The organism is Pseudomonas sp. GL-RE-29, from assembly GCF_019947275.1.
Taxonomy (GTDB): domain Bacteria; phylum Pseudomonadota; class Gammaproteobacteria; order Pseudomonadales; family Pseudomonadaceae; genus Aquipseudomonas; species Aquipseudomonas fluorescens_A.
This window is the reverse complement of record NZ_JAGYGD010000004.1, coordinates 115,343-172,832: the sequence shown is the minus strand read 5'-3', so window position 1 is coordinate 172,832 and position 57,490 is coordinate 115,343. Positions and strand designations below refer to the sequence as shown.

The window sequence follows — 57,490 nt, the reverse complement described above, 5'->3', positions numbered from 1 at the left end:
TCGTTTCCAGTGACACGGCAATTGCGTCGAAGGTGTTGGCGCCGTGTTGCGTCAACCATTCAACGAAGCCTGCGATGTACTGGCCTAGAGGTATTTTCTGATCAATCAGCATGGTAGTGAACGTCCGCATGCAAGGAAATAAACAGCCCGGACGGCGCGAGCCGCCCGGCGTAAGCGATGCTCCCTAATTCAAGGTGCCAGCTTGGCTTTCACGGCCTCCAGGCCTGGTTTACCGTCAATGGTGGTTACGCCAGCGAGCCAGGTATCGAGCACCTGGGGGTTCTTTTTAAGCCAGGCCTTGGCGGCCGCGTCAGGCTTCATTTTATCGTCGAGGATGTTGCCCATCAGTTCACTTTCCATGTCGACAGTGAACTCCAGGTTCTTCAGCAACTGACCGACGTTGCTGCATTCCGAGGCGTACCCTTTGCGGGTGTTGGTCGCGACGGTGGCGGCGCCAAAATCGGGGCCGAAGAAGTCGTCGCCGCCGGTCAGGTACTGAATCTTGAAGCGCTTGTTCATCGGGTGCGGGGCCCAGCCGAGGAACACCACGGCGGTGTCGCGTTTCTGCGCGCGGTCGACCTGCGACAGCATGCCCGCCTCGCTGGACTCGACGACTTTGAAACCGGCGTCTTTGAGGCCGAAGGCGTTCTTGTCGATCATACTCTGGATCAGGCGGTTGCCGTCGTTGCCGGGTTCGATGCCATAAATCTTGCCGTCGAGTTCTTTCTTGAATTTGGCGATGTCGGCGAAATCATGCAGCCCTTTGTCGTACAGCGCCTGTGGGACGGCGAGGGTGTACTTGGCGCCTTTGAGGTTGGTGCGCACGGTTTCCACGGTGCCCGCATCGCGGTAGGCCTTGATGTCGTTTTCCATGGTCGGCATCCAGTTACCGAGGAACACGTCCATGTTCTTGCCGTCGGCCAGGGACTTGTAGGTCACGGGCACGGAAATCATGGTGGTCTTGGTCTTGTAGCCGAGGGCGTTGAGCACGACGCTGGTGGTCGCGGTTGTTGCGGTGATGTCGGTCCAGCCGACATCGGAGAAGTTTACGGTGCTGCATTGGGCCGGTTCGGCGGCTTGCGCCAGAACCGGCAGACTAAGCATGGCGGCCAACAACAACGAACGGGAACCTTTCATGGATGGACTCCTTGGTGTTTTTTTTGGCAGTGTTCCGACTGGACCACCGCACTTATAGGTTGCGGTTGGATGGCGTTTTGGAGACATCTCTACCACGGCGCCTTGCAATCGAGTCGATACGATCATGTACCAGTGAAAATCTGACGCCTACAGGGTGCGTCGTAACCAGTACAGGGATGGTCGTATCCAGTGTCAGTGACGTCGTTTACAGATTTTTTCAGCCCCATTTCCCCTTCTGATTCGCAAAAAAACGGCGAAAACATGGCGCAAAACGCACGCGGCGTTAGTGGGCATGAGTGCGTCGGTGTGAGACGTCGAACGACATGACAAAAGCCTGATGATGCGGCCATCTCGGCGGATTGCAGCTTGAGCGTAGCAGCTCCGCCACCGGGCGCTTTTGCGTCTGGATCAGGCTCATCCAGGAGTTCGGCAGTAATGGCTATCAGTGTTTTCGACCTGTTCAAAATCGGCATCGGCCCTTCCAGTTCGCACACCGTGGGGCCTATGCGGGCGGCAGCGCTGTTCGTGCAGGGTTTGCGTGAGCGGGGGTTGCTTGAGCAAGTGCGGCGCGTCGAAGTTCAGCTCTATGGTTCGTTGTCCGCCACCGGTATCGGCCACGGCAGCGACAACGCGGTGATCATGGGCCTGATGGGCGAGTGGCCGGATGCGATCGATCCGTCGCAAATCGGCATTCGCATCGCCACCCTGCGCGAAACCGACACCCTGTTGCTCGACGGTCGCGTGTCAGTGCCGTTCATCTGGGCTCGGGACATGCGCCTGATCGACGAAAACCTGCCGTTCCATCCCAACGCCATGACCCTGATTGTCGAAGGCGATGACGGTGAGTTGCATCGCGACACTTATTATTCGGTCGGCGGCGGTTTTGTCGTCGACGAAGCCCAGGCTTCAAGCGGCGTCGTTGACCTTGATCGCACCGTATTGCCGTACGATTTTTCCAGCGCCGCCGAGCTGCTGGAACTGTGCAAAACGCACAACCTGCGCGTGGCCGAATTGATGCTGGCCAACGAGAAGGTTTGGCGCAGTGAGGAAGAAATTCGCAGCGGCCTGATGACGCTCTGGCGCGCCATGCAGGATTGCGTCGAGCACGGCCTCAAGCACGAGGGCATATTGCCTGGCGGCCTGAATGTGCGTCGGCGCGCGGCCAAGCTGCATCGCAGTTTGCAGGAGCTGAATAAACCCAACGTGATCGGCTCCACGCTTAGCGCCATGGAATGGGTCAACCTGTTCGCCCTGGCAGTCAACGAAGAAAACGCGGCCGGCGGGCGCATGGTCACGGCACCGACCAATGGCGCGGCGGGGATCATTCCGGCGGTGTTGCACTACTTCATGAAGTTCAGCGAAGACGTGACCGACGCCAACGTCGTCGACTACTTCCTCGGCGCGGCAGCGGTCGGGATTCTGTGCAAGAAAAACGCTTCGATTTCCGGCGCCGAAGTCGGTTGCCAGGGTGAGGTCGGCTCGGCTTGCGCCATGGCAGCAGCGGGGCTGGCGGAAATCCTCGGCGCCACGCCGGAGCAACTGTGCAACGCGGCGGAAATTGGTTTGGAACATAACCTCGGTCTGACCTGCGACCCGGTGGGCGGGCTGGTGCAAGTGCCGTGCATCGAGCGCAACGCGATTGCCGCGGTGAAAGCGATCAACGCGGCGCAGATGGCATTGCGCGGTGACGGTCAGCACTTTATCTCGCTGGACCGGGTGATCCGCACCATGCGCGATACCGGTGCTGATATGCATGACAAATACAAAGAGACATCGCGGGGTGGATTGGCGGTTAGCGCGGTTGAGTGTTGAGACCCTGTGGCGAGGGAGCTTGCTCCCGCTCGGCTGCGCAGCAGTCGTAAAAATCTTGGGGTCGCTTCGCGCCCCAGCGGGAGCAAGCTCCCTCGCCACGGAAAGCACTTTTCCAACCGAGACCAGTCAAAACTGCGCGCTAAGTGAACACGCAATCCCAGGCGCGCCACCTTTTGGCGCGTCGCTCACAGATAAGTAACTGACTTCAAAATCAGGTCCTTCCCCGGCCTGACCATCCGTCACCTGTGCCTGCGGTGACACTCTTTACGGGCTGCTCGCAGCCCTGTTCCCACAAGTGCTACCGATTTGCTCACACGCAACGGGACAGCACGTTTGCCTTGCCTGATGGCACTTATAACCCCTACTCACTGCGTGTCTTATATAGACACATTCCGACGTCGTTTTTAGGAGTTATTGAACGCACATTCAAATTTAGGCATGGCAATTGCTCTGTCATTACAAAGCCCGTCTCCCACGCGAGAACGATGGCGATAACAAGAGCCTCCGCCTGAGGCCATCACCCGCTTTGTGTGAGGAGATACCGCGATGACGTCGTTCAACTCCGGGGCCCAACCCCAGAACCGTGCGCCTCAATCCATCGGCTTTTTGCTGCTGGACAATTTCACGCTGATTTCTCTGGCTTCCGCAGTCGAACCTCTGCGCATGGCCAACCAATTGTCCGGTCGCGAGTTGTATCGCTGGACCACCCTCACCGTCGATGGCGGTCAGGTCTGGGCCAGTGACGGTCTGCAAATCACCCCTGATGCCTCCATGCACAAAGCCCCCGCCCTGGACACAGTGATTGTCTGCGGCGGTATCGGTATTCAACGCACTGTTACCCGCGAACACGTGTCATGGCTGCAAAGCCAGGCGCGTCAGTCCCGTCGCCTCGGCGCAGTGTGCACCGGCAGTTGGGCCCTGGCCTGTGCCGGCCTGCTGGACGGTTTCGATTGCAGCGTGCACTGGGAATGTCTGGCGGCGATGCAGGAAGCTTTCCCGCGTGTGGCCATGAGTACCCGCCTGTTTACCCTCGACCGTAACCGCTTCACCAGCTCCGGTGGCACCGCGCCGTTGGACATGATGTTGCACCTGATCAGTCGCGATCACGGCCGTGAACTGTCGGCGGCGATTTCGGAGATGTTCGTCTACGAGCGCATTCGCAACGAACAGGATCACCAGCGTGTGCCGCTCAAGCACATGCTCGGCACCAACCAGCCGAAGTTGCAGGAAATCGTTGCGCTGATGGAAGCCAACCTCGAAGAGCCGATCGACCTCGACGAACTGGCGGTGTACGTCGCCGTGTCCCGTCGTCAGCTGGAAAGGTTGTTCCAGAAATACCTGCATTGCTCGCCGTCGCGTTACTACTTGAAGCTGCGCCTGATCCGCGCGCGGCAACTGCTCAAGCAAACGCCGATGTCGATCATCGAAGTGGCGTCGGTGTGCGGCTTCGTGTCCACGCCGCACTTCTCCAAGTGCTACCGCGAATACTTCGGCATTCCGCCGCGTGACGAGCGCGTTGGGTCCAACACCACGCAGCAAGTGGCGATGATGCCGCTGCCGCAAGCGCTGGTGCTGTCGCCGTTGTCCGGGCCGTTGTCGGCGCTGAGCCAAGCGCGTAATGAGTCGACGTTTGCCAGCGTAAGGCTCTAAAGCAGAGGCGCTTTTGTGGCGAGGGAGCTTGCTCCCGCTGGGCTGCGCAGCAGCCCCAAGTCCGGTATATGCGATCTTCCCGGTAGGTTGCATTTACCGGGTTTTCGACCGCTTCGCGCTCGAGCGGGAGCAAGCTCCCTCGCCACAGAGTGTTACACCTCGGCCCTCAGGCGCTACGGCTCTGCTGAAACTCCGCCAACGCCGGCAGCAACTGCTTGTCGATGGCCTGACGTACCGCCGGCAGGATGGTCGCGCTGCTGGTGTACATCTGCTTGACCATGGTCCGCAACTCGGTTGCCCGTTCGATGTTCAAACCCCGCACTGCACATTCACAAGCCTGCTCGGCCGTGGCGCCGCTCGGTACTTGAAATCCCAACGCTTTCAGTTGGCCCAACAGGTCTTCCTGGTCTATCAAATCGGCGTACATCATGACGCAATCCTTCTTCAGGGAACGGTGTCGTGGCTCGATTCTGGTAGTGGCACGGAGTGGCGGCAAGGGCGATTTGTCGCAATGGCCGCAATGACTATGAACAGGTCGTTTTCGGGCTATTTGCCTGCGAAGAGAGTCGGCACACTGGACCCAGCTCGCTTCACGAAGGTTTGGTCACCCTCGCGCAACGGCTCCTCAACAGTACCCTCCTCAGCTCCGATCCTGTCACGGCTTGATCGGGGTTTTTTTTGCCTGTGAATCCGGGATTTTGTGTTGCCTGTTCGGACGCCATCGCGGGCAAGCCCGCTCCCACAGGGATCGCAAAAACCTGTGGGAGCGGGCTTGCCCGCGATGAACGATGACGCGGTCTAGCGTTGCAAAACGAGGATCCGCGACAACAACTCATCCCGATCCACATAACACCCCTGGAAATGCCGCGCCCCGGTGGCGGGATCAAACGCATTGCGCGCGTGCAAAGTGCGGCGGTTGTCGAAGCACCACAACTCGCCCGGATTGAGCCTTTGCATCAACCGGAACCGGGGCTCGCGGGTCATCGCAATAAACCGTCGATACGCACGATAAAGCTTGGGCATCTGCTCCACCGACGCATCAAACGGACCCCGCAAAAAGTTCGCCATGCGAATTTCCGACACCTGCCCCAAAGGATCCAGCGCGATGATCGGCGCCAGGCAGCGGTAGTCGCTGTGACGGTCTTTATTGCGGAATTCCACGGGGATCTCGCAGAGACTCTTGAACGACTCGGGATCTTCCAGGCGTAACGCTTCGGCGATGGCAAAACCGTCGACAAAAATGCTCTCGCCACCCTCGGCATCATTGACCAGGCAATGAAGGAATTGCAGCCCCGGTTGCAGCTCGCGAGTCGGCAGATCGCTGTGCAGCGGCAAGTTGAACGCGGTGTAGGCATTGCTATCGGCATCAGCCTTGGATTGCACGTTGAACAGCACGCCGAAATTGCTCTCGCGGATGAAGGAAATGCGCTGGGCGATCAGCTTCAAGGAGCCGGGCTCGGTCGGTACGCCACGAACCTGGGTCAGGCCGACGTCACGCACCGCCAGCAGCCATTGCAACAAGGCTTCGTTGTCGCTCATCAGCGCTTGGTAATCGAACACTGGCAGCTGCAAATCACTGCGCCAGAGTTTGGCTTTCGCCTTGCCGGCGCGGCGCTCGGCACGGGACTCGTCGTCGTAAGCGTGGGCGCGCAACCAGCCAGGATCGAAGCGGCTGAGGTGATCGTCCTGCCACTGCACGCACAGGCAACCTTCGGCATCGATGCGGGTTTCGGCAGGTGTCAGGTTTTCCGGCACGTCGACGATTTCCAGCACCTGCTCACGGGTCACCGTGTAGACGCATTGCGGGCACGGGCAGTTGTCCCGCAGCCATTGATGATGAAACGGGCTGACACGGTCGTCGGCCCACTTCACCAGAACACGATCCGCTATGGCCTCAACGCCTGTCAGCGCGCTGATCAACGGATAAGTACGGAAGTCGGCAAAAGCGGCGGCGGTGTTCAATGGCGATCTCCTTGTTATTTTTGGGGTGGTAACGCGATTACTCGGCCGATGTATTCAGGGGTTGGCAGATCGGCTTGCTCAGCGACGATGGCTTGCAGCTTGCCCAACGTTACTTCGCTGAACGGCGTGGAGCGCGGTCCGTCGAGGTCGACGTGCAGCAGCATTTGCTCGTTGCCTGCCAGCTCCTTGTCATCGCCTATCAAATACAGGCTGTGATAGAGGTGCAGACGTTTGGCGTCGTGGGCGATGATCTGCGTGCGCACTTCGACATCAGCGTCGAGCTTCACTTCATGCAGATAGTTGAGGTGTAGTTCCAGGGTGAACAGTGAATTACCGCTGGCTTCGCGGTTGTTGCTGTCCATGCCGAGGCGATCCATCAACGCATCGGTGGCGTAGCTGAAAATCAGCAGGTAGAAGGCGTCGCGCAGGTGGCCGTTGTAGTCGACCCAGTCGGGGATGATTCTGGTCTGGTAGGTGGTGAGGGTGGGCATAAAGCACTCCACAGATAGTTGCTGGCATACACATTTGTGGCGAGGGAGCTTGCTCCCGCTGGACTGCGAAGCAGTCCCAAAACCTCGAAACGCGGCATAACAGACAGATCGCATTCACTGGTTTTACGACCGCTGCGCGGCCGAGCGGGAGCAAGCTCCCTCGCCACAGGTGACTGCGGTTATTCGGCAAACGCCATCCCATGCTTCTCTTTGGTGGTCTTCACTGCCTCCAGCACCGCGAGCAGGCAGTCATCACGATAGCGCTCCAATGCCGAAATGCTGTGCTTGCCGAGTTGATCACTGGTGCCATCCACCACGTCATCAATCAACTTATCGGTCAGTTCCGGCGCCGGCAGATAAGTCCACGGCAACTGCAGCGCCGGGCCGAACTGCGCCATGAAGTGGCGCATGCCGGCATCGCCGCCGGCCAGAGTGTAGGTCAGGAACGTCCCCATGAACGACCAGCGCAGACCCGCGCCAAAACGAATTGCATCGTCGATTTCGCCAGTGGTCGCCACGCCGTCGTTGACCAGGTGCAAGGCCTCGCGCCATAGCGCTTCGAGCAAACGGTCGGCGATGAACCCCGGCACTTCCTTGCGCACGTGCAGCGGGCGCATGCCGAGGAATTCATAGACTTTCATCGCTGCTTGAACCGCTTCCGGCGCAGTGTTTTTACCGCCGACCACCTCCACCAATGGCAACAGGTAAACCGGGTTGAACGGATGGCCGACAACGCAGCGTTCCGGGTGCGTGGCGCTCTCGTAGAATTCGCTCGGCAACAAGCCGGAGGTGCTCGAACCGATCAGGGCATCAGGCTTGGCCGCCGCGCTGATTTTGCTGTGCAGTTCCAGTTTCAGCTCCAGGCGTTCCGGAGCACTTTCCTGGATGAAGTCGGCGTCGCGCACGCATTCTTCGATGGTGTCGACGAAGCGCAGGCGATCTTGCGAGGCGCCGGGTGCCAGGCCTTGTTTCTCCAACGCGCCCCATGCATTGGCCACGCGTTTGCGCAGGGCGGCTTCGGCACCGGGCGCCGGGTCCCAGGCCACCACATCCAGGCCGTGGGCGAGGGCGCGAGACACCCAGCCGCTGCCGATGACGCCGCTGCCCAGCGCAGCGAAGGTTTTGATATCGGTAATGAAGGTCATTGTGGCGTCCTAAAAGATTCGCTGAATCCTGTAGGAGCTGCCGAAGGCTGCGATCTTTTGACTTTGGCTTTTTAAAAAACAAGATCAAAAGATCGCAGCCTTCGGCAGCTCCTACAGGTTTTGTTGTGTGGGGCTCAGCCGCGTTGGGTCAGGCCCATTTTTTTGCGGCCTTCAGCCGGGGTCAGTACGCGGGCGCCGAGGCGGCTGAGGATTTCGCTGGCGCGTTCGACCAGTTGGCCGTTGGTCGCCAGCACGCCCTTGTCCAGCCACAGGTTGTCTTCCAGTCCGACCCGAACGTTGCCGCCCAGCAGCACCGCTTGCGCCGCCATCGGCATTTGCATGCGACCGATGCCGAAGCCGGCCCACACGGCATCGGCCGGCAGGTTGTCGACCATGGCTTTCATGGTGGTGGTGTCCGCCGGTGCCCCCCATGGAATGCCCAGGCAGAGCTGGAACAGTGGGTTGTCGAGCAAGCCTTCCTTGATCATCTGCTTGGCGAACCACAGGTGACCGGTGTCGAAGATTTCCAGCTCGGCCTTAACGCCCAGCTCTTGAATGCGTTTGGCGCCAGCACGCAGCTGGGCCGGGGTGGAGACGTAAATGGTGTCGCCATCGCCGAAGTTCAGGGTGCCGCAATCGAGGGTGCAGATTTCCGGTAGCAATTCTTCGACATGGGCCAGGCGGGTCAGCGGGCCGACCAGATCGGTGTTCGGACCGAACTCCATCGGGCTCTCGCCCGCGCCGATTTCCAAGTCGCCGCCCATGCCGGCGGTGAGGTTGACGATGATGTCGACGTCGGCCTCGCGGATGCGCTCCATCACTTCGCGGTAGAGCGCCACGTCACGGCTGAACTTGCCGGTTTGCGGGTCGCGAACGTGGCAGTGCACCACGGTGGCGCCGGCCTTGGCGGCTTCCACGGCGGCAGCGGCGATCTGTTTCGGGGTGACCGGCACGTGTGGGCTCTTGGCGGTCGTGTCGCCAGCACCGGTGAGTGCGCAGGTGATGATGACGTCGTGGTTCATGTGGCGGTTTCCTTCAGGCGTAGTGGTCCCGTTCGCAGCCCTGTCGGGCTGCGAGTCGGTGGTTCAAATGAGGTTTACTTGCTGGTCAGTTTCAGATTTTCAGCCGCCGGTTTGCCGTCGAAGGTAGTGACGCCTTCGAGCCAGCGCTGCTTGTCTTGCGGATGGTCTTTCAGCCATTGCCTTGCCGATTCGAAGGCGTCCTTGTGATCCAGCAACGGCTGCATCATCCGGCTCTCATCTTCGGCGGTGAACGTCAGATTGCTCAGCAGGCGGCCGATGTTCGGGCATTGTTCGGCGTATTTAGGCGCGGTGACGGTCCACACCGTGGCCATGCCTTCGTCCGGGCCGAGGGCGTCTTCGCTGCCGGTGAGGTAGGTCATTTGCACGTTGACGTTCATCGGGTGCGGCGCCCAGCCGAAGAACACCACGGCTTCCTTGCGGCGCACGGCGCGATCCACCGCGGCGAGCATGCCGGCCTCGCTGGACTCGACCAACTGGAACTTGCCGAGGCCGAACTGGTTCTTGGTGATCATCGCCTTGATCTGGGTGTTGGCGCCCGAGCCCGGCTCGATGCCGTAGATCTTGCCGCCCAGTTCTTTTTCGAACTTGGCGATGTCAGCGAAGGTTTTCAGGCCTTTGTCGGCGAGGTAGGTCGGAACGGCGAGGGTGGCGCGGGCATCTTTCAGGCTGGGCGCTTCAAGCACTTGGACCTGGTTGGCGTCGACGAACGGGGTGATGGTCTGGGTCATCAGCGGGTTCCAGTAACCCAGGAACAGGTCCAGGCGCTGATCGCGAATCCCGGCGAAGATGATTTGCTGGGACGCACTGGTTTGTTTGGTGTTGTAGCCGAGGCCATCGAGCAATACCTGGGTCATCGCGCTCGTGGCGATGACGTCGGTCCAGTTCACCACGCCCATGCGCACATTCTGGCAAGAGGCGGGTTCGGCGGCCATGACGCTGGCGCTCAGCAAAGCGGTACCACTGAGTGCAAGAACACAGCTGCTGATCAGTCGTTTCATTCTCAGGTTCCTCGGCAGTTTCATTATTGTGAGTTCCGGCGTCTGATGCGCCGGTGATGACACGTTACGCAGCAAATCAGCCATGAAAGCGCACTGCGGCGACCAGCACTTGCACTGCAGCGACCTGTCCTCTTGAATGCCTGTGGCAAGTGGCGTATCAACATCCTCACGCTACCCGTCCTCACGTTACGTGCCATCGAGTACGCTCCATGTCCCAGGATTTCTATTTCTTGTTGATGCCGGGTTTCTCGGCCATTGGATTTATCTCGGCCATCGAGCCGCTGCGGGTCGCCAATCGTTTTCGTGGTGAGCTGTATCGCTGGCATGTGCTGAGCGCCGATGGTGGCGCGGTTTTGGCCAGTAACGGCATGTCGGTTAACGCCGATGCAGCGTTGGAGCCGTTGAAAAAAGGAGCGACATTATTGGTGGTCGCCGGCTTCGAGCCGTTGAAGTTCACCACTCCAGCGCTGGAACACTGGCTACGGCGGCTGGACAACGAAGGCGTGACCCTCGGCGCCATCGACACCGGCAGTTTCATCCTCGCCGAGGCGGGCCTGCTCGACGGCCATCGCCTGACCCTGCACTGGGAAGCCATCGACGCCTTCAAGGAGTCCTATCCGCAGCTCAGCGTCACCCAGGAGCTGTTCGAGATCGACCGTCGGCGTATTACCTCTGCGGGCGGTACCGCTTCCATTGATTTAATGCTGGATCTGATCGCCCAGGCCCACGGCCCGGAACTGGCGATCCAGGTCAGCGAGCAATTCGTGCTCGGGCGCATCCGCCCGCGCAAAGACCACCAGCGCATGGAAGTTGCCACGCGATATGGGATCAGCAACAAGAAACTGGTGCAGGTCATCGGTGAGATGGAGCAACACAGCGAACCGCCGTTGAGTACGCTGGAATTGGCGGAATCGATCAAGGTGACGCGGCGGCAGCTAGAGCGGCTGTTTCGTCTGCATCTCAACGACACACCGAGCAATTTCTATCTGCGATTAAGGCTGGAAAAAGCGCGGCAGTTGCTGCGACAGACCGACATGAGCGTGTTGGAAGTGAGTATTGCCTGCGGGTTTGAATCGCCATCGTATTTCACCCGCAGTTATCGGGCGAAGTTTGAGCGTTGTCCGCGAGAGGATCGGCGTACCGCGAAAGCATAAACACCCGGGGAACCTGTAGGAGCCGGCTTGCTGGCGATGGCAAACGAAAGATCACCATGATGCCACTGGCTTCATCGCCAGCAAGCCGGCTCCTACACAGGATGTGTTGCGGTTATTTCTTCATCAACGCCGAACACGCCGCCTTGTACGCCTCATGCTGATATTTGTTCAACGTCGTCGGCGGCTCAAAACCGTGCTTCTTGGCTTGCGCATTGATCGTCTGTGGCGACAAAAGCGTCACCTCACAATTCTCCAGCAACTGGAAAACCCCCTCGATCTTGAACGTCGTCGGCCCACCGGCAAACTCACCTTTCTTGCTGCGTTTTTTTATCGCGATCCGATCAATCGAATTCTCGCGCACGAACGAAGCAACCTGAGCCGCGAAGACTTTGACGTTGGCGGCTTCGTCGTCATCGTCGAGGGCAATTTTCTTGGTGGCGAGCGCTACATGGCTCAGCGCCGAGCCTTCGAGGTCGGCCACGGCAATGATCGCTTCGCTGCCTTTGATTTCGATGCCGCAGACTTTCATGTTGAATCCCTTTTCTGGCTGAAGGCGTGAAGCTTACAGCTCAAGTTGACTGGCGTTGATGCCAAAAGCCGCCGCGATTTTCTCGCGAGTCGCTCTGCGCGGCTTTGCGACCGTTTCCTGCTGGGCGAAGGCCGGTTGGGAGATGCCCATGCGTTTGGCCACTTCATCCTGTGTAAGGTTCAAGTGTTCGCGCCAGGCGCGTACTGGCAGCGCTCCATCGACAATGCGGCTGACAACTTCGTGAGGGATCATGCTGTTTTCCATCCTTTGTGGTTACTCCTGCCCAATCGACTCCAAAAACTCCGACCGCTCATCACTCATCCGTGCCACGCAATCATTCTGCGCAATCGTGAACGCCTTGCTGCCCGCTGTGGCCGGGAAGGCTTCGACGGCGCAATCGGCGTCGCGGGTTTTCAGCCATTGTTGCTGGGCGGCTTTGATTTTGGCGGTGATGTCGGTCAGTTGCGACGGGTTCTTGCCGTAGAGCGACTGCATGCGCTCGTTCAGGCTTTTGTAGTTTTCGCTCAGCAGGTCTTCGGCGGTGGTTTTGCTGAAGGCCGAGCATTCCAGGGTCTGGATGTCGTTTTCGACTTTGTCGCAGGGGTTGTCGTCGGCTTCTTCAGCCGCGTGTACGCCAGTCGCCATCAGTGCCAAAACCAGGAAGATCGATTTCATTACATCGCCCCAAATTTAGTAATGCGGCGAATTCTGGCCCAAGCGCGGGGCCTTGAACAGGGCGCTGATTGCGCCCGGCGACGACCCTTTGTCGCAGATTGACGCTTTCGGCAAACCCCCTGTCGTTTTTGCACCCGGTCGCCCCGGTGCTCAGGCATATGCTGGCCCCAAAGCGCCGGCAGACGATTCGGCGCATGAATCGCTAATAAGGGGACAGCCTGATGAGCCCAGCCGAATTGCACGCCGACAGTATCGTTATCGACGGGCTGATTATTGCCAAGTGGAACCGTGAGCTGTTCGAAGACATGCGCAAGGGCGGTCTGACCGCAGCCAACTGCACCGTGTCGGTGTGGGAGGGCTTCCAGGCCACCGTCAACAACATTGCCGCCAGCCAGAAACTGATCCGCGAGAACAGCGACCTGGTGATTCCGGTGCGCACCACCGCCGACATCCGCAAGGCCAAGGAGCAGGGCAAGACCGGCATCCTCTTCGGCTTCCAGAACGCCCACGCGTTTGAAGACCAGATCGGCTACGTCGAGGTGTTCAAGCAGCTGGGCGTCGGTATCGTGCAGATGTGCTACAACACCCAGAACCTGGTCGGCACCGGTTGCTACGAGCGCGACGGCGGTCTGTCGGGCTTCGGTCGTGAAATCGTCGCCGAGATGAACCGCGTTGGCGTGATGTGCGACCTGTCCCATGTCGGTTCCAAGACTTCCGAAGAAGTCATCCTCGAATCGAAGAAGCCGGTGTGCTACTCCCACTGCCTGCCGTCGGGCCTGAAAATCCACCCGCGCAACAAGTCCGATGAAGAACTGAAGTTCATCGCCGACCACGGCGGTTTCGTCGGCGTGACCATGTTCGCGCCGTTCCTCGCCAAGGGCATCGATTCGACCATCGACGACTACGCCGAAGCCATCGAATACACCATGAACATCGTCGGCGAAGACGCCATCGGCATCGGCACCGACTTCACCCAGGGCCACGGCCAGGACTTCTTCGAATACCTGACCCACGACAAGGGCTACGCCCGCCGCCTGACCAGCTTCGGCAAGATCATCAACCCGCTGGGCATCCGCACCGTCGGCGAGTTCCCGAACCTGACCGAAACCCTGCTCAAGCGCGGCCATTCCGAGCGTGTGGTGCGCAAGATCATGGGCGAGAACTGGGTCAATGTTTTGAAAGACGTTTGGGGCGAATAAGCCGCCGCACTTCTGAATCCTTTCCCCCGGCCGTCCGTGCCGGGGGCAACACCAAAATTTTTCTGGAGTTAAGTTTCCATGGCCAAGATCGCCCCGCAATTGCCTATCGAAGTCGACAGCGAAACCGGTGTCTGGACCTCCGACGCCCTGCCGATGCTGTACGTACCGCGCCATTTCTTCGTCAACAACCACATGGGCATCGAGGAAGTGCTGGGCGCCGAAGCCTACGCCCACATCCTCTACAAGGCTGGCTACAAGTCCGCCTGGCACTGGTGTGAAAAAGAAGCTGAATGCCACGGCCTGGAAGGCGTTGCGGTGTTCGAACACTACATGAAGCGTCTGTCGCAACGCGGCTGGGGCCTGTTCAAGATCCAGGACATCGACCTCGACAAAGGTACCGCCAGCGTCAAGCTCGAACACTCGGCGTTCGTGTACGTGTACGGCAAGGTCGGGCGCAAGGTTGATTACATGTTCACCGGCTGGTTTGCCGGCGCGATGGACCAGATCCTCGCCGCTCGCGGCAGCCAGATTCGCACCGTGGCCGAGCAAGTCTACGGTGGCTCCGAAGAGGGCCACGAAGACGGCTTGTTCATCGTCAAGCCGTTGTAAGTCGAGGAACCCGCCATGGCTTTCGAAGCAATGTTCCAGCCGATCCAGATCGGCAAACTGACCATCCGCAACCGCGTGCTCAGCACCGCGCACGCCGAGGTCTACGCGACCGACGGCGGCATGACCACCGACCGGTACGTCAAGTATTACGAAGAGAAGGCCAAGGGCGGGATCGGCCTGGCGATCTGCGGCGGCTCGTCCGTGGTAGCCATCGACAGCCCGCAGGAATGGTGGAGCTCGGTGAACCTGTCCACCGACCGGATCATTCCGCACTTCCAGAATCTGGCCGATGCCATGCACAAGCACGGCGCCAAGATCATGATCCAGATTACCCACATGGGCCGTCGCTCCCGTTGGGACGGCTTCAACTGGCCGACGCTGATGTCGCCGTCCGGTGTGCGCGAGCCGGTGCACCGTGCCACTTGCAAAACCATCGAGCCGGAAGAGATCTGGCGGGTGATCGGCAACTATGCGCAGGCAGCACGCCGCGCCAAGGCCGGTGGCCTGGACGGCGTCGAACTGTCGGCGGTGCACCAGCACATGATCGACCAGTTCTGGAGCCCGCGGGTCAACAAGCGTACCGACGAGTGGGGCGGCAGTTTCGAAGGCCGCATGAAGTTCGGTCTGGAAGTGTTGAAAGCCGTGCGCGCCGAGGTCGGTGACGATTTCTGCGTGGGCATGCGTATCTGTGGCGACGAGTTCCACCCGGACGGCCTGTCCCATGAGGACATGAAGCAGATCGCCAAGTATTACGACGACACCGGCATGCTGGATTTTCTCGGCGTCGTGGGTTCGGGTTGCGACACCCACAACACCCTGGCCAACGTGATTCCGAACATGAGTTATCCACCGGAGCCGTTTCTGCACTTGGCTGCCGGCATCAAGGAAGTGGTCAAGGTTCCGGTGCTGCACGCGCAGAACATCAAGGACCCGAACCAGGCCACGCGTATTCTGGAAGGCGGCTACGTCGACATGGTCGGCATGACCCGTGCGCACATCGCCGACCCGCACCTGATCGCCAAGATCAAGATGGGCCAGATCGACCAGATCAAGCAGTGCGTCGGCGCCAACTACTGCATCGACCGTCAGTATCAAGGTCTGGATGTGCTGTGCATCCAGAACGCCGCGACTTCCCGTGAATACATGGGGCTGCCGCACATCATCGAAAAAACCACCGGCGTGAAGCGCAAAGTGGTGGTCGTGGGTGCCGGTCCTGCGGGGATGGAAGCGGCTCGCGTGGCTGCCGAACGTGGCCACGACGTGACACTGTTCGAGAAGAAAGAATTCATCGGCGGGCAGATCACCACCGCTTCGAAAGCGCCGCAACGGGACCAGATCGCCGGTATCACCCGCTGGTATCAACTGGAACTGGCGCGCTTGAAAGTCGACCTGCGCCTGGGTACCGCGGCGGATGCGCCGACCATCATGGACCTGCGTCCGGACGTGGTGGTGCTGGCTGTCGGCGGTCATCCGTTCATCGAGCAGAACGAACACTGGGGCGCGGCTGAAGGCCTGGTGGTCAGCAGCTGGGACATCCTCGACGGCAAGGTTGCACCGGGCAAGAACGTGCTGGTCTACGACACCATCTGCGAATTTACCGGCATGTCCACCGCCGACTTCATCGCCGACAAGGGCAGCCAGGTCGAGATCGTCACCGACGACATCAAGCCGGGCGTCGCGATTGGCGGTACGTCGTTCCCGACTTACTACCGCAGCATGTACCCGAAAGAGGTGATCATGACCGGCGACATGATGCTGGAGAAGGTCTACCGCGAAGGCGACAAGCTGGTGGCGGTGCTGGAAAACGAATACACCGGCGCCAAAGAGGAGCGGGTGGTGGACCAGGTGGTCATCGAAAACGGTGTGCGCCCGGACGAGGAAATCTACTACGCGATGAAGGAAGGCTCGCGCAACAAAGGCCAGATCGACGTCGAAGCCTTGTTCGCGATCAAGCCGCAGCCATGCCTTGAGCAGAGCGGTGACGGCTACCTGCTGTTCCGCATCGGCGACTGCGTGGCCCAGCGCAACGTGCACGCGGCCATCTACGACGCGTTGCGGTTGTGCAAGGATTTCTAGCGGATAACCACCATCACCTGTGGCGAGGGAGCTTGCTCCCGCTGGGTTGCGAAGCGGCCCCAAAACCTGCAGTCGAGGTGCATCAGATATGCAACTGCGGCTGTTTTGGGAGCGCTCCGCGCTCCAGCGGGAGCAAGCTCCCTCGCCACAAGTAGGTGCGTTGCTCTTACCGGCACGCACACGACCCCGAGGTCTTTGGGAGCTCCACCATGTTGAACACCCTTCTTCCAATCCTGTTGTTCGCTGCCCTGGGCCTTGCGGTTCTCGGCGCGTTGCGGCGGGTAGCCATGTGGCGCCGGGGCCGGGCCTCCAAGGTCGACCTGATCGGCGGCCTGTTCGCCATGCCCAAGCGTTACATGGTCGACTTGCACCACGTGGTCGCGCGGGACAAGTACATCGCCAACACCCACGTCGCCACGGCGGGCGGTGCGGTGGCGTCGATTGTGCTGGCGATTCTGGTGCACGGTTTCGGCCTGCATAACCGCATCCTCGGTTACGCGCTGCTGCTGATGTCGGCGGTGATGTTCGTCGGTGCGATCTTTATGTACCTGCGTCGGCGCAACCCACCAAGCCGTTTGTCCAAAGGCCCGTGGATGCGCCTGCCGAAAAGTCTTTTGGCGTTCTCGGCATCGTTCTTCCTGTTGACCCTGCCGGTGGCCGGAATCCTGCCGGAAAACTTCGGTGGCTGGCTGGTCGCGGCGATTCTCGGCATTGGCGTGCTGTGGGGCGTGTCGGAATTGTTCTTCGGCATGACCTGGGGCGGGCCGATGAAGCACGCCTTCGCCGGTGCCCTGCACCTGGCCTGGCACCGTCGCGCCGAGCGCTTTGGCGGTGGCCGTTCCACCGGTTTGAAACCGCTGGACCTGAATGACCCGAGCGCACCGCTGGGCGTGGAAAAACCCAAGGATTTCACCTGGAACCAGCTGCTCGGTTTCGACGCCTGCGTGCAGTGCGGTAAATGCGAAGCGGCATGCCCGGCCTTCGCCGCCGGCCAGCCGTTGAATCCGAAAAAACTGATTCAGGACATGGTCGTCGGCCTCGCCGGTGGCACCGACGCCAAGTTCGCCGGCAGTCCGTATCCCGGCAAGCCAATCGGCGAACACGCGGGCAACCCGCATCAGCCGATCGTCAATGGTCTGGTGGATGCCGAGACGCTGTGGTCGTGCACCACGTGCCGCGCCTGCGTCGAGGAATGCCCGATGATGATCGAGCACGTCGATGCCATCGTCGACATGCGCCGCCATCTGACTCTGGAAAAAGGCGCCACACCGAACAAGGGCGCGGAAGTTCTGGAGAACTTGATCGCTACCGACAACCCGGGCGGTTTCGCACCGGGCGGACGGATGAACTGGGCGGCGGACCTGAACCTCAACCTGATGAGTGAGAAGAAATCCGTCGACGTGCTGTTCTGGGTCGGCGACGGCGCCTTCGACATGCGCAACCAGCGCACCCTGCGCGCCTTCGTCAAAGTGCTGAAAGCAGCAAAGGTCGACTTCGCGGTACTTGGTCTGGAAGAGCGTGACAGCGGTGACGTGGCCCGACGCCTGGGCGACGAAGCGACTTTCCAGTTGCTGGCCAAGCGCAACATCCAGACCCTGGCCAAATACAGCTTCAACCGCATCGTCACTTGCGATCCGCACAGCTTCCACGTGCTGAAAAACGAATATGGCGCATTCGATGGCAACTACCTGGTGCAGCACCACAGCACCTACATGGCGGAAATCATCGGTGCCGGCGCATTGAACCTCGGCCAACACAAAGGCAACAGCGTGACCTATCACGACCCGTGCTACCTCGGCCGCTACAACGGCGAGTACGAGGCACCGCGCGAAGTACTGCGCGCACTCGGGATCGAAGTGAAAGAGATGCAACGCTCCGGATTCCGTTCGCGCTGCTGCGGCGGTGGTGGCGGTGCGCCGATCACCGACATCCCGGGCAAGCAACGGATCCCCGACATGCGCATGGAAGACATCCGCGAGACCGGAGCCGAACTGGTGGCCGTGGGTTGTCCACAGTGCACGGCGATGCTCGAAGGCGTGGTCGAACCTCGGCCACTGATCAAGGACATCGCCGAACTGGTGGCCGACGCGTTGCTCGAAGACGAAGCGCCGAAGTCGACCACCCCGGCCAAACGTGAACCAGCGGAGGTGCACTGATGAGCGACATTATCCGCCGCGACCCCCGCGCCGAATGGATCGCCCGTAACCGCCTGCATCCGCTGCACGCGGCCATGCAACCGGCGCAGCACAGCTGGATGGGACCGAACGGCGTCATCCGCAAGAATCCCCATGGCATCGGTTTTATCGGTCCCAACGGCATTAAACGCATAGACCGCAGTGGCGCTCAGCAGGGCGGCACGAGCAAACGCTCGGCCGCCGTCGAAGTTCAGTTGCCATTGCATCAAGTGCCCGCACCGGCATTTTACATCAGCGTTGTACCGGACATGGTCGGTGGCCGCTTGAGCAGCCACGACCGTGACTTGCTCGGTCTGGCTCATCAATTGGCTGGCAACGACGGCGCGGTGTTGGTCGTGGTCTTCGGCGAACACAAAGAGAGCGCCTTCGCGACCGCTGGCGTCGACCGCTTGCTGGTGCTGGAAGGCGAGGAATTCAGTGGTTATGCACCGGAGCAACGGGTCCAGGGCTTGCGGGCTGTGGATAACCAGTTCAGTCCACGTCACTGGTTGCTCCCTGACAGCCGCACCGGTGGCGGCGAACTCGGTCGACGCTTTGCCGCGGCCCTGGGCGAACGTCCGGCTACGCGGGTCTGGCAGGTCAAAGACGAAGAGTGCATCGGCCGTGCTGGTGCCGGTTTGCAAGACCTGGCCCGCCCGGTCGCTCGGCTGATTCTGGCTGCCGTCGAATGTGCCGAACCCGTCAGCGAAACCCGACACGAAGCCTTGCCGGTGGAGTTATCCACAGCCGTAGCGCGCAGCTTGTCGCGCATTGAGGATCTGGGCGCGGTGGCGGTGGATCCGGCGGCGATTCCGATGGCCGAAGCCGAGTTCATTTTCTCTGGCGGGAACGGGGTCAAGGACTGGGGACTTTTCCACAGAACGGCTGAAGCGTTGGGCGCCACCGAAGGTGCGTCCCGCGTGGCGGTGGACGACGGCTTCATGGCTCGCGATCGTCAGGTCGGCGCCTCCGGCACCTGGGTCACCGCTCGCGTCTATGTGGCGGTGGGGATTTCCGGGGCGATCCAGCACCTGCAAGGCATCGGTGCCTGCGACAAGGTGGTGGCGATCAACCTCGACCCTGGCTGCGACATGATCAAACGGGCCGACCTGTCGGTGATCGGCGAAAGCGCCGAGATTCTTCAAGCCTTGATCGATGCGGTAGCGGCTTACCGCAACGACGCCAAGCGCGATGCGGCTTAAGGGAAGGAAAGGGTTATGAGCACGAAAATCATCAGCCTGGTGTCCATTGGTGCCCACCCGACTTCCGGCCGGCCACGTCGCGCGGAACAGGATGCGAGGGCGGTGGAGCTGGGTCTGCAACTGGCTGGGGATAACTTGCAGGTGCTGCATGCCGGCGACGTCGCCGAGCCTGCGTTGCGCGCTTATCTGGGCATGGGGCTTGAGCAGTTGCACGTGCTGGAACAACCGGAGGGCGCCGATGCGTTGCCGGCGTTGACCGCGTATTTGCGTGATGCCGGGGCACAAGTGGTGCTGACCGGCAGCCAGGCGGAAACCGGTGAAGGCTCGGGCATGTTGCCGTTCCTGTTGGCGGAAAGTCTGGGTTGGCCGCTGGTGGTGGGGCTGGCACAGGTTGAGTCCATCGACGGCGCTTCGGCGCTGGTGCTGCAAGCCTTGCCCCGTGGTCAGCGCCGTCGCTTGAAGGTTCGTTTGCCGTTCCTCGCGACTGTGGATAACGCAGCGCCCAAGCCTCGGCAGAGCGCCTACGGTCCGGCCCGACGGGGGGTGTTGCAGGCCGATGAAGTGGAGATCGTCAACGATGAACTGCTGGCGGTCGCGACCCTGCAACCAGCAAAACCACGGCCTAAACGCTTGAAGGTGATCAAGGCCAAGAGCGGCGCCGATCGAATGAAAGCGGCGACGGCCAAGGCTAGCGGCGGCGGTGGGCAAGTGCTCAAGGGCGTGACGGCGCAGGCGGGGGCCGAGGCCATCCTCAAGTTGCTGATCGAAGAAGGCGTGGTCCGCTGATGCTTCTGTAGGAGCTGCCGAAGGCTGCGATCTTTAGACTTTGATTTTTTAAAAGCAAGATCAAAAGATCGCAGCCTTCGGCAGCTCCTGCATGGAGGTTGGCTTGTTACCGCGAGCAATCCCACAAGGAAAAGCAATGGCAGTTGAATTTCGCTCGGCAGTGCGCGCGGATGCGCGAGAGATTGCGCGGTTGTTCCAGATTTCATCGGAGGGTGCTGCGGATTACATCTGGAGCCAGGGCCGAGCCCGGCCAGGAGCTATTGGACGTCGGTGCACTCCGTTACGCCCGTGACGGTGTGGATTTCTCCTGGCAGAACTGCCTGATCGCCGAGGCGGGCGGGAACATCATTGGCATGCTGCACAGTTACGTGATGCGTCACGACCCGTTTGCAGCGCCGGTGACCGATCCGGTGCTGGCGCCGTATGCCAAGATGGAAATCCCGGACACACTCTACATTTCCAGCCTGGCACTGCACGAGGGCTGGCGAAATCAGGGGCTGGGCAAGCAGTTTCTTGCCTACGCTTACGACCGCGCCAGCCAGCTCGGGCTCAATGGCCTGAGCCTGATCGACTATGCCGCCAACACCGGCGCCCGGCGTTTCTATGAGCGCCATGGCTTTCGTATTGTCGATACCTGCCAGATCACGCCGCATCCGATGATTCGGGTCACCGGTGAGGCTTATTTGATGTATCGGCCTTAGCGGGAGGCTCCGTAACGGGCGGACCCCTAGCAGAACTGATAGTGTTGGCGTTGCAGTTTGTTTGTTAGGGTATCGCAGAGTTAATACCCTCCTTCACCAGCAGGGCCAGGGCGTTTGCGGGCCAGAAACAGACAGGCATGGCGGGTTATTCAGGTCTTCTCAAGGACGCTGTCGATGCCCAACTCCCTCTCGATTCAATGTGTAAAGCACTCGCCCGCAGCAGTGCCGCTGTACTCCCGAATCCTGTTGCTGACCAGTGACGTGCAGCAAAGCGTTCTCGGCGAACTGGATCAGCGTGGTTCGAATCCCTTCGTTTATTCCCCCCATGGTTTGCAGAGTGGCGTTAGCCAGGCAGCGACGCATCTGGGATTCAATGGGCAGCTCAAGGAACGATCAACCGGGTGGTATCACCTGGGCAATGGCTATCGCGTCTATAACCCGTTGCTGATGCGGTTTCACAGCCCGGATCGGTTGAGTCCGTTTGGGAAGGGCGGGGTGAATGCCTATGCCTATTGTCAGGGTGACCCTGTCAACTACTCGGATCCAACGGGTCAATGGCCTCTTCTTCCATTGGTTCAGCGAGGCCTGACCGTCGCGCTGCACTCGGTGGTTCCGATTGGCATGATCCTGGGGCCCAAGGTTTCAGGAGTGGCTTTAGGCGCTACCCGTATCAGTCTCGCCGGTTCCGTTGGCAGTGCTGTCGGAGCAGCCATGCAGATAGCGGGATACTCCGCAGGAGCCTATGTCAACGCTACCGGGACAACAGCGTTGTTGGCTGGTGCGGCGACGCGCGGAGCTGTTGCGCTCAAGAACGCATTCCACAGTAACCATTTGTGGAAAACGGTAAAGGATAACGTCAAAAATATCCTGGGTTTGGGAGATTCTCCATCGGTCGTTCAACCGCCCAAGCAGTTTAATGTGGCCGTTGAGAAGTCTCTAGCACATGAAACCATGACTATCAGGAATTAAAGATTTCGTTGAGCTCATTTTTACTGTGCGCTGGTCGTCTGGATCAATGCGCGATACCCGGCTGAAGACGGGTCGATCCTGCTTGAACCGAGTTTGAACATTTTCAGCGTTGCCCGAGCTGTTTACCCACAATCCCTGTTAGCGCTTCTGTGGATAACATGTTCGCCCCTCGCTACGGCCCATGCAAACCGCGGCCCGTAAGCGTTAGATCAAAAAACAACCAGCGTAACTTGCGGTTTTCCAATGCTTTTTCCTGAGGGGAAAGGGTTCTGGGTGTTCATACTTGCCCCCAATCTCTGTTGGCGCTTCTGTGGATAAGATGTTCGCTTACCGCTGCAGGCCTTATGAATCGAGCCTTTCAGACTTCTGGTTAAAACTTGACCAAAGTGTCGTTTCGAGTGGGTAAAACCTCCGCAGGCGTAGAAAATTCGCGGCTTTCAACGGTTTTCCACAGAGACGCCGAAGTTGTACCCAAAGTCTGTTGGCGCTTCTGTGGATAAGGTGTTCGCGATCCTCTGCAGGCCACTAAATCCGTGAGTTGTAGCGGTTTGATCAATTAATGATCAGTCGCTGTTGAAAACGTTAATTCTGGATAAGTCACGGATTTTCTTCGGTTTCTGTGAAGAAAGTTTTCAGCCTTTCCACACTTGTCCCCATTTGCTGTGGGTGGAGGTGTTGATAACTTGTTTGCGGAAGGCTGAGAGGCGCGCAGGGCATAGCGCTGAACGGAATAGGTCATATTTCGTACAGTTCTAAATTAGTGGCGAGTCAGATGGGGATGTATTGCGAGGATTGACGCTATCGCGAGCAAGCTTGCTCCTACAAATAACCTGAGTGGTACACACATTCTGTGAACGACCCAAACCAAGGAGCAAGCTTGCTCGCGATGCTTTTGATTTTTAGCCGCTAACCGGAACCCCTTTGAGATAAGGCGCTGGCTCAGCCCCCAGATTGCTCAACAGACGCTCGCTGTACCAATCCACAAAGTTCACCACACCGAACTCATAGGTCTTGGAATAAGGCCCCGGCTGATACGCAGTGGAGTTGATCCCGCGCTGGTTCTCTTCGGCCAGGCGACGGTCCTGGTCGTTGGTGGCATCCCAGACCTGGCGCATGCGCTCCACGTCGTAGTCGACGCCTTCGACCGCGTCCTTGTGCACGATCCACTTGGTGGTGACCATGGTTTCCTGGGCGCTGATCGGCCACACGGTGAACACGATGATGTGGTCGCCCATGCAGTGGTTCCACGAGTGCGGCAGGTGCAGGATGCGCATCGAACCGAGGTCCGGGTTCTTGATGCGGCCCATGAGTTTGGCGCAGCCCTGTTTGCCGTCCAGGGTCATCGACACGGTGCCCTTGAGCAGCGGCATGCGCACGATGCGGTTACGCAGGCCGAAACTGGCGTGGGCGTAAGGGATCTTCTCGGCTTCCCAGGCAGCGGCGGAGGCGGCCACGTGGTCCTTGAACGCCTGGTCGGCGCGCGGGTCGGTGACGTCGTCCCATTCCAGCAGGGTTTTCAGCAGTTCCGGGTGCGACGCGTTGCAGTGATAGCACTCGCGGTTGTTTTCCAGCACCAGTTTCCAGTTGGCCTTTTCCATCAAGGTGGTGGTGATCGCCACCTTGGTGTTTTCCATGTCGTACGGTTCCATGTAATGGCTAAGCGTCGACAGGAAGTCATCGATGGCCGGCGGGTTCTCCGCCAGGCTGATGAAAATGTAGCCGCCGGCGGTCTTCACGTTCACCGGTTTGAGGCCGTACTGCTTCATGTCGAAGTCGGCGCCCATTTCGGTGCCGGCGAACAGCAGGCGACCGTCGAGTTCGTACGTCCACTGGTGGTAGTGGCAGACCAGTTTGGCGACCTTGCCTTTTTCGCTGGTGCACAGGCGCGAGCCACGGTGGCGGCAGACGTTATGGAACGCGTGCACTACACCTTCGGCGCCACGGATCACGATGATCGGGTTCTTGCCGACCTGAAGCGTCAGGTAGTTGCCCTTGGTCGGGATCTCGCAGGTCATGCCGGCGATCAACCACTCTTTCTGGAAAATCTCCTGCATGTCGATATCAAACAGGCGCTCGTCCGAGTAGAACGGCTGTGGCAGGGAGAACGTGCGCTCGCGCTCTTGCAGCATCTGCGCGGTGGCCTTGCGTGCGGGTTCCAGCGGATCGCCCAGGCTCAGGGTAGTAGTGACGTCCATCGATTTAATCCTCATGGCCATCTGCGTGGCCGGCGAAAGTGGCTAATCAGGTGTGCTGCTTTGGGTTGCTACGCAAGGTGTAAGGAATGTGTCTTGGTATGAGGCGAGTGTGGGGCCGGCGCTGGCCAGAACCTTATCCATGGGCGACATGATGCAATCTGTTCCCGACGCGCAACCCCCGGTAGTTGGGGGCTGGTCGCGATAAGCATGTGAATGTCGCAGATAGGTAAATGGGTGGTTCGCGCTATACGCAGAATCGCCAACATGAAGGCCGACAGTCGGCCGTGGAGATCAGCATGTCCAACAGCTTCCTGAACCCGGTAACCACCCAGACCTGGGCCAATGGTCGACACATCGTCCGTTGCGTCAAAGTCATCCAGGAAACCTGGGATGTGCGCACCTTCTGCTTTATGGCCGATCAGCCAATCCTGTTCTTCTTCAAACCGGGGCAGTTCGTCACGCTGGAGCTGGAGATTGAAGGCCAGCCGATCATGCGCTCGTACACCATTTCCAGCTCGCCTTCGGTACCGTACAGCTTTTCGGTGACGATCAAGCGCGTGCCGGGTGGCAAGGTCTCGAACTGGTTGCACGACACCCTGCACGAAGGCCAGGAGCTGGCGGTACACGGCCCGGTCGGGTTGTTCAACGCCATCGACTTCCCGAGCCCGAAAGTGTTGTACCTGAGCGGCGGCGTAGGGATCACCCCATGCATGTCCATGGCGCGCTGGTTCTACGACACCAACGGCAACGTCGACATGACGTTTATCCACAGCGCCCGTTCGCCCAAAGACATCATCTACCACCGCGAGCTGGAACACATGGCGTCGCGGATCGACAACTTCAGCCTGCACCTGATCTGCGAGAAGCATGGTCTGGGCGAGCCGTGGGCCGGTTATCGCGGTTACCTGAACCACAAGATGCTGGAACTGATGGTGCCGGACTTCCTTGAGCGCGAAGTGTTCTGCTGCGGCCCGACGCCGTACATGAACGCGGTGAAGCGCCTGCTGGAGAGCGCTGGCTTCGACATGAAGCGCTATCACGAGGAGTCGTTTGGCGCGACGCCGCCAGAAGCCCGCGCCGACGCCGTGGAACAAGCCGAACAAGCCGCCGATGCCCCGGAAGTCGATGCGGCGGATCTGCATCAAGTCGAGTTCATCGCTTCCGGCAAGAGCATTCGCGTGGCGCCGGGCGAGACCGTTCATGCGGCGGCTTCCAAGGCCGGTCTGCTGATTCCGAAGGCCTGTGGCATGGGCATTTGCGGAACCTGCAAAGTGTTGAAACTGGGCGGCGAAGTGGAGATGGAACACAACGGCGGGATCACCGAGGAAGACGAGGCCGAAGGGTACATCCTGTCGTGCTGCAGCGTGCCGAAGGGCGACGTTCGCATCGATTTCTAAACACCTAACCCCTGTAGGAGCTGCCGAAGGCTGCGATCTTTTGATCTTGATTTTTTAAGATCAAAAGATCGCAGCCTCGTTTCACTCGACAGCTCCTACAGGGGAATGCGTTCAGTCGATAAACAGGTCAGGCATCAGCTTGTCGTCGCTGTCGGGTTCAAATCGGTAATGATCGAACTCGGTCACGCCGTTCTCCCGCAAAACTTCCTCATCAATCAGCAACCGCCCGGTCAGGCTGCGATTCGCGCTACTCAGAATGATGTGCGCCGCATCAGCCATGATCGCCGGCGTTCGCGCATGCTTGAACGACTCCCGTGACCCTAGCTGAAACTCGATCGCCGCCGTGGCAATCATGGTCTGCGGCCACAGCGAATTGACGCTGATCCCGTAATTCTTGAATTCCTCGCTCATGCCCAGGGTCAGCATGCTCATGCCGTATTTGGTCACGGTGTACGGGCTGTATTGGGCGAACCACTTGGTGGCGAGATTCAGCGGCGGCGAGAGATTGAGGATGTGTCCGCCGGACTTTTTCAGATAGGGCAGCGCGGCCTGACTGCACAACAGTACGGCGCGGGTGTTGATCTGGTGCATGAGGTCGAAGCGCTTGAGTTCAACGTGCTGGACCCCGGTCAACTTGATGGCCCCGGCGTTGTTGACCAGCGCATCGATGCCGCCGAAATGTTCGTTGGCCTGGGCCAAGGCCTGATGCACGGCGTCTTCATCGCGCACATCCACTTGCAGGGCCAGCGCCTTGCCGCCGGCGGCTTCGACTTCCTGGGCCACGCTGAAAATCGTGCCGGGTAACTTGGGATGCGGCGAGGCGCTTTTCGCTGCAATCACGATATTGGCCCCGTCACGCGCGGCTCGCAGCGCGATCTCACGACCAATCCCGCGACTGGCGCCGGTAATGAACAGGGTTTTGCCTTGCAATGACATGCGTACGCTCCTGCTTATTGTTATGTGAGCGGAGGCTCGACAAACAATGTAGACGATGTCTTCAGGCGCAAAAGGTCATTGTGGCGAGGGAGCTTGCTCCCGCTGGGCTGCGAAGCAGACCCAACGTCTGAAAATGCGGTCTGTCAGGCAGACCGCATGGCGGGTTTTACGGCGGCTGCGCCCCCGAGCGAGAGCAAGCTCCCTCGCCACGGGGATCGGCGTAGGTTGCGGGAAATCAGTGCGACATTACTTCACGAATGTCTTTGGCCAATTCACGCACGCGTTCTTCTTCGGTGTCCCACGAGCACATGAAGCGTGCGCCGCCGTTGCCGATGAAGGTGTAGAAGCGCCAGCCCTTGGCGGTCAGGGCGGCGATGGCCGGTTCCGAGAGTTGCAGGAACACGCCGTTGGCCTGCACCGGGAACATCAGCTCCACGCCCGGAATATCGCTCACCAATTCGGCCAGCAATTGCGCGCAGCGGTTGGCGTGATGGGCGTATTTAAGCCAGGCGCCGTTTTCCAGGATCCCGACCCAAGGCGCGGAGAGGAAGCGCATCTTGGAGGCCAGTTGCCCGGCCTGCTTGCAGCGATAGTCGAAGTCTTCGGCCAGTTTGTGGTTGAAGAACAGAATCGCTTCGCCCACGGCCATGCCGTTTTTCGTGCCGCCGAAGCACAACACATCGACGCCGGCCTTCCAGGTCAGGTCCGCTGGCGAGCAGCCGAGGAATGCGCAGGCGTTGGAGAAGCGTGCGCCGTCCATGTGCAGGTTCAGGCCCAGCTCTTTGCAGGTGGCACTGATGGCGCGGATTTCGTCCGGGGTGTAGACGCTGCCGACTTCGGTGGCCTGGGTCAGGGTCACGACGCGGGGTTTCGGGTAGTGGATGTCCTGGCGCTTGAGCGCGACTTCGCGGATCGATTCCGGGGTCAGCTTGCCGTTTTCAGTGCGGGCGATCAGCAGTTTGGAACCGTTGGAGAAAAATTCCGGGGCGCCGCATTCGTCGGTTTCGACGTGGGCGGTTTCCGAGCAGATCACGCTGTGGTAACTCTGGCACAGCGACGACAGCGCCAGCGAGTTGGCAGCGGTGCCGTTGAAGGCAAAGAACACTTCGCAGTCGGTTTCGAACAATTTGCGGAAATCGTCGGACGCGCGGGCGGTCCACTCGTCGTCGCCGTATGCGCGCTGGTGGCCATGGTTGGCCTGCTCCATGGCAGCCCAGGCTTCAGGGCAAATGCCGGAGTAGTTGTCGCTGGCGAATTGTTGGCTCTTGTCGGTCATGGCCTGCTTCCGTGGTCGGGACGCCTATGGTGAAGCGTCTCGTGGTCAATGAGGGTGCGCACTTTACCGAAGATCGTCCGGGGAGCACACGGGATGTCACTGTCAGAAAAATACAAGGATGCCGGGCAATTATGCACATGGCTATGGACTTAAAGCAGCGCGACGGTGCACTGGATTTGCTCAAGTGGCTGGCGCTGCTGAGCATGGTGCTCGATCACCTGCGATATGTCGGTTATTCCGTCGATTTGTTGTATGTGCCGGGGCGTCTGGCGTTTCCGTGGTTCTGCCTGGCGATGGCGGCGAATCTGGCGCGCGCGTCCACAGTGACGACGGGCGGGCAGTGGCGTTATCTGGGGTGGTTAATGCTGTTTAGCGCGGTGAGTGAAATTCCTTACCGAATGTTCATTCCTGAGCTCGATACGCTGAACGTAATGCCCACTTTGGTCCTCGGCCTGCTGGTGGCGCGAGGTTGGCAGCAGCCAACCCTGCAATCGCGGTTGCTGGCGGCAGTCGCCTTGTTACTGGCGGCGCTGTTCACGCAAACACTGATGTTCGGTTTCTTCGGGGTGTTGTTGCCGTTGGCGATGCTGCTGGTCATCCAGCGGCCGTGGTATTTCGCGTTATTGCCGGGGCTGATCTGTCTGGCGGCCAATCAGTGGCAGGTGCTGTATTACGCCGCACGGCTAGGTAACCACGCGGCCATTCCCGCCATCGTCGCTTGTCTGATTGCGCCATGGCTGGGGCTGTTCTTGTTGCGACACCTCCATGACGTAAAACCACCACCGATGCGGCGTTGGGCCTATGCGCTCTATCCCGCGCATTTCCTTCTGTTGCTGCTCGTCCGCCACATCGCCACATGACCTTGTGGGAGCTGGCTTGCCAGCGATAGCGGTGGGTCAGCCGCCATCAATGCTGGATGTGACGCCGCCATCGCTGGCAAGCCAGCTCCCACAGGGTTTCTCGCTGATTTAAGAGTTGTGTTCGACATGCCATTTCCCGCCATGTCGTAAACGCACCTTTGCGTGGCGCCCGTAGGCATTTGATCTGTCCAAGCCAGTCATACCATCGCTATCAAAGGGCACTGCCGAAAGGTACGTGCCTCACCGAGACGAAAGGCGCACCGCCGCCGCTGGGAGAGACGCGATGTTCAGCAAGCAAGACCAGATCCAGGGTTACGACGATGCACTGCTGGCGGCGATGAATGCCGAGGAGCAACGTCAGGAAGATCACATCGAGCTGATCGCGTCGGAGAACTACACCAGCAAGCGCGTCATGGAAGCGCAAGGCAGCGGCCTGACCAATAAATACGCCGAAGGCTATCCGGGCAAGCGCTACTACGGTGGCTGCGAACACGTCGACAAGGTTGAAGCCCTGGCCATCGAGCGCGCCAAGCAACTGTTCGGCGCCGATTACGCCAACGTCCAGCCACACTCCGGTTCCTCGGCCAACAGCGCCGTGTACCTGGCGTTGATCCAGCCGGGCGACACCATCCTCGGCATGAGCCTGGCCCACGGCGGTCACTTGACCCACGGCGCCAAAGTGTCGTCCTCGGGCAAGCTGTACAACGCCGTGCAGTACGGCATCGACACCAAGACCGGCCTGATCGATTACGACGAAGTCGAGCGCCTGGCTGTCGAGTGCAAGCCGAAGATGATCGTTGCCGGTTTCTCGGCTTACTCCAAGACGCTGGACTTCCCGCGTTTCCGCCAGATCGCCGACAAGGTTGGCGCGCTGCTGTTCGTCGACATGGCCCACGTGGCCGGTCTGGTCGCCGCTGGCCTGTACCCGAACCCGCTGCCGTACGCTGATGTGGTCACCACCACTACCCACAAAACCCTGCGCGGTCCACGTGGCGGGCTGATCCTGGCCAAGTCCAACGAAGAGATCGAGAAGAAGCTCAACGCTGCGGTATTCCCCGGCGCCCAGGGCGGCCCGCTGATGCACGTCATCGCCGGTAAAGCCGTGTGCTTCAAGGAAGCGCTGGAGCCAGGCTTCAAGGCTTACCAGCAACAAGTGATCGACAACGCCCAGGCGATGGCCGGCGTATTTATCAAACGCGGCTACGATGTAGTGTCCGGCGGCACCGACAACCACCTGTTCCTGGTCAGCCTGATTCGTCAGGGCCTCACCGGCAAAGACGCGGATGCAGCACTCGGTCGCGCGCATATCACTGTGAACAAGAACGCTGTCCCGAACGATCCACAGTCGCCGTTCGTGACCTCCGGCCTGCGCATCGGCACCCCGGCGGTGACCACGCGCGGCTTCAAGGTGACCCAGTGCGTGACCTTGGCTGGCTGGATCTGCGACATCCTCGACAACCTCGGCGACGCCGATGTCGAGGCCAATGTCGCCCAGCAAGTGTCGGCACTGTGCGCGGACTTCCCGGTTTATCGCTGAGCGCGGTTTTGGAGTAAATGACTATGCAACGCTATTCGGGCTTCGGCCTCTTCAAACACTCCCTCAGCCACCACGAAAACTGGCAGCGCATGTGGCGCACGCCGACCCCGAAAAAGGTCTACGACGTGGTCATCGTCGGCGGTGGCGGGCATGGTCTGGCGACCGCTTACTACCTGGCCAAGGAACACGGCATCACCAACGTCGCTGTGGTCGAGAAAGGCTGGTTGGGCGGCGGTAACACCGCGCGCAACACCACCATCGTTCGTTCCAACTACCTGTGGGACGAGTCGGCGCACCTGTACGAACACGCGATGAAACTGTGGGAAGGTCTGTCCCAGGACCTGAACTACAACGTGATGTTCTCCCAGCGTGGCGTTTACAACCTGTGCCACACCCTGCAGGACATCCGTGATTCTGAGCGTCGGGTCAGTGCCAACCGCCTCAACGGCGTCGACGGTGAACTGCTCGATGCCAAGCAAGTGGCGGACGAGATCCCTTACCTCGACTGCTCGAAAAACACCCGCTACCCGGTGATGGGCGCAACCGTCCAGCGTCGCGGCGGCGTGGCCCGTCACGATGCGGTGGCCTGGGGCTTTGCCCGTGCCGCTGACGCCTTGGGCGTGGACCTGATCCAGCAGACCGAAGTGATCGGTTTCCGCAAGGAAAACGGCGTGTGCATCGGCGTCGAAACCAACAAGGGCTTCATCGGTGCCAAGCGCGTCGGTGTGGTCACTGCCGGTAACTCCGGGCACATGGCCAAACTCGCCGGTTTCCGTCTGCCGATCGAATCCCACCCGCTGCAAGCGCTGGTGTCCGAGCCGATCAAACCGATTATCGACAGCGTGATCATGTCCAACGCCGTACACGGCTACATCAGCCAGTCCGACAAGGGCGACCTGGTGATCGGCGCCGGTATCGACGGCTACAACGGCTACGGCCAGCGTGGTTCGTACCCGGTGATCGAGCACACCATCCAGGCCATCGTCGAGATGTTCCCGGTGCTGTCCCGCGTACGCATGAACCGCCAGTGGGGCGGCATCGTCGACACCACCCCGGATGCCTGCCCGATCATTTCGAAAACCCCGGTGCCGAACATGTTCTTCAACTGCGGTTGGGGCACCGGCGGCTTCAAGGCTACACCTGGCTCGGGCAACGTGTTTGCCGCAAGCCTGGCCAAGGGTGAAATGCACCCGTTGGCCGCACCTTTCTCCATCGACCGTTTCCACAACGGTGCGTTGATCGATGAACACGGCGCTGCTGCGGTTGCCCACTAACAGGAGAAATCCCCATGTTGCATATCTTCTGTCCTCACTGCGGCGAACTGCGCTCCGAAGAGGAATTCCATGCATCCGGCCAGGCGCACATCCCGCGTCCACTGGACCCGAACAGCTGCACCGACGAGGAGTGGGGCGACTACATGTTCTTCCGCGACAACCCGCGCGGTTTGCACCATGAGCTGTGGATCCACGCCGCCGGTTGCCGTCAGTACTTCAACGCCACCCGCGACACCGTGACCTACGAGATTCTCGAAACCTACAAGATCGGCACCAAGCCACAATTCACCGACAAGACCGATAGCCCGAAAGCGGCCACCACGGCTCTGGGAGAGAAGGTATGAGCCAGATCAATCGCCTGTCCAACGGCGGACGGATCGACCGCAATAAAGTCTTGAGCTTCACCTTCAACGGCCAGAGCTACAAAGGCTTTGAAGGCGACTCACTGGCCGCTGCACTGCTGGCCAACGGCGTCGACATCATCGGTCGCAGCTTCAAGTATTCCCGTCCCCGCGGCATCTTTGCTGCTGGCGCTGAAGAGCCGAACGCAGTGCTGCAGATCGGCGCGACCGAAGCCACGCAGATTCCGAACGTACGCGCTACGCAACAGGCGCTGTATCAAGGCCTGGTCGCCACCAGCACCAACGGCTGGCCGAGCGTGAACAACGACATGATGGGGATTCTCGGCAAGGTCGGCGGCAAGCTGATGCCGCCGGGTTTCTACTACAAAACCTTCATGTACCCGCAATCGTTCTGGATGACTTACGAGAAGTACATCCGTAAGGCCGCAGGTCTTGGCCGCTCGCCGACCGAGAACGATCCGGACACCTACGACTACATGAACCAGCACTGCGACGTGCTGATCGTCGGTGCCGGCCCTGCTGGTCTGGCCGCTGCACTGGCGGCCGCACGCAGCGGTGCCCGTGTGATCCTCGCAGATGAGCAGGAAGAGTTCGGCGGCAGCCTGCTCGACTCCCGCGAAAGCCTCGACGGCAAGCCTGCCGTGGAATGGGTCGCCAGCGTCATCGCCGAGCTGAAGAACACCCCTGACGTGCTGCTGTTGCCACGCGCCACGGTCAACGGTTACCACGACCACAACTTCCTGACCATTCACGAGCGCCTCACCGATCACCTCGGCGACCGCGCACCGATTGGCCAGGTGCGTCAGCGCATCCACCGTGTTCGTGCCAAGCGTGTGGTGCTGGCGACCGGCGCTCACGAGCGTCCACTGGTCTACGGCAACAACGACGTGCCGGGCAACATGCTGGCCGGTGCTGTCTCGACTTATGTGCGCCGCTACGGCGTGGCACCGGGCAAAAAACTGGTGCTGTCGACCAACAACGATCACGCCTATCGCGTGGCGCTGGATTGGCTCGATGCCAGCCTGCAAGTGGTCGCTATTGCTGACGCCCGCAGCAATCCGCGTGGTGCGCTGGTGGAAGAAGCACGCGCCAAAGGCATCCGCATCCTCACCGGCAGCGCCGTGATCGAGGCCCGTGGCAGCAAGCACGTGACCGCTGCCCGCGTTGCCGCAATTGATGTGAAAGGGCACAAAGTCACCAGCCCTGGCGAATGGCTCGACTGTGACCTGGTCGCCAGTTCCGGCGGTTACAGCCCGGTGGTGCACCTGGCTTCGCACTTGGGCGGCAAGCCGACCTGGCGTGAAGACATCCTCGGTTTCGTACCGGGTGAAGCACCGCAAAAACGCGTGTGCGTCGGTGGCATCAACGGCGTCTACGGCCTCGGCGATTCCCTGGCCGATGGTTTTGAAGGTGGCGTGCGCGCGGCCAGCGAAGCCGGTTTCGGGGTGGTCGAAGCGACCTTGCCGAAAGCCTTGTCGCGTCTGGAAGAGCCAACTCTGGCGCTGTTCCAGGTACCTCATGAAAAGAACACCGCTCGTGCACCGAAGCAATTCGTCGACCTGCAAAACGACGTCACCGCCGCCGCCATCGAACTGGCGACCCGCGAGGGCTTCGAGTCGGTCGAGCACGTCAAGCGCTACACCGCACTGGGCTTCGGCACCGATCAGGGCAAGCTCGGTAACGTCAATGGCCTGGCCATTGCCGCCCGTTCGCTGAACGTGACCATCCCGCAGATGGGCACCACCATGTTCCGCCCGAACTACACGCCGGTGACCTTCGGCGCCGTGGCCGGTCGTCACTGTGGGCACATCTTCGAGCCGGTGCGTTTCACTGCGCTGCATCACTGGCACCTGAAAAATGGCGCCGAGTTTGAGGACGTCGGCCAGTGGAAGCGTCCTTGGTACTTCCCGAAATCCGGCGAAGACATGCACACCGCAGTCAAGCGCGAATGCAAAGCCGTGCGCGACAGCGTCGGCCTGCTGGACGCTTCGACTCTGGGCAAGATCGACATTCAAGGTCCCGATGCGCGTGAGTTCCTCAACCGCATCTACACCAACGCCTGGACCAAGCTCGACGTGGGCAAGGCGCGTTACGGCCTGATGTGCAAAGAAGACGGCATGGTGTTCGACGACGGCGTGACTGCTTGCCTGGCCGATAACCATTTCGTGATGACCACCACCACCGGCGGCGCTGCACGCGTACTGCAATGGCTGGAAATCTACCAGCAGACCGAATGGCCAGACCTGAAGGTGTACTTCACTTCCGTGACGGATCACTGGGCAACCATGACCCTGTCCGGGCCGAACAGCCGCAAGCTGCTCAGCGAAGTCACCGATATCGATTTGAGCAACGAAGCGTTCCCGTTCATGACCTGGAAAGAAGGTCTGGTCGGTGGCGTGCCGGCGCGGGTGTTCCGGATTTCGTTTACCGGTGAGCTGTCGTACGAAGTCAACGTGCAAGCCGACTATGCGATGGGCGTGCTCGAGAAAATCGTCGACGCCGGCAAGAAGTACAACCTGACCCCGTACGGCACCGAAACCATGCACGTACTGCGCGCCGAGAAGGGTTTCATTATCGTCGGTCAGGATACCGATGGCTCGATGACGCCTGACGACTTGAACATGGGCTGGTGTGTCGGTCGTACCAAACCGTTCTCGTGGATCGGCCAGCGCGGCATGAATCGCGAAGACTGCGTGCGTGATCAGCGTAAGCAACTGGTTGGCCTGAAGCCGATCGATCCGAACAAATGGCTGCCGGAAGGTGCACAACTGGTGTTCAACACCAAGCAGGCGATCCCGATGACCATGGTCGGTCACGTGACCTCCAGCTATGCCCATAACTCCCTCGGCTATTCGTTTGCCATGGGCGTGGTCAAGGGCGGCCTGAACCGCATGGGCGAGCGTGTGTTTGCGCCGCTGGCGGACGGCAGCGTGATCGAGGCGGAAATCGTTTCTTCGGTGTTCTTCGATCCGAAAGGCGAACGGCAGAACGTGTGATTGCAGGATGTGGTGATGTCTGTAGGAGCCGGCTTGCTGGCGATGAACGAAAACACGGTGCACCTGATACACCGCGTCGTCCGGATCGCCAGCAAGCCGGCTCCTACAGGAGGCAACCGCACCATCAACAGAATTCAGGAACAGGTGCTTTATGACCGCAGCCAATGTTTACCAACAACGCCCAACCACCGGGGCCAAGGCCGAATCGTCGCTGCATCACGCCGACCTCGCCAGCCTGGTGGGCAAGGGGCGCAAGAGCGCCGGTGTGACCGTGCGTGAGAAAAAGCTTCTGGGCCACCTGACCATTCGTGGCGACGGCCACGATGCTGCGTTCGCCGCCGGCGTGCACAAGGCCCTCGGCATCGAATTGCCGGGCGCACTGACCGTCATCGTCAAAGGTGAAACCAGCCTGCAATGGATGGGCCCGGATGAGTGGCTGCTGATCGTGCCGACCGGCGAAGAGTTCGCCGCCGAGCAAAAATTGCGTGAAGCGCTGGGCGACCTGCACATCCAGATCGTCAACGTCAGCGGTGGCCAGCAGATCCTCGAACTGAGCGGCCCGAGCGTGCGCCAGGTCTTGATGAAGTCCACCAGCTATGACGTACACCCGAACAGTTTTCCGGTGGGCAAAGCGGTCGGCACGGTGTTCGCCAAGTCGCAACTGGTGATCCGCCACACCGCCGAAGACACTTGGGAATTGCTGATCCGCCGCAGCTTCTCGGATTACTGGTGGTTGTGGTTGCAGGATGCTTCTGCCGAGTTTGGCCTTAGCGTTCAGGCGTAACACAGTGACGTCGCTGACTGCTTTTGTGGCGAGGGAGCTTGCTCCCGCTCGGCTGCGCAGCAGTCGTAAACCTTGATTCCGCATTCCTTCCTGAAGGCATGCGGTCGCTGATTTTGGGGTTGCTTCGCAACCCAGCGGGAGCAAGCTCCCTCGCCACAGAGTTATCTCTGATCACAGATGTAGCAACAGGAGTCACCGCACTATGAGCCGCGCCCCAGACACATGGATTCTGACCGCCGACTGCCCCAGCGTCCTCGGCACCGTGGACGCGGTAACCCGCTTTCTGTTCGAGCAGGGCTGTTACGTCACCGAACACCATTCCTTCGATGACCGGCTCTCGGGTCGCTTCTTCATTCGCGTGGAATTCCGTCAGCCCGACGGCTTCGACGAACAATCATTCCGCGCAGGGCTGGCCGAACGTGGCGAATCCTTCGGCATGGTCTTCGAGCTGACGCCGCCGCACTATCGGCCGAAAGTGGTGATCATGGTCTCCAAGGCCGATCACTGCCTCAACGACTTGCTCTACCGCCAGCGCATTGGCCAATTGTCGATGGACGTGGCCGCCGTGATCTCCAACCACCCGGACCTCAAGCCGCTGGCGGACTGGCACCAGATTCCGTACTACCACTTCCCGCTGGACCCGAATGACAAGCCGTCGCAGGAGCGTCAGGTGTTGCAAGTGATCGAAGAGTCCGGCGCCGAGCTGGTGATCCTTGCGCGTTACATGCAGGTGTTGTCGCCGGAGCTGTGCCGCAAACTCGATGGCAAGGCGATCAACATTCACCACTCCCTGCTGCCGGGTTTCAAGGGCGCCAAGCCGTACCACCAGGCCTACAACAAGGGTGTGAAATTGGTCGGCGCCACGGCGCACTACATCAACAACGACCTCGACGAAGGGCCGATCATCGCCCAGGGCGTCGAGGTGGTCGACCACAGTCATTACCCGGAAGATTTGATCGCCAAGGGCAGGGACATCGAAGGGCTGACATTGGCCCGGGCCGTGGGTTATCACATTGAGCGAAGGGTGTTTTTGAACGCCAATCGTACGGTCGTTCTTTAGATTGCTATCGCTGGCAAGCCAGCTCCCACAGGGATTTATGTCGTATGCAGAATTTGTGTACACCCCCGCCCACTGTGGGAGCTGGCTTGCCAGCGATGAGGCCCTTACAAGCAACACAAGAAACAGCATCTATACCCGAGCACTTAACGCGCTGCCTGCCTGGGCAACGCGGTTCCATAAAAACAACAGCGAGGTGAAAGCATGTCTGGCAATCGTGGTGTGGTGTATCTCGGCGCTGGCAAGGTCGAAGTACAGAAAATCGACTATCCGAAAATGCAGGACCCGCGCGGCAGGAAGATTGAACACGCCGTCATCCTGCGCGTGGTTTCCACCAACATCTGTGGGTCCGACCAGCACATGGTGCGCGGCCGTACCACCGCGCAAACCGGCCTGGTGCTGGGCCACGAGATCACCGGTGAAGTGATCGAGAAGGGCAGCGACGTCGAGAACCTGCAAATCGGCGACCTGGTGTCCGTGCCGTTCAACGTGGCATGCGGGCGCTGCCGTTCCTGCAAGGAAATGCACACCGGCGTTTGCCTGAGTGTTAACCCGGCGCGTCCGGGCGGTGCTTATGGTTACGTCGATATGGGCGACTGGACCGGCGGTCAGGCTGAATACGCCTTGGTGCCTTACGCCGATTTCAACCTGCTGAAACTGCCGGATCGCGACCGGGCCATGGAAAAAATCCGTGACCTGACCTGCCTCTCCGACATCCTGCCAACCGGTTACCACGGCGCCGTAACGGCCGGCGTTGGCCCAGGCAGCACCGTGTACATCGCCGGTGCCGGCCCGGTTGGTCTCGCTGCTGCCGCTTCCGCTCGCCTGCTGGGCGCGGCGGTGGTGATCGTCGGTGACGTCAACACCATTCGCCTGGCCCATGCCAAGGCGCAGGGTTTCGAAATCGCCGACCTGTCCCTGGACACGCCACTGCACGAACAAATCGCCGCACTGCTCGGCGAACCGGAAGTGGATTGCGCCATCGACGCCGTAGGCTTCGAAGCCCGCGGCCACGGCCATGACGGCGTGAAACACGAAGCCCCGGCCACCGTGCTCAACTCGCTGATGGGCGTGGTTCGGGTTGCCGGCAAAATCGGCATCCCAGGCCTCTACGTCACCGAAGACCCGGGCGCTGTCGACGCTGCCGCGAAAATGGGCAGCCTGAGCATTCGCTTCGGTCTGGGCTGGGCCAAATCCCACAGCTTCCACACCGGCCAGACCCCGGTGATGAAGTACAACCGCCAGCTAATGCAGGCGATCATGTGGGACCGGATCAACATTGCCGAAGTGGTGGGGGTTCAGGTGATCAGCCTGGATCAGGCACCGCAGGGTTATGGTGAGTTTGATGCGGGCGTGCCGAAAAAGTTTGTGATTGATCCGCATAAGATGTTTAGTGCGGCGTAAGGGTTAGAGGTATTGGTAGAAGAGGGCAGCCTATAGGTTGCCCTCTTTTGTTTACTGAATTTGAGGTGGTCAGCGTTACTGTCTACGGATAGCGGTATTAGCACGCTGATTGTAATTTGCGGGGATTCCTCTGCTTTGCTGCGAGGGCGGGCCATAAACGGCTGTAATATCTGCCACGTCCCTGGAGCTGGCGGGGTTGGTTTGTATTGCAAACTCGAGGTCAGACATCAGGTCGTCTATTTTAGCTTGCTGTTGAGCTATGTATTCCTGCTGTTGAGCAATTGTTTTCTGGTAATCACGTACAACGACTCTGCCTTGTTCTATTGTCGTTACTGCTGAATCAAGATTTTTTTGTTGGGACGCGATTGTTTTTTGTTGTGATTTGATCGTTTCTTGTTGGGATGCAATGGTCATGTCCTTGGTCGTTTGCGGGGCATTTGTTTCCGAAGCGTTAGTCAGGTGTGAACTTGACGCTGTCGTACTTGCGCGCAGCGGCGCATTTCGGTGTGTTGGCGTTCTGCGCCGCAGCATGTTTCTGAACCCCTTCAACGGGTTATAGCCACTGGGGAATGAGGGAAAGCGACCGGTAGGATCCATGCGATTCACCGGATCCCCTACACAGTACGCATACGCATTTAACCCGCCGTCCCCAAACGGACTCCAACTGTCCGGGCTGTTAAACCGCATCAACACCGGGTTAAACGCCCGATAACCATTCCCCAATAAATAACACCCTGTCACCGGATCCGGTCGTTCGCCGTTGAAGCCGAGCAGGCTGAGGAAGCCGTTCTCTGCCCGGCGATGACCATAAGGCGTGTACGCAATGGGATGTGGGGGAGCGACGGCAAGTACGTTCAACACCGAACGCTGTTGATCAGAGGCGAGCAAGTGAGTTTCGACGACACTGCTCTGACGCTGCTGCTGCTGCGCCAACAGTTGATCGTCATGCTGCATGATCGAACGCTGCACCACGCCTTGAATCTCGGTGGCCAGCCGATCTTTCAGGTAAAAGCGCCGGGTGGTGGCTTGCGCCGCAGGCATGCAATCCACCAGTCGATCCAGCGGGTCGTAGTGGTAGTGGCAGAGCAACGTTTCGCGACCAGGTGGCATGGAGGGCTCCTGAGCATCTTTCTCCAATCTGGCGTTACTGTGGCGCAACGGATCAAGGTTGCCTACTAGCAGATCTGATAGGGTCGCTGGCCGGGTGGCTGTTTTGTGACGAGCGGGCGGGAAATGGCGGGGCGCCTGAGGAACATGCCCGCGCCTGACCGGTCAAATCGGCAGCTTTGCGCTCGCCAACCGGGCGTTTTTCATGACGCAAGAGGATGTCTGAATGAAGATTTCACGCGGTTTTGCACTGGCATCACTCATGTCCCTGGCGGCCAGCCCGGCCTTCGCACAGTTCAGCTTGGGCGATGCGGCCAACGCCATTGCGGGGATGAAGGGCGACAACGCAGCGACAAAGGCCGCGCCGACCTCCGAAACGGCGGACCTGTTGGGCGCACTTACCCAGTTGGATGTGACGCCCCAGCAGGCCGTCGGCGGCGCCGGGGCGATGTTGGGGCTGGCGAAGAATCAGTTGAGTTCGACCGACTATTCGGAACTGGCCAAAAGTGTACCGGGGATCGACAAGCTGTCGGGCGGCGGTGAGCTGGGTGCCCTTGCTGCGTTGCTCGGCGCCAACGGCAAGGCTGCCGGGCTGGATAACGCCTTGGGCAACGTCAAGGACACCAACGACCTGAACAACGCCTTCAGTGCCCTGGGCATGGACACTGGCATGATCGGCCAGTTCGCCCCGGTGATCCTGCAATACCTCGGTCAGCAAGGCGTCGGTGGTTCGTTGCTGCAAAGCCTTGGCGGAATCTGGGGTGCTGGCACCGGCACCAGCACCGGTATTGGTAGCTGATCAGCGGCTTTCGGCGCGCAACGCGTCGATGCGCCGGTCCTTCTCGATCCAGAGCTGGTTGACCCAGTTCTGGATTTTCTCCCGAAACAGCGGATCGTTTTCGTAATCGCCCTGCCACAACGCCGGGTCGAGTTCGCGGGTCTTGATGTCGATGATGACCCTCGGCACGTTGCCGCTGATCAAATCCCAGAACCCCGGAATCGCCTGCTGCGGATATACCACCGTCACGTCGAGAATCGCATCCAGTTGTTCGCCCATCGCCGCCAGCACGAAGGCCACGCCGCCCGCCTTGGGCTTGAGCAAGTGAGTAAACGGTGATTGCTGCTGAGCGCTTTTTGCGGTTGTGTAGCGAGTGCCTTCCAGGTAATTGACCACCGTCACGGGCTGACGCTTGAACAGCTCGCAGGCTTGCCTGGTGATCTCCAGGTCTTTGCCGGCCAGCTCCGGATACTTCGCCAGGAGGGCCTTGGAGTAGCGCTTCATGAACGGGTAATCCAGCGCCCACCACGCCAGGCCCAGGAACGGCACCCAGATCAGTTCTTTCTTGAGGAAGAATTTGAAAAACGGCGTGCGCCGGTTCAGCGTCTGGATCAGCGCCGGGATATCGACCCAGGATTGATGGTTGCTGATCACCAGGTACGAAGTATCACGACGCAGATCGTCGCCGCCGCGAATGTCCCATTGGGTGGGGATGCACAGGCGGAAGATCAGCTTGTCGATTTCCGACCAGGTTTCGGCGATCCACATCACCGACCACGAGGCGTAATCACGAAAGCGTCCAGGCAGGACCAGTTTGAGCAGGGCAAACACCATCAAAGGTCCGATCAGAACCAGGGTGTTGAGCAACAGCAGCAGGGTAACGAAACAGCCGGTGAGCAGGCGGCGCATAAGAAACTCTTGGAAGCATTTTGGGCGCGACATGATAAGCAGCTTCGCGCGACAGGCCAAATCGCTGGTGACGAATGTTTCACCTTGGAAGCGTTAGGCTTGCAGCGCACTGAGTATCCCGTGGCGAGGGAGCTTGCTCCCGCTGGGCTGCGAAGCGGCCCCAACCCCATTCAATGCGGTCTCATTACCACGCATGACGACTGCTGCGCAGCCGAACGGGAGCAAGCTCCCTCGCCACAAAGGTACATGGCGGCCCAACTATCGTTGTTTGTTGCGGTCTAGAATTTGGCCATTGCCCCCTCATTTCCAAGGACACCCATCACGTGAAATCGCTCCTCGCATTGCTTTCCCTTTTGGCCCTGCCGGTCATGGCCGCCGAACCAACCCTGTACGGGCGTTACGAATACATCGCCCTGCCGGAAATCGGCGGCGAAGTGCTCAAGGCCAAAATGGACACCGGCGCGCTGACCGCGTCGCTGTCGGCCAAAGACATCGAAACCTTCACCCGCGACGGCGAAGACTGGGTGCGTTTCCGCCTCGCCACCAAAGATGCGAGCAACAAGGTTTACGAGCACAAGGTCGCGCGGATCAGCAAGATCAAGACCCGCTCCGAAGAAGACGAAGATGAAGACACCGCCGCGCCCACCAAGCGTCCGGTGGTCGATCTGGAATTGTGCCTGGGCAATGTGAAACGCACCGTCGAGGTCAACTTGACTGACCGCAGCAGCTTTAACTACCCACTGTTGATCGGCGCCAAGGCACTGCGTGAGTTTGGCGCGGCGGTGAACCCGGCGAGAAGGTTTACGGCGGATAAGCCGGATTGTTGATTTTTCAAGGACACCTACACGAGCTATTTAAGGAGATCTATACCTGTATTTTGCCGAATATAGTTAGCTCGTCTGATTTCTTGTATATCTGCGAGAACTGAAAACCTGTGACCTTCAGGATGGACGGGCGCCATATTCCTAAAAATTGATATCGATACATCGAAGTGATGGACATCCAGCTGCCCATTGGCTGTCCATTGAGGAGTCGCTACATCAGGTACATATATAATCGGTGTTTTACGGAGGGGCGTGAACGGATATTTTTTCAGTGCGTTAGTGTAAAGAAGTTTGCTTTCTTTAAGATTTCCAATATTGAGTTTGTCCGTGTAGCTACCGATGACTTGAGCAATTGGCTCGCTATGGTGAATTTTCGAAACGGCGGTATTTATATCGGTGATATTTAATGTCGATGATGCTGTCGTTGTATTTTTTTTTCGTTGTAGAAGCGCTTGCTGTGATTGGAGAAGAGGAATAACCAGCACGCTTACGGTTAAGGTCCGGTCGTGAAATGGTTTTTGACTGATTGGATATACTGGATATTGGATTTTTTAAGGCGTTAAATACGTATACATGTCCTGTTGGGTCACTCCGATTTCTAGGGTCACCCTCGCAGTAAGCGTAAGAATTAATCCCTCCGTCCCCAAACGGACTCCAACTATCCGGACTATTAAACCGCATCAAAACCGGATTGAACTGCCGATAACCGTTCCCCAAATGATAATGTCCGGTCAGCGGATCTGGTTGTTCACCGTTAAACCCAAGCAGACTCATCAAGCCATTTTCCGCCGGACGATGACCATAAGGTGTATAGGCGATGTACTGAGGACGCGTTGCGGCCAAGGCACTTATCACTGAGTGCTGATGATCGGTTACCAACAGTATCGTTGTGCGCGAGTGTGTAGACATTGACCAATCTCCGTATCAGTTCCGAAAGGGCGGATTAACAGCATCAACCCGTTTTCAGCCATTGCCTACTATCAGAACTGCTAGGTACTACAGACCGGACCATTCATCTGCTCAGCTGGATTGACGCCGATTCTCCCTTGAGTCACCGTTCGCCCACTCAACCTCCACGCCCGGACGCCATGCCTCATATCCTGATTGTCGAAGACGAAGCGGCGATTGCCGACACCCTGATTTTCGCTTTGCAGGGCGAGGGTTTCACCACGACGTGGCTGACCCTCGGCGCGGCGGCGCTGGAGCATCAGCGGCAGACCCCGGCGGACCTGATCATCCTGGACATCGGTCTGCCGGATATCAGCGGCTTTGAAACCTGCAAGCAGTTGCGGCGTTTCAGTGAAGTACCGGTGATGTTCCTCAGTGCGCGGGATGGCGAAATCGATCGTGTGGTGGGCCTGGAGATCGGTGCTGATGATTACGTGGTCAAGCCCTTCAGCCCTCGTGAAGTAGCAGCGCGGGTCCGGGCAATTCTCAAACGCATGGTGCCGCGGGCTGTCGCCGAGCCGGCGTCTGCGCTGTTTCGCATCGACAATGAAAGAGTGCAAATCAGCTATCGCGGCGAGCCGCTGAGCCTGACCCGTCACGAATTCCGCTTGTTGCAATGTCTGCTCGATCAGCCCGAACGCGTCTTCAGCCGCGAACAGTTACTCGACGCGCTGGGCGTGGCCGCCGATGCCGGGTACGAGCGCAGCGTCGACAGCCACATCAAGAGCGTGCGCGCCAAGTTGCGACGGGTGAAGGCCGACGCCGAGCCAATCCAGACCCATCGCGGCCTTGGTTACAGCTACAGCCCGGGGCACAGCTGATGCCGTTGGGGATACGGATTTTTCTGGTCTACGTGCTGTTCATCGGCCTGACCGGCTACTTCGTGCTCAACACGGTGATGGAAGAAATTCGCCCGGGCGTGCGCCAGTCCACCGAGGAAACCCTGGTCGACACCGCCAACCTGATGGCGGAAATCCTGCGTGATGATTTCAAGGCTGGCACCCTGAATCAGAACCGCTGGCCCGAACTGCTCCGGGCCTACGGTGAGCGACAACCGGCGGCGAACATCTGGGGCTTGCCGAAGAATCAGGTCAACCACCGCATCTATGTCACCGATGCCAAAGGCGTGGTGGTGCTGGACTCCAGCGGCGCAGCGCTGGGGCAAGATTATTCGCGCTGGAACGACGTTTACCTGACCCTGCGCGGCGAGTATGGCGCGCGTTCGACACGCAGTGATCCCGATGACGCGACGTCCTCAGTGATGCACGTCGGCGCGCCGATTCGCGACAACGGGCGAATCATCGGCGTGGTGACCGTGGCCAAGCCCAACAGCTCGTTGCAGCCTTATGTGGATCGCACGGAACGCCGGTTGCTCGCATACGGCGCCGGGCTGATCGGCCTTGGCTTATTGTTCGGCGCACTGTTGTCGTGGTGGTTGAGCCGGGCATTGCGACGGTTGACCGCTTATGCACAAGCCGTGAGCGAGGGCCGACGGGTCGAAGTGCCGCATTACCGTGGCGGCGAGCTGGAGCAATTGGCGACGGCGGTGGAACAGATGCGCACGCAGCTTGAAGGCAAGGCCTACGTCGAGCGTTACGTGCACACCTTGACCCATGAACTGAAAAGTCCGTTGGCGGCGATTCGCGGTGCGGCGGAGTTGCTGCAAAGCGAAATGCCGTTGGCGCAGCGGCAGCGGTTTGTCGGCAACATCGACAGCGAAAGTGCGCGCATGCAGCAGTTGATCGAGCGGCTGCTGAATCTGGCACAGGTCGAGCAGCGCCAAGGGCTTGAGGAGCGGGTAGCGGTGCCATTGGCGGTTTTGGTGGACGGCCTGTTGAACGCACAAGCGGCGCGGATTGAAGGCAAACAGTTGCGGGTAGAGCAAACAATTGCATCGGAACTGGCGTTGATCGGCGAACCGTTTCTGTTGCGTCAGGCGCTGGGCAATCTGCTGGACAACGCGCTGGATTTCACGCCGGTTCAAGGCGTGCTGCGTTTCACCGCTGAGCGGATCGGTGAGCAAGTCGAGTTCAAACTGTTCAACCAGGCCGAGCCGATTCCCGACTATGCATTGCCGCGTTTGAGCGAACGTTTCTACTCTTTGCCTCGCCCTGACAGTGGGCGCAAAAGCACTGGGCTTGGGCTTAATTTTGTCGAGGAAGTGGTCAAGTTGCATGGTGGGAGTCTTACGGTCGGTAATGTAGTTGGCGGTGTCCAAGTCAGTTTGCGTTTGCCTTCGATACGCTAAAGATCGCAGCCTTCGGCAGCGCCTGCTGGGATCGATGTGCACCTGTAGGAGCTGCCGAAGGCTGCGATCTTTTCCGAACTCCACACACTCTGCACATTCTCTCCACAAATCCCCCACACGGCCCCATCAGACTTTCCCCATCGAAAACAGGGAGAGTCCCATGAACCGCAGCCTTACCCTCAAACTCGGGGCGATCGCCCTGCTGATTCTGTTGTTGCTGATCCCGTTGCTGATGATCAACGGGGTAATCCAGGACCGGCAGCAACTGCGCGACGGCGTGCTCGAAGACATCGCCCGCAGTTCCAGTTACAGCCAGCAATTGAGTGGGCCGCTGATGGTGGTGCCGTATCGCAAAGTCGTGCGCACCTGGAAAACCCACGAAAAAACCAACAAGCGATATCAGGAAATCGGCGAGGAGCGCGGGCGCCTGTACTTTCTGCCGGAGCGCTTCGAACTCGACGGCGCCGTGCAGACGGAATTGCGCTCGCGGGGCATCTATCAGGCGCGATTGTTCCATGCCGATAACCGCATCAGCGGGCATTTTTCGCTGCCGGCTCAACTGGGCATCAAGGAAGACTTCGCCGATTACCAATTCGACCAGCCGTTTCTGGCCGTGGGTATCAGCGACATTCGCGGCATCGAAAACGCGTTAAAACTCGAACTCAACGGCCAGAGCCTGGACTTCGTTCCCGGCAGTCAGGTTGGCTGGTTGGGCGAGGGCGTCCATGTGACCCTGCCGGCCGTGGACCCAAAGCAAGTCACCGAACTGGCCTTCGGTTTCGACTTGAAACTGCAAGGCACCGGCCAATTACAAATCCTGCCGGTGGGCAAGACCAGCAAGGTTTCGCTGAGTGCCAACTGGCCGCATCCGAGGTTCATCGGCAACTACTTGCCCGCGCAGCGCGAAATCACCGATCAGGGTTTCACCGCCAACTGGCAGACATCGTTTTTCTCCACCAACCTGCAAGAAATTTTGAACAGCTGCGTCTCCCGTGGCGGTTGCGATTCGCTGAACAGCCGCAGTTTCGGCGTGAGCTTTATCGATCCGGTGGATCAGTATTTGAAGAGTGATCGGGCGATCAAATATGCGTTGCTGTTCATCGTCCTCACCTTCGCTGGCTTCTTCCTTTTTGAAGTGCTGAAAAGCCTCGCGGTGCACCCGGTGCAGTACGCATTGGTGGGGGTAGCGCTGGCGTTCTTCTATTTGCTGTTGTTGTCGTTGTCCGAGCACATCGGCTTTGCCTTGGCGTATCTGTTGTCGGCCAGCGGTTGCGTGTTGTTGATCGGGTTTTACGTTTGTCACGTGTTGCGCAGCGTGCGACACGGGCTGAGTTTTTCGGCGGGATTGGCGACGTTGTATGGGCTGCTTTATGGCTTGTTGAGTGCCGAGGATTACGCGCTGTTGATGGGCTCGCTGCTGCTGTTCGGGTTGCTCGGCGTGTTCATGGTGCTGACGCGGAAACTCGATTGGTATGGGGTTGGGCAGAAAGCGGCCAAGCCATTGGAGTTTGATATTGGAGCGGTGCAATGAGCCGGTCGCTGGGGTTGCGCGAAGACCAGCGGGAGGGAAGGGTATTGGCGACGCTGATTGCCGGATTGTTTCCGTTAGATTCGTTGTGGTGCCATCGCGAGCAAGCTCGCTCCCACAGGGGAGCGCGCTCAAAAGCAGGAGCGAGCCTTCTCGCGATAAGGCCGGGACAATCCGCGAAAATTTAAACCTTGGGCATCGTCGCAATCATCGATGGCCGCTGGCTCACCTCGAAATACCACGCCGCCAATTGCGGGTTCGCCGCGCGCCAGTCCAGGTCCGGATGGCGCAAGTCCACGTAACCCAAGGCACATGCCACGCTGATCGCCGCCACATCGAAATGGCTGGTCAGCTCGGCAATCGCGTCTTTTTCCAGGTGCGCCAGGGCACGGCGGATCTTGTCGCGTTGGCCGTCGAGGTACGCGTCCCAGTGTTTTTCCGGGGCGCGCAGGACGATTTCGTAGCGCACCAGCACAGCGGCGTCCATGATCCCGTCGGCCATGGAGGCCAGGGTCAGACGGCGCCAGCGGGCGGAGCCGTTGCGGGGGATCAGCGGGTTGCCGACATGTTGGTGGTCGAGGTAGTCGAGGATCACCCGGCTGTCGTGGATGACGTTGCCGTCGGCCAGGCGCAGGGCGGGGATTTTGCTCAGGGGGTTGTCGTCGATCAGGGCCTGGTCCGGGTCGACCGGCGTGAGCACACAGTTTTGCAGGGCTACGCGGTCCTGTTGACCGGTTTCGTGCAGCAGCACCATGACTTTACGAACGAAGGGGGAAAGGGTGTTGTGGTACAGGGTCATGCTCGGGGCGGACATGGCAACGTCTCGATCGGTGGCAATGTCGGGCAGCATAGCGTGTTGAGCCGATAGCTCAACACCACAAACTCCCCTGTAGGAGTGAGCAGGCTCGCTCCTACAGGGGTTGTGGTTTAGCTGGCTGGAACTGCAGCTTGAAGATCTGGGCCGGCTTGTTGAGGTTTGAGCTCACGGGCAACCGTCCAGACGATGAACGCGGCGATGATGTCGAAGATCGCCAGCACCACGAACAGCGGGCTGTAGCCGATCTTGGTCACCATCACGCCAAACACCAAAGTAAATGCTGCGGCGCCGAGGTAACCGAACATGCCGCCCATGCCGGTGGCGGTGGCCACTTCGTTTTTGCCGAACGAGTCAGAGGTGATCGCATACAGCGCGCCGGACAAGGTCTGGTGAGCGAAACCGCCGACGCACAGCAGCGCAATCGCGGTGTACGGGCTGGCGACCAGGCCGATGCATGCCGGACCAATCATGCAGGACGCGCCGAATAGCAGGACCATTTTGCGCGAGGTGAACAACGAGACCTTGCAATACTTGTGGAAGAACGGGCTCAGGTAGCCGCCGAGCACGCAGCCAAGGTCGGCAGCGAGGAATGGCAACCAGGCGAACATCGCAATCTCTTTGATGTTCATGTGCCGTTCGGTCATCAGGTACAGCGGAATCCACGCGTTGAACGTCTGCCAAGCTGGCTCGGAGAGAATCCGCGCGCTGGCGATGGCGTAGAAGTTGCGGCTGCCGATGATTTTCTTCCAGCTGCCTTTCTTGGTAGCCGGGTCTTTGAAGTGATCTTCCTGGCCGCTGAGGATGTACTCGCGCTCTTCATCACCCAGCAGCTTCTGATTGCGCGGGTGTTTGTAGAGCACCATCCACAAGAACGTCCAGGCCACACCCAGACCGCCAACGATCAGGAACGCCAGTTCCCAGCCACTGTGCAAAATCGCCCAGACCACCAGTGGCGGTGCGAGCACGGCACCAATCGACGAACCGATGTTGAACCAGCCGATGGCCACCGAGCGCTCTTTGGCCGGGAACCATTCGGTGGACGTCTTGACCGCGGCCGGCAAGCCCGCCGCCTCCGTCAGCCCGAGCAGGCCACGGAAAAATGCCAGCCCTTGCCAGCCGCTGGCCATGGCCGCCATTGCGCAGGCAACGGACCAGGCAAAGGCAAAAATCGCGAAGCCCATTTTGGTGCCGATGGCATCGATGATGTAACCCGCCACCGGTTGCATCAGCGCGTAGCAAACCTGCCACGCGACGACGATGTGCGAATACTGCTCGGTGCTGATGTTCATTTCGCTCATCAGGGTGGGAGCGGCCACCGAGAGGGTATTGCGAGCCAGGTAGTTGACCATCAGGCCGGCCGTCACCAGACCGACCATCCACCAGCGGATGCCTTTGACTTTCATCACATCACCGTCATTTTATTTTTGGAGTTATGGGGTGCAGCTGTTGTTGTAGGTTGTCGTACAACATGCGTCTTTATAGAAGTGCAAGGGGGAAAGTGTCAACAAATATGTCAGAGGGGTGACGTGGGGAGGCGACAGGCGGGGGCGTTTGACTCTGTAGGAGCTGCCGAAGGCTGCGATCTTTTGATCTTGTTTTTTAAGATCAAGATCAAAAGATCGTCCGAACGCGGCCCGAGCCTTCGGCAGCTCCTACAGGTGAAGGTTAGTGGCGTTGGAGGAGGCCGCGCAGGGCAAGAACGGCCGGGATACCCAAGCCCAGCCAGCTCAGCGCATCCCAGATGCCATCGCCGAGCAACGCGGCAAACAACCCCGCTGCGCTGAACAGAGCAATGACGGTGGGCGTGGCAAACACCTTCCAGAAATTCGACTGCCGAGGCCTCATGCCACGCTCTCCGCTTTTTCCAGGACTGGTTTTGCCGCCTTGCGCCGCACCACCCAGAGGTAAACCCCACTGCCGAGAACGATGATCGTCAGCACATCCAGAGTCGCCCAGAGGATTTGCATCGGCATGCCGCCGTAATCACCGAAGTGCAGCGGCTGCGACATGCCCATCGCATCCATGTACCACGGACGCTCGGCCACGGCGGTGACTTGCAGGGTGTTGGCATCGATCAGCACCGGCGTCAGCAGGTGCGAAGTCAGGTGTGTACTGCCTTTCATGAACACCGCGTAATGGTGCTCGCTGGAAAACCGTGTGCCGGGGAAGGCGATGAAGTCCGGTTGCATGTCCGGAGCGACTTCCCTGGCGATGTCGAGCAAGCGGGTGGCGGGCGCCAGTTGTGTCAGCGGCGGTGCATCGCGGTACGGCGCGACCATCGCGCTGAGGCTGTCGTTGCGCCACGCGGCGATCAACAGGTCGGCGCAGGCACTGATCACACCAGTGACGCCGACCACCAAAGCCCAGGTCAGGGTCACGACGCCGATCAGGTTATGCAGGTCGAGCCAGCGCAGGCGGGTGGATTTGTCCTGGCGCACGGTGGCGAACTTCAAACGGCGCATGAACGGCAGGTACAACACCGTGCCGGAGACGATCGCCACCACGAACAAAATCCCCATGAACGCCAGCAGCAACTTGCCCGGCAGCCCGGCGAACATGTCCACGTGCAGGCGCAACATCAGCATCATGAAGCCGCCATTGGCCGACGGCATCTCCAGTGCTTCGCCGGTGCGGGCGTCGAGCATGAACGTGTGGGAAGAGTTCGGCTCTGTACCGGCCGTGGCGGCCATGATCGCGATCGCGGCATTGGGCTCGTCTTCGTCGAAACCGAAGTACTGCATCACTTCACCGGGACGATGCTTTTCAGCAGCCAGCACCAATTGCTGCAAATTCAGCTGCGGGGTGTCCGCCGGCATTTGCTTCAACTCGGCGGCATCGCCCAGCAAGTGGTCGATCTCGTGGTGGAAGATCAACGGCAGGCCGGTCAGCGCCAGCATCAGCAGGAACACCGTGCAAATCAGGCTGGTCCAGGTGTGAACGGCGGACCAGCGGCGAATTGTTTTACTTTTCATTTCATAGCCTTCAGAAACACCAAAGCCGCCCTTCGAGGGCGGCCAGGTCGTGGGGCATGTCAGGTCATGCCATTACCACTTGTAGTTAACGCTGGCCAAGACATTGCGACGGTCGCCGTAGTAGCAATAGAAACCGTCACACGTCGAGATGTATTCCTTGTCGAACACGTTATTGGCATTAACGGCAACACTAACGCCTTTGAGGGAGCTATTCAGACGGCCCAGGTCGTAATGGACCGCTGCGTCATAGACGGTGTACGAATCGCTATGGCCGTCAGATTTATCGCGCACGAAGGCCATGCTGCCGATGGCAATGTTGTCGGTTTCTCCGATATAGCGCACGCCGAATCCGAGTCCGAAACCATCCAGCACGCCCGTGTGCCAAGTGTAATCAGCCCACGCAGAGGCCTGGTTTTCCGGCGTCAGTGGAAGTGGGCGGTTTTTGTCCAAAGGGCTGGTGACCTTGGTCATCTTGGTATTGGCGTAGGTATACGCGGCCGTCAATTTGAGGTTTTCGTTGACGTCACCGGTCGCCTCCAGTTCGAAACCACGCACCTTGGCTTCACCCAGTGGACGCGAAACGCCCAGTGTGTCACTGAGCACGATGTCCTTGCGGGTCAGGTCATAGGCCGCCGCAGTGAACAGCATGTCCATACCCGGAGGCTGGTATTTGATACCCACTTCGTATTGCTTGCCAGTGCCCGGTTTGAAGGCTTCTCCATTCGCACCACCGGCTTCAGCCTGGAAAGACTCCGCGTAAGAGATGTACGGCGTGAAGCCGGAATCGAACACATAACTAAGGGCAGCGTTGCCGGTGAAGGCGTTATCGTCGCGGGTGTCCTTGGCATCGTTCACGTTGTAGAAGGTCGAGTCAGTGTGCAGCCAGTCCTGACGGCCGCCCAGCGTCAGGCGCCAGTTGTCGAGGGCCATCTGGTCCTGAACGTACAGGCCTGTGTCATGGGTCTTCTGGTTGTAATCGTTGAACGCGGTGTAGCTGACGTTACTGAAGTCCTGGCCGTAAATCGGGGTGATGATATTGCTGGTCGGCGCGCTGCCGAACAGCCATTTGTAATTGGTGTTGACGCGTTGGTGGTCCAGGCCCAGCAACAGGGTGTGCCTGATCACGCCAGTGTCGAAATCGGCCTGGAAGTTGTTATCCACAGCGAATTGGCTGATGTCTTCGTTGACGACGTTGGCGCCCCGGGACAAGGTGCCGTCGTCACTGACCGAACCGAAAAACCCGCCAGAGGTGATGCCTTGGAAAGACAGATCGCTTTTGGTGTAGCGCAGGTTCTGACGGAACTGCCAAACGTCGTTCATCCGGTGCTCAAACGCATAACCCAAAGCGTAGTAAGTCTTGTCGTAGAACTCCCACTCTGGATCGCCGAGGTTCTTGTGATACTTCACCTCGCCGGCAGGCGTAGACAGCTTGGTACCTTGCAACGGCAGGAACTGGCTGGTGATCCCGGTATCGTCACGGTTGTACTGGCTGAGGAACGTCAGTTTGGTATCGGGATCGATGTTCCAGGTCAGGCTGGGAGCGATGTTGTAGCGTTTATCGTCGGTGTGCTCGATGGTGGTGTTGCTGTCTCGCACCACGCCGCTGACACGGTAAAGAAAACGCCCTTGGTCATCGAGGGGGCCAGTGCTGTCGAAGCTGATCTGCTTGCGCTCATGGCTGCCGACCTGCAGTTGCACTTCGTTGCTGGCAAGTTCTTCGGGGCGGCGGCTAACCATGTCAAGCAAGCCGCCAGGAGGCGTCTGACCGTAAAGCGATGATGCAGGACCCCGCAGCAAGGCCACTCGCTCAAGGTCCCAGGTTTCTATTTTGGGCATGGCGTAGGTGCCCTTGGGCAGCGGCAAGCCATCGAGGAATTGAGTTGGTTCAAATCCGCGGACTTTCAGCCACTCGGCACGGCTGTCACTGCCGTAGCTGCTGGCCACGACACCGGGCATGTAGCGGACGGCGTCATCCAGGTTCTGTACGGCGCGGTCCTGCATCTGTTCACGGGTGGCGACAGAAATTGAACGAGGCACCTCGGCCAGCGCCGTATCGGTTTTAGTCCCGGCTGCCGTACGTTTGGCCAGATAACCTTCGACCGGCCCCCAAGCACTTTCAGTGTCTTCCACACCAATCACACTGGTCGCCGGCAGGGCCATCGCGCCCTCGGGCACGGCCACCAGGCTGTAAGTGCCGGTACCACTTTGCTCGAGCTGCAGACCGGTGCCGCGCAGGGCTTCGCGCAGGGCGCCGGCCGCGTCGAACTGGCCATTGACCGGAGCCGACGTCTTGCCCGCCGCCAACGATGGGTTCAGCGACAGCGCCACACCGGCCTGACTGGCGATCTGGTTCAGCGTATTGGCCAAAGGCGCGGCCTGCAGGTTGTAAGCACGAACGCTGGATGCCTGTTCAGCGGCGATCAGTTGGCTGCTGGCCAAAGGGGTGCAAAGGGCAATGGCAACCGCCAACAAACTGGGGCGCAACAAGGTGTCTAGCGAACGGGACATACAGCGGCTCCTGAAAGGGAATACTTCTCAATTGCCTAGGTGCCGGACGAAAATCAAAAAGTGATAGGGCTGGATGAAAATAATTTCGATTTAATAATTCAGCAGGCACAGTTGTGGCGAGGGAGCTTGCTCCCGCTCGGCTGCGCAGCAGTCGCAAAATCAGCGATTACGGTCTGGCGGGATAATGCAGGGGGTCGCTTCGCGACCCAGCGGGAGCAAGCTCCCTCGCCACAGGGTTTCGCTTGTACTCAGGGCTTGGCTTCAGTCTTCGCCGCCACCGTCACCCACCATTGAGTGCGCTGTTCAATCTGTACCGGCAGGGTCGGCAACAGCGCGCTCAACGCCAGATCGGTGTCCCGCAGCGGGAAACTGCCGGTGATCCGCAGGTCGGCCACTTCCGGAGCGACGCCCAAATGCCCGGGGCGATAGCGACCAATCTCGTGGATCAGATCTTCCAGCCGCGCGTTGTCCACCACCAGCATGCCGCGTGTCCAGGCATCCGCACCGAGGTTGAGCGCGGTCACCGGCCCCAACCCATCATTGCGGATCAGCATTTGCTGGCCTTCGCGCAGAATCAATTCGTCTGGGTTCGACTGCGGATGGGCGGCCACCGCCGACTGCAACACGCTCAAACGCGTGCCTTGTTCTTCACGCTTGACCAGGAACCGCGTACCCAACGCGCGCATGCTGCCTTCACGGGTCTCGACGATGAATGGCCGGGCGTCGCCATGCCCGGTTTCGACAAGGATTTCGCCTTCCTGAAGAACGACCAGCCGCTGCTTCTCGTCGAAACGCACGTCCACGGCGCTGTGAGTGTTGAGGTTGATCAGCGTGCCGTCGTTCAGGCGCAGGGTGCGTTGTTCACCGGTGGCGGTGCGCTGGTCTGCCAGCCAATAGTCGAGCGGCAAGTAACGGTCAGCGGCGAACAGCGTCAGGCCAATCACCGCGACCACGCTGGCCACACCGCTGCCGAGATTGCGTACCCGCCGGCGAATGCTTTCGCGCGATTGCAGCAGGGCCGTGCGGGCCGGACCGCTGGCGACGCTGAAACGTTGATCGAGCATGCCCAACTGGCGCCAGGCACGCGCGTGTTCCTCGTGGGCGGCGTGCCATTTGGCGAACTCTTCGCGCTCCACCGGGCTGTCGGAATCCAGCGACAATTGCCACGCGATGGCGGCGTCGAGCACCTGCGCCGACACCGGTTTGGAACTGACGGGACTCATACCGGCTCACCGTACAACGCGATGTAGCACTGGCGGATGCCTTGGGCCAGGTACTGACGCACGCGGGGCACGGAGACGCCCAGGCGTTCGGCGATTTCCGCGTGGCCGAGGCCGTCGAGGCGATTGTAGAGAAACGCCGCCCGGGCCTTGTTCGACAGTTTGCCGAGCAGACGATCAATGTTTTTCAGGTCTTCGAGGATCATCTGCTGTTCTTCCACCGAAGGTTGCTCGGCTTCGGGAATCAGCATCAGTTCGGTGAGGTAGGCCTGTTCCAGCGCGGCGCGGCGGAAATAGTCGAACAACAGGCCCTTGGCAATCGCTACCAGAAACGCCCGCGGTTCGCGTGGCAGTTTCAGTTCCTCACGGCCCAGCAAGCGCACGAAGGTGTCCTGGCTCAGGTCTTCGGCCCGTTGCGGGCAAGCGACGTTGCGCCGTAGCCAGGCCAATAGCCAACCGCGATGGTCGCGATATAACGCACCGACGAGCTCACTATGAGGGCTTGGGACTGACGACACGCAGCATCACCGTTTGGGAAGTGTTAACTAACGAGAATTGTTCGCGATTGTGTCAGAGGCGGGGGAGGTAAAGCAATTGGCGTTGGTCGGGTGAGTTTTGGTGTTAATTACCGATCTGTGGCGAGGGAGCTTGCTCCCGCTCGGCTGCGCAGCAGTCGCAAAATCGGAGAATGCGGTACGGTTTGAAGTGTTTAGGGGCTGCTCCGCAGCCCAGCGGGAGCAAGCTCCCTCGCCACAGGGGTTATGTGAGGTTAGAAAGAAGGAGTTTGTTGCCGCCGCTTCCACTGATTCAACCGCTGCTGCAAGTTCAACGGGCTATGAATCTGCTGCTGGCGCGCGCGACTGAACAGGATCAGTGCCAGTTCGGCAGTGGCCAGCGCATCGGCGCTGGCGTTGTGGCGTTCGAAGACTTCCAGCTTGAACCAGTCGATCCACTCGTCCAGCCCGGCCTCGCGGATGTTGGCCTGCGGACACAGCATCGGTGCGATGTCCGCCACATCCAGAAATGCATGCTGCAACTTGTAGCCCAGATGATCCTTCAACGCTCGCCCGAGCATGTGCTGGTCGAATGGCGCATGAAAGGCCAGCACCGGGCTGTCGCCGACGAACTCCATGAACTCAAGCAGCGCCTCGGCTGGCTCGCTGCCGGCAGCAATCGCGCTGGGTCCGAGACCATGAATCAACACACTGGGGCCGAGTTTCAGTTCGGCACATTGCAAGGTGCGTTCGAATTGCTGACTGAAATCGATCGCGCCGTCCTCGATTACCACCGCACCGATGGACAGCACCCGGTCCTTGCTCAGGTTTAGCCCGGTGGTTTCCAGGTCGAGCACCACCCAGCGTTGATCACGCAGGTTGCACTCACCCAGACTGGACACCGCCGGTAAACGTTGCAGCCGTTGTTGCAGGTCGCCATTCAGCATCGGCCCGGCCGGGCGCAGCCATGAGAACAGGCTCATAGCTGATACCGCAGGGTCAGGCTGCTTTGCAGGCGTTGGGCCTGGCGCAGGGATTCTCGCAGGATGCGTCGATCCAGATGATTAAGGCTGTCCGGATCGACGCGGTTGGAGTAGGGCAAATTCTCCCGGGTCTGTAGCTGATGTTGCTGCATGCGGGTTTGCTGGATGAAGTGATACGCCTCTTCGTACGCCGCGCCGTCCAGCGGCTCGATGACCTCTTTGTCCACCAGTTGGCGAAAGCGCTCCAGCGTGTTGTTGGTTTCGATCCCGTTGGCCAGTGCCAGCAATCGCGCGCCGTCGACGAATGGAGTCAGACCCTGGACTTTCAGGTCGAGCGTGGCTTTCTCGCCATTTTTGCGTGCCAGGACAAACTCGCGGAAACGTCCTACGGGCGGGCGATTGCGCAGTGCGTTCTCGGCCATCATGCGCTGGAACAAACGGTTGTCGCCGACCTGTTCGAGAATCCCGCGACGCAGCTGTTCACAACTTTGCTCGTTGCCCCAGACCACGCGCAAATCGAAATAAATGCTCGACCCCAGCAGGTTCTCCGGCGTTGCTTCACGGATAAACGCGGCGAAGCGGCGTGCCCACTCGACACGTGACAAACACAGCTCGGGGTTGCCGGCCATGATGTTGCCCTTGCACAGAGTGAAACCGCAGAGCGCCAGACTGTGATTGATTTGTTGGGCGATGGGCAGCAATTTGCCGCGAATTTCCGCAGCGTGGGCGGCGTCCCGGGCTTCGAAAATAATGCCGTTGTCCTGATCGGTGTGCAGCGTCTGTTCGCGGCGGCCTTCGCTGCCGAAGCACAACCAACTGAACGGCACGCCGGAGTCGCCTTTCTCCGCCAGGGTCAGTTCGATCACCCGGCATACGGTGTGGTCGTTGAGCAGGGTGATGATGTGGGTGATCTGGGTCGAAGAGGCGCCGTGGGCCAGCATGCGCTCGACCAATTGGCCGATCTCGCCGCGCAGCACCACCAGGTTTTCCACGCGCTGGGCGCTGCGGATGGTGCGCGCCAGGTGCACCAGATCGACCCGTTGCAGGGAAAACAGATCCCGTTCCGAAACCACCCCGCACAGGCGCTGATCCTTGACCAGGCAGACGTGGGCGATATGCCGCTCGGTCATGGCAATCGCGGCATCGAAGGCGCTGTGGTCCGGGGTCAGATAGAACGGCGCCTGGGTCATGTGCCGCTCGATGGCTTCGTTGAAGTCACCGATGCCGCTGGCGACCACGTGGCGCAAATCGCGCAGAGTGAAAATGCCCAGCGGCGCCTTATGCTCATCGACCACCACGATGCTGCCGACCTGCTGCTCATGCATCAGGGTCACGGCTTCCCGCAGTGGGGTGGTCGGGCTGCACGTCACCGGATGGCGCATGGCCAATTCGCCGAGGCGAGTGTTCAGCGAGTACTGGGTGCCGAGGGTTTCCACAGCTTTTTGCTGGACTTGCTGATTGACCTGATCCAGCAGGCTGCTCACGCCGCGTAGGGCAAAGTCGCGAAAGGTGCCGGAAAGGGCGAACAGCTTTATGAATGCGAGCTTGTTCAGCTGTAGGCAAAAGGTGTCTTCGGCGGCGAGGTGTTCGGTGCGGGTCGCGCGCTCGCCCAGCAGCGCGGCGAGGGGAAAACACTCGCCGGTGGTGATCTCAAAAGTGGTTTCGGTACCGCCCTTGGCCGAATGTGGACGCTCGCCCACCACTCGACCCTGCTTGACGATGTAGAAATGCTCAACCGGGCCGTCGGCAGGTTTGATGATGCTC

General features: G+C 59.7%; 49 protein-coding genes and 2 pseudogenes (2 of these 51 cut by a window edge). 25 read left to right on the top strand and 26 right to left on the bottom strand.

The genetic code is table 11. The features are described 5' to 3' along the window. Together choW and KGB21_RS05555 are read right to left on the bottom strand one after the other, a co-directional pair. On the bottom strand, positions 1–112 hold the beginning of the coding sequence (gene choW, locus KGB21_RS05560) for a choline ABC transporter permease subunit (protein WP_034147473.1). Its footprint begins 734 nt before the window's first position; the window shows 112 of its 846 coding nt (coding positions 1–112); the start codon lies at positions 110–112; its stop codon lies off the left edge, out of view. 77 nt (positions 113–189) lie between these two features. Beyond that, positions 190–1,137 carry a choline ABC transporter substrate-binding protein gene (locus KGB21_RS05555; protein ID WP_223504100.1) on the bottom strand — a complete coding sequence of 316 codons (948 nt, stop codon included), beginning with the start codon at positions 1,135–1,137 and terminating at the stop codon, positions 190–192. A gap of 435 nt (positions 1,138–1,572) precedes the next feature. Between KGB21_RS05555 and KGB21_RS05550 the strand changes: the two genes are divergently transcribed. Further along, positions 1,573–2,949, top strand: coding sequence for an L-serine ammonia-lyase (locus KGB21_RS05550; protein ID WP_223504098.1), 1,377 nt, complete (start codon positions 1,573–1,575; stop codon positions 2,947–2,949). A 546-nt stretch (positions 2,950–3,495) separates the two neighbouring features. Continuing rightward, positions 3,496–4,599 (top strand): GlxA family transcriptional regulator, encoded by a 1,104-nt coding sequence (locus KGB21_RS05545; RefSeq protein WP_150773583.1) that lies wholly within the window; start codon positions 3,496–3,498, stop codon positions 4,597–4,599. Between the two features lie 166 nt (positions 4,600–4,765). Here the strand turns inward: KGB21_RS05545 and KGB21_RS05540 are convergent, their stop codons facing one another. The 6 genes from KGB21_RS05540 to KGB21_RS05515 all read right to left on the bottom strand — a co-directional run bounded on the left by KGB21_RS05540 (position 4,766) and on the right by KGB21_RS05515 (position 10,238). Continuing rightward, entirely contained in the window at positions 4,766–5,029 is a 264-nt protein-coding gene (locus tag KGB21_RS05540) for a hypothetical protein (protein ID WP_034147469.1), read from the bottom strand. A gap of 368 nt (positions 5,030–5,397) precedes the next feature. Beyond that, positions 5,398–6,561 carry a gamma-butyrobetaine dioxygenase gene (locus KGB21_RS05535; RefSeq protein ID WP_223504096.1) on the bottom strand — a complete coding sequence of 388 codons (1,164 nt, stop codon included), beginning with the start codon at positions 6,559–6,561 and terminating at the stop codon, positions 5,398–5,400. Between the two features lie 14 nt (positions 6,562–6,575). Next, entirely contained in the window at positions 6,576–7,052 is a 477-nt protein-coding gene (locus KGB21_RS05530; RefSeq protein ID WP_223504094.1) for a thioesterase family protein, read from the bottom strand. A gap of 179 nt (positions 7,053–7,231) precedes the next feature. Then, on the bottom strand, positions 7,232–8,197 hold the full coding sequence (locus KGB21_RS05525) for an L-carnitine dehydrogenase (protein ID WP_223504092.1): 966 nt from the start codon (positions 8,195–8,197) through the stop codon (positions 7,232–7,234). A 134-nt stretch (positions 8,198–8,331) separates the two neighbouring features. Next, positions 8,332–9,219: a 3-keto-5-aminohexanoate cleavage protein gene (locus KGB21_RS05520; protein WP_223504090.1), complete on the bottom strand. Its 888-nt coding sequence runs from the start codon at positions 9,217–9,219 to the stop codon at positions 8,332–8,334. A 74-nt stretch (positions 9,220–9,293) separates the two neighbouring features. Beyond that, a complete protein-coding gene (locus KGB21_RS05515) occupies positions 9,294–10,238 on the bottom strand; it encodes a choline ABC transporter substrate-binding protein (RefSeq protein ID WP_034147464.1) in 945 nt (314 codons plus the stop codon). A gap of 209 nt (positions 10,239–10,447) precedes the next feature. Here KGB21_RS05515 and KGB21_RS05510 point away from each other — a divergent pair, with 209 nt between their 5' ends. Continuing rightward, positions 10,448–11,392 (top strand): GlxA family transcriptional regulator, encoded by a 945-nt coding sequence (locus KGB21_RS05510; protein WP_034147463.1) that lies wholly within the window; start codon positions 10,448–10,450, stop codon positions 11,390–11,392. A 112-nt stretch (positions 11,393–11,504) separates the two neighbouring features. Here KGB21_RS05510 and KGB21_RS05505 read toward each other — a convergent pair whose 3' ends face one another. From KGB21_RS05505 to KGB21_RS05495, 3 genes and pseudogenes are all read right to left on the bottom strand, one after another. Next, the gene (locus tag KGB21_RS05505; protein WP_223504088.1) at positions 11,505–11,921 is read right to left on the bottom strand and encodes a DUF3010 family protein; all 417 of its coding nucleotides are present in this window, start codon (positions 11,919–11,921) and stop codon (positions 11,505–11,507) included. Positions 11,922–11,954: 33 nt separating this feature from the next. Then, a pseudogene (locus KGB21_RS05500) lies at positions 11,955–12,176 on the bottom strand (helix-turn-helix domain-containing protein); the annotation flags it as partial. 18 nt (positions 12,177–12,194) lie between these two features. Next, positions 12,195–12,596 (bottom strand): lysozyme inhibitor LprI family protein, encoded by a 402-nt coding sequence (locus KGB21_RS05495; protein ID WP_223504086.1) that lies wholly within the window; start codon positions 12,594–12,596, stop codon positions 12,195–12,197. A 221-nt stretch (positions 12,597–12,817) separates the two neighbouring features. On the opposite strand from KGB21_RS05495, the gene KGB21_RS05490 reads away from it, so the two are divergent. From KGB21_RS05490 to KGB21_RS05455, 8 genes and pseudogenes are all read left to right on the top strand, one after another. Beyond that, a complete protein-coding gene (locus KGB21_RS05490) occupies positions 12,818–13,795 on the top strand; it encodes a dipeptidase (RefSeq protein ID WP_008033250.1) in 978 nt (325 codons plus the stop codon). A gap of 78 nt (positions 13,796–13,873) precedes the next feature. After that, complete coding sequence (locus tag KGB21_RS05485) at positions 13,874–14,404, top strand: DUF5943 domain-containing protein (RefSeq protein ID WP_223504084.1); 531 nt, start codon at positions 13,874–13,876, stop codon at positions 14,402–14,404. 15 nt (positions 14,405–14,419) lie between these two features. Beyond that, the gene (dgcA, locus tag KGB21_RS05480) at positions 14,420–16,480 is read left to right on the top strand and encodes a dimethylglycine demethylation protein DgcA (RefSeq protein ID WP_034147459.1); all 2,061 of its coding nucleotides are present in this window, start codon (positions 14,420–14,422) and stop codon (positions 16,478–16,480) included. A gap of 209 nt (positions 16,481–16,689) precedes the next feature. Beyond that, entirely contained in the window at positions 16,690–18,636 is a 1,947-nt protein-coding gene (gene dgcB, locus KGB21_RS05475) for a dimethylglycine demethylation protein DgcB (RefSeq protein WP_034147458.1), read from the top strand. Further along, a complete protein-coding gene (locus KGB21_RS05470) occupies positions 18,636–19,856 on the top strand; it encodes an electron transfer flavoprotein subunit alpha/FixB family protein (protein WP_223504082.1) in 1,221 nt (406 codons plus the stop codon). The genes dgcB and KGB21_RS05470 overlap by 1 nt, the downstream gene beginning before the upstream one ends. 15 nt (positions 19,857–19,871) lie before the next feature. Beyond that, positions 19,872–20,642: an electron transfer flavoprotein subunit beta gene (locus KGB21_RS05465; protein ID WP_223504080.1), complete on the top strand. Its 771-nt coding sequence runs from the start codon at positions 19,872–19,874 to the stop codon at positions 20,640–20,642. A 136-nt stretch (positions 20,643–20,778) separates the two neighbouring features. Then, positions 20,779–21,343: pseudogene (locus KGB21_RS05460) on the top strand (N-acetyltransferase family protein). A 174-nt stretch (positions 21,344–21,517) separates the two neighbouring features. Beyond that, positions 21,518–22,312 carry an RHS repeat-associated core domain-containing protein gene (locus KGB21_RS05455; protein WP_223504078.1) on the top strand — a complete coding sequence of 265 codons (795 nt, stop codon included), beginning with the start codon at positions 21,518–21,520 and terminating at the stop codon, positions 22,310–22,312. An 899-nt stretch (positions 22,313–23,211) separates the two neighbouring features. On the opposite strand, the gene gbcA is transcribed toward KGB21_RS05455, so the two are convergent. Further along, on the bottom strand, positions 23,212–24,507 hold the full coding sequence (gbcA, locus tag KGB21_RS05450) for a glycine-betaine demethylase subunit GbcA (protein ID WP_034147454.1): 1,296 nt from the start codon (positions 24,505–24,507) through the stop codon (positions 23,212–23,214). A gap of 296 nt (positions 24,508–24,803) precedes the next feature. Between gbcA and gbcB the strand changes: the two genes are divergently transcribed. Then, positions 24,804–25,904: a glycine-betaine demethylase subunit GbcB gene (gene gbcB, locus KGB21_RS05445; RefSeq protein ID WP_034147748.1), complete on the top strand. Its 1,101-nt coding sequence runs from the start codon at positions 24,804–24,806 to the stop codon at positions 25,902–25,904. Positions 25,905–26,015: 111 nt separating this feature from the next. Here gbcB and KGB21_RS05440 read toward each other — a convergent pair whose 3' ends face one another. Next, entirely contained in the window at positions 26,016–26,840 is an 825-nt protein-coding gene (locus KGB21_RS05440; protein ID WP_223504076.1) for an SDR family oxidoreductase, read from the bottom strand. Between the two features lie 235 nt (positions 26,841–27,075). Further along, positions 27,076–28,116 (bottom strand): low specificity L-threonine aldolase, encoded by a 1,041-nt coding sequence (locus KGB21_RS05435; protein ID WP_223504074.1) that lies wholly within the window; start codon positions 28,114–28,116, stop codon positions 27,076–27,078. Between the two features lie 131 nt (positions 28,117–28,247). On the opposite strand from KGB21_RS05435, the gene KGB21_RS05430 reads away from it, so the two are divergent. From KGB21_RS05430 to fdhA, 8 genes are all read left to right on the top strand, one after another. Then, positions 28,248–28,976, top strand: a complete 729-nt coding sequence (locus KGB21_RS05430) for a TraX family protein (protein ID WP_223504072.1) — start codon at positions 28,248–28,250, stop codon at positions 28,974–28,976. Positions 28,977–29,259: 283 nt separating this feature from the next. Continuing rightward, positions 29,260–30,513, top strand: a complete 1,254-nt coding sequence (glyA, locus tag KGB21_RS05425) for a serine hydroxymethyltransferase (protein WP_034147450.1) — start codon at positions 29,260–29,262, stop codon at positions 30,511–30,513. A 23-nt stretch (positions 30,514–30,536) separates the two neighbouring features. Further along, positions 30,537–31,787, top strand: a complete 1,251-nt coding sequence (locus KGB21_RS05420) for a sarcosine oxidase subunit beta (protein WP_007980419.1) — start codon at positions 30,537–30,539, stop codon at positions 31,785–31,787. A 14-nt stretch (positions 31,788–31,801) separates the two neighbouring features. After that, entirely contained in the window at positions 31,802–32,131 is a 330-nt protein-coding gene (locus KGB21_RS05415; RefSeq protein ID WP_034147448.1) for a sarcosine oxidase subunit delta, read from the top strand. Continuing rightward, a complete protein-coding gene (locus KGB21_RS05410) occupies positions 32,128–35,145 on the top strand; it encodes a sarcosine oxidase subunit alpha (protein WP_223504070.1) in 3,018 nt (1,005 codons plus the stop codon). The genes KGB21_RS05415 and KGB21_RS05410 overlap by 4 nt, the downstream gene beginning before the upstream one ends. Before the next feature lie 151 nt (positions 35,146–35,296). Continuing rightward, positions 35,297–35,929, top strand: a complete 633-nt coding sequence (locus KGB21_RS05405) for a sarcosine oxidase subunit gamma (protein WP_034147446.1) — start codon at positions 35,297–35,299, stop codon at positions 35,927–35,929. A gap of 202 nt (positions 35,930–36,131) precedes the next feature. Next, positions 36,132–36,989, top strand: coding sequence for a formyltetrahydrofolate deformylase (gene purU, locus KGB21_RS05400; protein WP_075946216.1), 858 nt, complete (start codon positions 36,132–36,134; stop codon positions 36,987–36,989). Between the two features lie 201 nt (positions 36,990–37,190). After that, entirely contained in the window at positions 37,191–38,390 is a 1,200-nt protein-coding gene (gene fdhA, locus KGB21_RS05395) for a formaldehyde dehydrogenase, glutathione-independent (RefSeq protein WP_034147444.1), read from the top strand. A 75-nt stretch (positions 38,391–38,465) separates the two neighbouring features. Here fdhA and KGB21_RS05390 read toward each other — a convergent pair whose 3' ends face one another. Continuing rightward, the gene (locus KGB21_RS05390) at positions 38,466–39,500 is read right to left on the bottom strand and encodes an RHS repeat-associated core domain-containing protein (RefSeq protein WP_223504068.1); all 1,035 of its coding nucleotides are present in this window, start codon (positions 39,498–39,500) and stop codon (positions 38,466–38,468) included. Positions 39,501–39,723: 223 nt separating this feature from the next. Here KGB21_RS05390 and KGB21_RS05385 point away from each other — a divergent pair, with 223 nt between their 5' ends. Continuing rightward, positions 39,724–40,296: a DUF2780 domain-containing protein gene (locus KGB21_RS05385; RefSeq protein ID WP_223504066.1), complete on the top strand. Its 573-nt coding sequence runs from the start codon at positions 39,724–39,726 to the stop codon at positions 40,294–40,296. On the opposite strand, the gene KGB21_RS05380 is transcribed toward KGB21_RS05385, so the two are convergent. Beyond that, positions 40,297–41,184 (bottom strand): acyltransferase, encoded by an 888-nt coding sequence (locus KGB21_RS05380; RefSeq protein ID WP_223504064.1) that lies wholly within the window; start codon positions 41,182–41,184, stop codon positions 40,297–40,299. A gap of 323 nt (positions 41,185–41,507) precedes the next feature. Between KGB21_RS05380 and KGB21_RS05375 the strand changes: the two genes are divergently transcribed. Beyond that, complete coding sequence (locus tag KGB21_RS05375) at positions 41,508–42,011, top strand: ATP-dependent zinc protease (protein WP_034147441.1); 504 nt, start codon at positions 41,508–41,510, stop codon at positions 42,009–42,011. A 357-nt stretch (positions 42,012–42,368) separates the two neighbouring features. Here KGB21_RS05375 and KGB21_RS29550 read toward each other — a convergent pair whose 3' ends face one another. Further along, complete coding sequence (locus KGB21_RS29550; protein ID WP_411741325.1) at positions 42,369–42,917, bottom strand: RHS repeat-associated core domain-containing protein; 549 nt, start codon at positions 42,915–42,917, stop codon at positions 42,369–42,371. A gap of 179 nt (positions 42,918–43,096) precedes the next feature. Here KGB21_RS29550 and creB point away from each other — a divergent pair, with 179 nt between their 5' ends. The 3 genes from creB to creD all read left to right on the top strand — a co-directional run bounded on the left by creB (position 43,097) and on the right by creD (position 46,735). After that, complete coding sequence (creB, locus tag KGB21_RS05365; RefSeq protein ID WP_034147440.1) at positions 43,097–43,777, top strand: two-component system response regulator CreB; 681 nt, start codon at positions 43,097–43,099, stop codon at positions 43,775–43,777. Next, positions 43,777–45,204 carry a two-component system sensor histidine kinase CreC gene (creC, locus tag KGB21_RS05360; RefSeq protein ID WP_223504062.1) on the top strand — a complete coding sequence of 476 codons (1,428 nt, stop codon included), beginning with the start codon at positions 43,777–43,779 and terminating at the stop codon, positions 45,202–45,204. The genes creB and creC overlap by 1 nt, the downstream gene beginning before the upstream one ends. A gap of 160 nt (positions 45,205–45,364) precedes the next feature. Continuing rightward, complete coding sequence (gene creD / locus KGB21_RS05355; RefSeq protein WP_223504060.1) at positions 45,365–46,735, top strand: cell envelope integrity protein CreD; 1,371 nt, start codon at positions 45,365–45,367, stop codon at positions 46,733–46,735. 181 nt (positions 46,736–46,916) lie between these two features. Here creD and KGB21_RS05350 read toward each other — a convergent pair whose 3' ends face one another. From KGB21_RS05350 to KGB21_RS05310, 9 genes are all read right to left on the bottom strand, one after another. Next, on the bottom strand, positions 46,917–47,546 hold the full coding sequence (locus KGB21_RS05350) for a glutathione S-transferase (protein WP_223504058.1): 630 nt from the start codon (positions 47,544–47,546) through the stop codon (positions 46,917–46,919). Positions 47,547–47,659: 113 nt separating this feature from the next. Then, entirely contained in the window at positions 47,660–48,952 is a 1,293-nt protein-coding gene (locus KGB21_RS05345; protein ID WP_223504056.1) for an MFS transporter, read from the bottom strand. 262 nt (positions 48,953–49,214) lie between these two features. Continuing rightward, the gene (locus tag KGB21_RS05340; protein WP_034147435.1) at positions 49,215–49,394 is read right to left on the bottom strand and encodes a hypothetical protein; all 180 of its coding nucleotides are present in this window, start codon (positions 49,392–49,394) and stop codon (positions 49,215–49,217) included. Then, positions 49,391–50,521 (bottom strand): PepSY-associated TM helix domain-containing protein, encoded by a 1,131-nt coding sequence (locus tag KGB21_RS05335; protein WP_223504054.1) that lies wholly within the window; start codon positions 50,519–50,521, stop codon positions 49,391–49,393. The genes KGB21_RS05340 and KGB21_RS05335 overlap by 4 nt, the downstream gene beginning before the upstream one ends. 72 nt (positions 50,522–50,593) lie before the next feature. Beyond that, entirely contained in the window at positions 50,594–53,029 is a 2,436-nt protein-coding gene (locus tag KGB21_RS05330; RefSeq protein ID WP_034147433.1) for a TonB-dependent siderophore receptor, read from the bottom strand. Positions 53,030–53,277: 248 nt separating this feature from the next. After that, positions 53,278–54,252, bottom strand: a complete 975-nt coding sequence (locus KGB21_RS05325) for a FecR domain-containing protein (RefSeq protein WP_223504052.1) — start codon at positions 54,250–54,252, stop codon at positions 53,278–53,280. After that, a complete protein-coding gene (locus KGB21_RS05320; RefSeq protein WP_034147431.1) occupies positions 54,249–54,767 on the bottom strand; it encodes an RNA polymerase sigma factor in 519 nt (172 codons plus the stop codon). Before KGB21_RS05320 ends, KGB21_RS05325 begins: the two co-directional genes overlap by 4 nt. A gap of 251 nt (positions 54,768–55,018) precedes the next feature. Next, complete coding sequence (locus tag KGB21_RS05315) at positions 55,019–55,726, bottom strand: PolC-type DNA polymerase III (RefSeq protein WP_223504051.1); 708 nt, start codon at positions 55,724–55,726, stop codon at positions 55,019–55,021. After that, a protein-coding gene (locus KGB21_RS05310) for a putative nucleotidyltransferase substrate binding domain-containing protein (protein ID WP_223504049.1) crosses the window boundary here: on the bottom strand, positions 55,723–57,490 show its 3' portion. 173 nt of this gene lie beyond the right edge of the window; only the last 1,768 of its 1,941 coding nucleotides appear in the window; its start codon lies beyond the right edge, outside the window; it ends in the stop codon at positions 55,723–55,725. Before KGB21_RS05310 ends, KGB21_RS05315 begins: the two co-directional genes overlap by 4 nt.

Coding starts and splice junctions, on each gene's coding strand:
- KGB21_RS05555 (WP_223504100.1), bottom strand. CDS start 1,137: ATGAAAGGTTCCCGTTCGTTGTTGTTGGCCGCCATGCTTAGTCTGCCG.
- KGB21_RS05550 (WP_223504098.1), top strand. CDS start 1,573: ATGGCTATCAGTGTTTTCGACCTGTTCAAAATCGGCATCGGCCCTTCC.
- KGB21_RS05545 (WP_150773583.1), top strand. CDS start 3,496: ATGACGTCGTTCAACTCCGGGGCCCAACCCCAGAACCGTGCGCCTCAA.
- KGB21_RS05540 (WP_034147469.1), bottom strand. CDS start 5,029: ATGATGTACGCCGATTTGATAGACCAGGAAGACCTGTTGGGCCAACTG.
- KGB21_RS05530 (WP_223504094.1), bottom strand. CDS start 7,052: ATGCCCACCCTCACCACCTACCAGACCAGAATCATCCCCGACTGGGTC.
- KGB21_RS05525 (WP_223504092.1), bottom strand. CDS start 8,197: ATGACCTTCATTACCGATATCAAAACCTTCGCTGCGCTGGGCAGCGGC.
- KGB21_RS05520 (WP_223504090.1), bottom strand. CDS start 9,219: ATGAACCACGACGTCATCATCACCTGCGCACTCACCGGTGCTGGCGAC.
- KGB21_RS05515 (WP_034147464.1), bottom strand. CDS start 10,238: ATGAAACGACTGATCAGCAGCTGTGTTCTTGCACTCAGTGGTACCGCT.
- KGB21_RS05510 (WP_034147463.1), top strand. CDS start 10,448: ATGTCCCAGGATTTCTATTTCTTGTTGATGCCGGGTTTCTCGGCCATT.
- KGB21_RS05505 (WP_223504088.1), bottom strand. CDS start 11,921: ATGAAAGTCTGCGGCATCGAAATCAAAGGCAGCGAAGCGATCATTGCC.
- KGB21_RS05495 (WP_223504086.1), bottom strand. CDS start 12,596: ATGAAATCGATCTTCCTGGTTTTGGCACTGATGGCGACTGGCGTACAC.
- KGB21_RS05490 (WP_008033250.1), top strand. CDS start 12,818: ATGAGCCCAGCCGAATTGCACGCCGACAGTATCGTTATCGACGGGCTG.
- KGB21_RS05485 (WP_223504084.1), top strand. CDS start 13,874: ATGGCCAAGATCGCCCCGCAATTGCCTATCGAAGTCGACAGCGAAACC.
- dgcA (WP_034147459.1), top strand. CDS start 14,420: ATGGCTTTCGAAGCAATGTTCCAGCCGATCCAGATCGGCAAACTGACC.
- dgcB (WP_034147458.1), top strand. CDS start 16,690: ATGTTGAACACCCTTCTTCCAATCCTGTTGTTCGCTGCCCTGGGCCTT.
- KGB21_RS05470 (WP_223504082.1), top strand. CDS start 18,636: ATGAGCGACATTATCCGCCGCGACCCCCGCGCCGAATGGATCGCCCGT.
- KGB21_RS05465 (WP_223504080.1), top strand. CDS start 19,872: ATGAGCACGAAAATCATCAGCCTGGTGTCCATTGGTGCCCACCCGACT.
- KGB21_RS05455 (WP_223504078.1), top strand. CDS start 21,518: ATGCCCAACTCCCTCTCGATTCAATGTGTAAAGCACTCGCCCGCAGCA.
- gbcA (WP_034147454.1), bottom strand. CDS start 24,507: ATGGACGTCACTACTACCCTGAGCCTGGGCGATCCGCTGGAACCCGCA.
- gbcB (WP_034147748.1), top strand. CDS start 24,804: ATGTCCAACAGCTTCCTGAACCCGGTAACCACCCAGACCTGGGCCAAT.
- KGB21_RS05440 (WP_223504076.1), bottom strand. CDS start 26,840: ATGTCATTGCAAGGCAAAACCCTGTTCATTACCGGCGCCAGTCGCGGG.
- KGB21_RS05435 (WP_223504074.1), bottom strand. CDS start 28,116: ATGACCGACAAGAGCCAACAATTCGCCAGCGACAACTACTCCGGCATT.
- KGB21_RS05430 (WP_223504072.1), top strand. CDS start 28,248: ATGCACATGGCTATGGACTTAAAGCAGCGCGACGGTGCACTGGATTTG.
- glyA (WP_034147450.1), top strand. CDS start 29,260: ATGTTCAGCAAGCAAGACCAGATCCAGGGTTACGACGATGCACTGCTG.
- KGB21_RS05420 (WP_007980419.1), top strand. CDS start 30,537: ATGCAACGCTATTCGGGCTTCGGCCTCTTCAAACACTCCCTCAGCCAC.
- KGB21_RS05415 (WP_034147448.1), top strand. CDS start 31,802: ATGTTGCATATCTTCTGTCCTCACTGCGGCGAACTGCGCTCCGAAGAG.
- KGB21_RS05410 (WP_223504070.1), top strand. CDS start 32,128: ATGAGCCAGATCAATCGCCTGTCCAACGGCGGACGGATCGACCGCAAT.
- KGB21_RS05405 (WP_034147446.1), top strand. CDS start 35,297: ATGACCGCAGCCAATGTTTACCAACAACGCCCAACCACCGGGGCCAAG.
- purU (WP_075946216.1), top strand. CDS start 36,132: ATGAGCCGCGCCCCAGACACATGGATTCTGACCGCCGACTGCCCCAGC.
- fdhA (WP_034147444.1), top strand. CDS start 37,191: ATGTCTGGCAATCGTGGTGTGGTGTATCTCGGCGCTGGCAAGGTCGAA.
- KGB21_RS05390 (WP_223504068.1), bottom strand. CDS start 39,500: ATGCCACCTGGTCGCGAAACGTTGCTCTGCCACTACCACTACGACCCG.
- KGB21_RS05385 (WP_223504066.1), top strand. CDS start 39,724: ATGAAGATTTCACGCGGTTTTGCACTGGCATCACTCATGTCCCTGGCG.
- KGB21_RS05380 (WP_223504064.1), bottom strand. CDS start 41,184: ATGCGCCGCCTGCTCACCGGCTGTTTCGTTACCCTGCTGCTGTTGCTC.
- KGB21_RS29550 (WP_411741325.1), bottom strand. CDS start 42,917: ATGTCTACACACTCGCGCACAACGATACTGTTGGTAACCGATCATCAG.
- creB (WP_034147440.1), top strand. CDS start 43,097: ATGCCTCATATCCTGATTGTCGAAGACGAAGCGGCGATTGCCGACACC.
- creC (WP_223504062.1), top strand. CDS start 43,777: ATGCCGTTGGGGATACGGATTTTTCTGGTCTACGTGCTGTTCATCGGC.
- creD (WP_223504060.1), top strand. CDS start 45,365: ATGAACCGCAGCCTTACCCTCAAACTCGGGGCGATCGCCCTGCTGATT.
- KGB21_RS05350 (WP_223504058.1), bottom strand. CDS start 47,546: ATGTCCGCCCCGAGCATGACCCTGTACCACAACACCCTTTCCCCCTTC.
- KGB21_RS05345 (WP_223504056.1), bottom strand. CDS start 48,952: ATGAAAGTCAAAGGCATCCGCTGGTGGATGGTCGGTCTGGTGACGGCC.
- KGB21_RS05340 (WP_034147435.1), bottom strand. CDS start 49,394: ATGAGGCCTCGGCAGTCGAATTTCTGGAAGGTGTTTGCCACGCCCACC.
- KGB21_RS05335 (WP_223504054.1), bottom strand. CDS start 50,521: ATGAAAAGTAAAACAATTCGCCGCTGGTCCGCCGTTCACACCTGGACC.
- KGB21_RS05330 (WP_034147433.1), bottom strand. CDS start 53,029: ATGTCCCGTTCGCTAGACACCTTGTTGCGCCCCAGTTTGTTGGCGGTT.
- KGB21_RS05325 (WP_223504052.1), bottom strand. CDS start 54,252: ATGAGTCCCGTCAGTTCCAAACCGGTGTCGGCGCAGGTGCTCGACGCC.
- KGB21_RS05315 (WP_223504051.1), bottom strand. CDS start 55,726: ATGAGCCTGTTCTCATGGCTGCGCCCGGCCGGGCCGATGCTGAATGGC.